This is a genomic window from Actinoplanes campanulatus (genome assembly GCF_014647795.1).
Classification (GTDB): domain Bacteria; phylum Actinomycetota; class Actinomycetes; order Mycobacteriales; family Micromonosporaceae; genus Actinoplanes; species Actinoplanes campanulatus.
In genome coordinates this window covers 1-51,210 of record NZ_BMPW01000040.1, presented here as the reverse complement: position 1 = coordinate 51,210, position 51,210 = coordinate 1, and the positions used below count along the sequence as shown (strand labels likewise).

The following is a 51,210-nucleotide window of genomic DNA, read 5'->3' as shown; positions in this document are numbered from 1 at the left end:
TTTCAGCCCGGAACGGGCCGCCCGCCAGCGGCGAAAAAACTCAGCCCGGCGGGCGCGTCGCGGGCGCGCCCCGGCAGATGATCGCGGGGTGCCGCGGGACGGGGTGGATTCGGCGGGTTCGAGGTCGTCCGTACCGGAAAGGGGTTCAGAAGGCCGCCGCCAGGACGTGCAGGAGGGCGGCCGCGTAGGCCTCCTCGGCGTGGGCGGCCGTGAAGGTGTGTTCCTGGCCGAGCAGTTCGACGCGGACCAGGTGGCCGCCGGGCTCTCGGCGCAGCTCGCGGAAGGTGCCGCCGAGCAGCTCCCGGAGCTGATCCTCGCGTGGCAGCCAGAGCGCCTCGCCCAGATCGACGTCGTCGAGCGCCCACTCGGTGGTGCCGTTGAAGGCGATGATTCGTCCCTCCGGGCGGTCGTGCACCTGGATCAGCATGTTGCTGAGCACGAACAGCTCGTCGTCCAGATCCCGGTCCGGGATGGCGAAACGGTCGCCGAGCTGTGGCTTCCAGGCCAGTCCGGCGGCCTTGAGCTGCCGCGCCACTTGTACGCCGAGCACTTCGCGACCCCTATTCCCGTGCTACGCTGGCCCACGTTGTCAGTTTGGTTCCCAAGTACTCAGGAGCGCCTGTGGGGAAGTCTGCCCCAGGCGCTCTTTGTCGTAACCCGGGTTTCTCCGGTCGGGCGATCAGTACGACAGCACGAGACCCACAGAATGCGGGTCTTATTACCTCGTTCCCGTCCATAATGGTCGGGAATGATCGATCGTCGAGGAGACGAGCATGGTTACCGGTGTTGTGAAGTGGTTCAACGCGGACAAGGGCTTCGGGTTCATCACCCCGGACGACGGCGGTGCCGACGTCTTCGCCCACTTCTCCGCGATCCAGATGTCGGGCTACCGCTCCCTGGAGGAGAACCAGCGGGTGGAGTTCGAGGTGACCCAGGGCCAGAAGGGTCCGCAGGCGGCCAACATCCGTTCTGTCTGACTCACGCTGAGCCTCGGCCGCGGCTAGCGGCCGGCACCGAGTGAGGTCGGCGCCGTACCCGGTCAGGGTGCGGCGCCGATGCCGTTCCGGGGCCCTTCACGTATCGAGGGCCCCCGGCGCGCCGGAAGCCCTCGATGGTCGTTTTCGGTCAGGTGGGGCCTAGGCGGCCGTGCCGCTGGGCAGCGGGGCGGTGCCGCCCAGGTGGGCCGGCAGCCACCAGCGGTCGTCCGGGCCGGAGGGCTTCGCCGGGTACGCCCGCTGGACCGCGTCGAGCAGCCCGGTGAGCCGCTCCTTCAGGATCGCGGTGATCGCCTCGGGGTTGGCGTCCGCGGTGACCTCGATCGCTTCGCCGATCTTGATGAGGACCGGCACGTGTCGCTTGGTCAGCTCCTTCTTGCGGCCCTTGGTCCAGAGTCGGTGCGGACCCCAGACGGCCATCGGGATGAGCGGCACCCCGGCCTCCTGGGCCATCCGGGCGGCGCCCGACTTCAGCGTCTTCACGGTGAAGGACTCGCTGATCGTCGCCTCCGGGAAGACGCCGACGATCTCGCCGCCGCGCAGCGACTCGATGGCGTGCTTGAAGGCGGCGGTGCCGGCCTTGCGGTCGACCGGGATGTGCCGCATGCCGCGCATCAGCGGGCCACTGATCTTGTGGTCGAAGACCTGCTTCTTCGCCATGAACCGGACCAGCCGCTTGGCGGGCTGGCAGCCCAGGCCGCAGTAGATGAAGTCCAGGTAGCTGGAGTGGTTACTGGCCAGCACCGCCCCGCCGCTTGTCGGGATGTGCTCGGCGCCCTCGACTTCGATCTTGTTGTCGAGCACGCGGAACATCGTCTTGGCGAGGGCGACGACCGGGGGATACACCAGTTCCATGGCAGCACGGTAGCCGACGTTTCCGGGATCGGCGTAGGTCGGCCGGACAAACCCGGCGGGCCTACCGGCTCATGGGATGTCGGCGCCGGTGGTGTTCACTGGAGTCATGACCGATGCGCGTCCTGATCCGTCCCCATGGGCATCGGGGATGGTCACCGCGTACGGCGTACCCGCGCAGTCTCCGCCGCAGCCGCCCGCCCCGCCGGAGGCGCCTCCGCCGGACGGGCCACGACGGCGCCGGCGGCAGTTGATGATCTTCGGTGGCGTCGCCGGGGCGATCGTGGCGATCGGTCTCACCGTCCTGCTGATCGTGGTCGTGGGCGGCGACGGCCATCCGTTCGGGTCGAAGGCCGGCCCACCGGCCGATGTGCGGCCGCCGCTGGCGCAGGCTTGCCCGGCGCCCACGGCCGCGCCGAGCGGTGCCCCCACGGCCGCGCCGAGCGGTGCCCCCACGGCCGCGCCGAGCGCGCCGCCGCCGGTCGCCGGGGAGCGCACGGTCGACGACGTCGCCGGCATCTCCTACCAGCGGTACGGCGCCCCCTGGGAGACCTGGACCGACGTCTGGGAGGCGGGGACGCTGCGGGTGCCCTACCGGGTCGGGCAGCATTTCGTGACCGAGGTCTACAGCGGCGGCAGCTACCACGCCTCGATCCTGTCGGCGGCGGTGCCGGCGGCCGACAACGACGCCGTCACGCTGGATCTGGAGTGTGTCGGGCGGCAGGTCGCGGCGGACGTGCGGGCCGAGTACTACCCGCAGCCGAACCGGATGGAGCCGCTGCGCGACGAGGTGACGACGCTGGGCGGGCGGCCCGCCTGGGTGAGCCAGTTCCGGCTGCGCTTCTCCGAAGCCGGGCTGACCGCCACCGAGGAGCTGTCCGCGGTGGCGGTCATCGACGTCGGGAAACCGACGGCCGCGATCCTGTACGTCTCGGTGCCCGGCACCCACAAGCAGTTCGACCATGTCATCGACGAGGTGCTCGAGTCGGTCCGGCCGCTCTAGACCTCTCTAGTTGCCGGTCAGGCCCCAGCGCTTGCGCAGGGCGTTGTCCGCCGTGTTGAACAGGATGTCGATCAGAATGCCGATGATCAGCACGACGATGATGTAGCTGATCACCAGCGAGGCCTCGTGCAGGTCCCGGGCGTTCTGCATGCGGGCGCCGACGGACAGCGCGCCCGGCACGATGACCAGCAGCTCACCGGCCATCAGGCTGCGCCAGGAGAACGCCCAGCCCTGCTTGAGCCCGGAGATGAAGGACGGCAGCGACGCCGGCAGGATCAGGTGCCGGTATTTGGACAGGCCCTTCATGCCCAGCACCTGGCCGACCCGCAGCCAGGTCCGCGGCACGTAGTCGATGCCGCTGATCAGGCCGTTCGCCACCGAGGGCGCGGCACCGATGACCACCACGAACATGATGGCGCTCTCGCTGAGCTGGAAGAGCAGGATGGCCAGCGGAAACCACATGATCGACGGCATGGTCTGCAGGCCGGTGATCAGCGAGCCGATCGCGGCCCGCAGCGGGGCGAACCGGGAGACCGCCGCGCCGATCACGGTGCCGATGGCGACCGCGAGCAGGAAGCCGGTGAAGGCCCGCGTCAGGGTCAGCCGTACGCCGTCCCAGAAGTCCGGCGTGGTGGCCAGCTCCTTCAGGTCGGCGAACACGTCGACCGGGCCGGGCAGCACGTAGGTGGGCTTCCACTCGGAGAGCACCACGAGCTGCCAGGCGGCGATCGCGATGGCGACGGCCAGCAGCTTGGGCCAGGCGCTGTTCCAGATCCGCCGGCCGCGGTCGCCCTTCTCCGGCCGGGGTGCGAGTTCCAGCGCGTCGAGGCCGCTGACCTCGTCGGCCGTCTTGTCGGCGGTGACGACCTCAGTTGGCATGACGGGCGACCTCCGCACGAAGCCGGTCGGTGATCTCGGCGGCCTGGGCGGCCACCTCGGTCGAGTCGATACGCCGCGGGCGCGGGTGATCGATCTTGAAGTCTTCGAGGACCCGGCCCGGCCGGCTGCTCAGCAGGACGACCCGGTCCCCGAGCCGGACCGCCTCCCGGACGTTGTGCGTCACGAAGAGGACGGTGAGCTCCTGCTCACGCCAGATCCGCTCGAGCTCGTCGTGCAGGATGTCGCGGGTCATCGCGTCCAGGGCGCCGAACGGTTCGTCCATCAGCAGGACGTCGGCGTTCTGGGCCAGGGCCCGGGCCAGCGCCACCCGCTGCCGCATGCCGCCGGAGAGCTCGTGCGGCCGCTTGCCGCCGAAACCGCCCAGCCGGACGATCTCCAGCAGCTCCTGCGCCCGCTTGCGGCGGTCGGCCCGGCCGACGCCCCGCAGGCGCAGCGCCAGCTCGACGTTGCCGGCCACCGACAGCCAGGGGAAGAGGGCGGCCTCCTGGAACATCAGGGCGACGTGCTTGCCGTTGATCTCCAGGGTCCCGCCGGTGATCTTGTCCAGGCCCGCCACCAGGGACAACAGCGTGCTCTTGCCGCACCCGGACGCACCGAGGAGGCAGACGAACTCGCCCTTGTCGACGGTGAGTGAGACGTGGTCGAGGGCGAGCAGCGCATTGCTGCCCGAACCGTACTGTTTGGTGACGTCGTCGATCCGCACTACCGTGCTCATGCTCGCCCTCCCATCACTCGAAGAATCAGTTCGTCAGGCCGCGGCGTCGCTGACCGCGGACTGGCCCTCGGCCTTGAGCACCTCGTTGAGCAGGGTCAGGTCGTAGATGCCCTTGAGGTCGACCGGGTCCAGCAGGTCCACCGACTCGGCGTTCTTCGCGCTGGTGTACAGCGAGGAGGCGATCGGGTCGTGGGTGAACTTCAGGTTCTTGAACGCGGACGCGAGGATCTCCGGCTTGAGCGCCTTGCCGGACAGCTTCTCGATCTGGGCGTTCGCGGCGGCCTGCGCCTCGGCGTTGCTGGTCTCGATGAACTTGACCGACTTGACGTGGCCCTGGATCAGCTTCTTGACCGTGCCCGGGTACTTCTTCAGGAACTCCTGGCTGACGATCAGGTGCGTGGTGACGAACTCGCCGTTCGGCCACAGGGTCTTCTCGTCGACGAGCAGCTTGCCCTTGGACTCGAGGATCAGCCGGCTCAGGTTGGGCTCGGGCACCCAGGCGCCGTCGATCGCGCCCTGGGCGAAGGCCTGGAGTGCGGTCGCGTTGTCCTGCGGCAGCACCGAGACGTCGCCGCCGCCCTGCTTGTCGGCGTTCAGGCCGTTCTGCTTCAGCCAGGCGCGCAGCGCCACGTCCTGGGTGTTGCCCAGTTGCGGGGTGGCGATCTTCTTGCCCTTGAGGTCGGCCGGGGTGTTGATGCCCTCCTTGACCACCAGGCCGGCGCCACCCGAGGTGCTGCCGGCGACGATCTTCAGCGCCTGGCCCTTGGACTCGGACCAGCCGTTGATCGCCGGGTTCGGGCCGATGTAGGTCGCGTCGATCGCGCCGGAGAAGAGCGCCTCGATCGCGGCTGGGCCGGCGTTGAAGGTCTTCTCCTCCAGCTTGGTGCTGCCCAGGGCCTCGGTGAAGAAGCCCTTGTTGACGCCGACCAGGGCCGGCGCGTGGGTGATGTTCGGGAAGTAGCCCAGACGGATGGTTTCGGCCTCGGCGGTGCCGGAGCCGGCCGCGGCTGGGGTCTCCTCGTCCGAACCGCAGGCGGCGAGAGCGGTCGAGGCCAGAACGGCGGCGGTGGCGAAGGCGAGCGCGCGTATGGTGCGGGAGCTCATGCTCACTCCTAGTTTCGTTTCACTGAGGTGCTGGAGAGTTCGGCCAGGGTCTTGTGGTCGACCACGCCCTCGATGGCCGCCTCGACGGCCACCCACACGTCATGCAGCGCCGTCGCCGCACCGTGGTAGGTCGCCGTGGACGTGGGCAGGCCGCGAACCGTGGTGAGGGCCCCGCCGACGGCGCGTACGACGTCGCCGACGGTGATCTCCTCGGCCGGGCGGGCCAGCGCGTATCCGCCGTCCACCCCGCGATGGCTGTGCAGCAGCCCGGCGCGGCGCAGATCGAGCAGGATGCCTTGGAGGAAGCTCAGCGGGATCTCCTGGGCGGCCGCCAGTCCGGCGGCCTTGACCAGGTGCGGGTGTTCCGCGGTGACCGCGAGCATCGCGCGTACGGCGTAGTCCGTGCGTGCCGAGACATACACGACGCGCGCCCCCTTTCCCGTGTTCACCTATCTGATGGATGGGAATACTGGGCCATGTGGGGTTGGTGCGTCAAGTCCATCCCAGGGGTGATGTCCCCGTCCGATTCGCGGCAGAAGATCGGGAACGGATATTGATGTATTTACCCGGCGTCGCCACTCGACTACGGAGCAGCGTCCGCTAGATTCGTACCGTGGCGCCCAGAATCAAGATCCCCGCGACGAAATACCCGGTCGAGCGGTTCACTCTCGGCAACGGTCTGCGCGTGGTCCTCTCCCCGGATCGCAGCGCCCCCGTGGTCGGTGTGGCAGTCGTCTACGACGTCGGCATCCGCAGCGAGCCGGAAGGCCGCACCGGGTTCGCCCACCTCTTCGAGCACCTGATGTTCCAGGGCTCGGAGAACCTGGAGAAGCTGGCGCACTTCCGCCACGTGCAGGGCGCGGGCGGCAGTTTCAACGGCTCCACCCACCTGGACTACACCGACTACTTCGAGGTGCTGCCCTCCGGCGGCCTCGAGCGCGCGCTCTTCCTCGAGGCCGACCGCATGCGCGGCCCGCGGCTCACCGAGGAGAACCTGCGCAACCAGGTCGACGTGGTCAAGGAGGAGATCCGGGTCAACGTGCTGAACCGGCCGTACGGCGGGTTCCCGTGGCTCAAGTTGCCACCGGTGATGTTCGAGACCTTCCCGAACGCGCACGACGGATACGGCTCGTTCGAGGACCTGGAGAGCGCCACGGTCGAGGACGCGCAAGGGTTCTTCGACCGCTACTACGCCTGCGGCAACGCGGTGCTGTCGGTGGCCGGCGACTTCGACGTGGCCGAGGCGACCGCCATGATCGAGCGGCACTTCGGTGACGTGCCCGCCCGTCCCGCCCCGCGGCTGCCCGACTTCTTCGAGCCGGACCTGACGGCGGAGCGCCGGGAGTCGTACGTAGATCGCATCGCCCCGCTGCCCGCGGTGGCCGGCGGCTGGCGTGTGCCGGACCCGATCGCGACCTTCGACGACTACCTGCCGTTCGTGGTGCTCGCCGAGGTGCTCACCGACGGTGACGCCTCCCGGCTCGTGGAGCGCCTGGTCCAGCGGGACCGGACGGCTACCACCCTGGGCGGCTACATCGGCTTCATGGGCGACGAGTACCAGGTGCGCAACCCCACCGCGCTGCTGCTCCAGGCCCACCTGCCGCCCGGCGGCGACGCCGACAAGGTGCTGCGGACCATCGACGAGGAGCTGGACCGGCTCGCCGCCGACGGTCTCAAGCCGGGCGAGCTGGACCGCACCCAGGCCCGGATGGCGACCCGCCTGCTGCACGGCACCGACGACGTGCTCGGCCGGGCGCTGCCGATGGCCGTGCTGGAGTTGCAGCGCGGCCGCCCCGAGATGCTGAACGACCTGCCCAAGCTGATCAGCGAGGTGCGTGCGGAGCAGATCGTCGCCGCCGCGGCCACCCTGCGGCCCGAGCGCCGCGCCTCCGTCGAAGTGATCCCGGGAGCTTCCGCGTGACCAAGACCCTGCCCGACCTGGTGCCGGACGCCGAACTGAACCTGCCGTTGGAGAGGGAGCGCACGCTCGCCAACGGCCTCACCGTGATCGCCATCCGCCGGTCCGCCGTGCCGCTGGTCGAGGTGCGGCTGCGAATCCCGTTCGGGCGGGCGCCGCTGGCCCCGGCCACCCTGCTGTCGCAGGCCCTGCTCACCGGCACCAGCGCCATGTCGAGCATCGACATCGCGGCCGAGTTGCAGGCCGTCGGCGGCAGCCTGGCCGCCGGGCTCGACCCGGACCGCCTGCTGATCAGCGGCAACGCCCTCGCCGACGGGCTCGACCGGACCCTGGAGCTGCTCGCCGGGGTGCTCACCGGCGCCGCCTACCCGGAGACCGAGGTGGCCACCGAACGGGAGCGGCTGGTCGACCACATCCAGGTCGCCCTCAGCCAGCCCGGCCACCTGGCCCGGGCGGCGCTGCTCAGCCGGATGTACGGCGCCCATCCGTACGCGGTGCAGACCCCCGGCCCGGAGGAGGTCCGCGCCGTCGAGCCGGCCGCCCTGCGCGAGCTGCACGCCGAGCGGGTCCGCCCGGACGGCGCGGTGCTGGTGCTCGTCGGCGACATCGACCCGGAGCAGGCCATCGACACCGCCGACAAGATCCTCGGCGGCTGGACCGGCAGCGCCCCGGACGGGACCATCCCGGCGACCCCCGCGCTGGAGACCGGCCCGCTGCTGCTCGTCGACCGGCCCGGCTCGGTGCAGTCCTCGCTGCGGATCGCCCTGCCCGCGCTCACCCGCACCGACCCCGACTACGCCGCCCTCTACCTGGCCAACCTGGTCTTCGGCGGCTACTTCTCGTCCCGCTGGACGGAGAACATCCGGGAGGACAAGGGCTACACCTACGGGTCGTACTCGTCGATCGAGCACTTCGTCGCCGGGTCCGCCCTGGTCGCGGCCGCCGAGGTGGCCACCGAGGTGACCGGCCCGTCCCTGCTCGAGACGCAGTACGAGCTGGGCCGCATCGCCAGCCTCGCCCCCGGTGAGGAGGAGCTGGAGCAGGCCCGCCGGTACGCCCTCGGAGCCCTCCGCCTCAACATGTCCACCCAGGCCGGCCTGGCCGGGCTGGCCAGCATCTACGCCGGCTTCGGGCTGCGCCTCAACCACCTGCGCGACTACTCGGCGGCGCTGTCGGCCGCCACCCGTGAGGAGGTCGCCGCCGCGGCCGCGAAGTACCTCGCCCCGTCCCGCGCGGTGACCGTCGTCCTGGGCGACGCCGAGCGGATCGAGGCACAGCTCGCCGCGCTGACCGCCGTGGAGCGCGGCGCAGCGTGACCAGCTCCGAAGAACCGGGCGGCCCACCGCTCGCCCGGACCACCCTCGACCGTGCCGCCCACCGCCGCAAGGACGAGGACTGGCTCGCCGCCGCCTGGGACCGTGGCCAGGTCGTCGTGGTGGACCTGGCCAAGGGCGGCCGGGCGCTGGTCACCGACCGTTCCGACGGCGGCTCCGCGCTGGTCCTGGTGCCGCCGTCGGAGGCGCCGGAGGGGGAGCGCTGGTTCCTCGGCACCGGCCCGGACGGCACCCCGTTCTGGGCCGTCGACGCACCGCTCACGGCGGGCGACGGCACCCGGTCCATGGATCTGCGCTCGGTCGGGCACCTGCTCGACGCCCGCGACACCGGCCTGCTGACCACCGCGGTCGCCCTCGGGAACTGGCACCGCAGTCACCAGTTCTCCCCGCGTACCGGGAAACCGACCGTCGCGGTGGAGGCGGGGTGGGCGCGAGTCGACCCGGACGGCGGCCTGATGTGGCCGCGGACCGACCCGGCGATGATCATTCTGGTGCACGACGGCGTACCGGGGCCGGCCGGCCGCTGCCTGCTCGGGCACAACGCGGCCTGGCCGCCCCGGCCGGACGGCAGCCGGCGTTTCTCCTGCCTGGCGGGCTTCGTCGAGGCCGGCGAGTCGGCCGAGGCCGCGGTCGCCCGCGAGGTGTACGAGGAGGTAGGCGTCCACCTCTCCGAGATCCGGTACGAGGGCAGCCAGTCCTGGCCGTACCCCGGCTCGCTGATGCTCGGCTTCCACGGCATCGCCGATCCGGCCCGGCCACTGGTCCTGGACCCGGAGGAGATCGACGAGGCGCACTGGTTCACCCGGGAGGCGGTCGCGAAGATGGTCGCCGGCGACGGCACGCCGGCCCTGCCGATGAACTCGTCGATCGCCTTCTACCTGATCGAGAAGTGGCTCCACGAGGATCCGGAAACTTTTTCCGGTTAGGCGGCAACCAATCCGAGGGTTCATCGCGTCTTCCTTTCAAAGACGAAGGGGGAAGCGATGACTCAGGTGGAGGCGCCGGCGTGGACGCCGATGTCCGCGGAGGAGCGGGAGGCGTTCGATCGCGACGGCTACATCGTCGTGCCGTCGGTGCTGAGTGAGAGCGAGATCGAGGCCGGCCGGGCCGCGATCCTGGGGTACTACGAGAAGTGCAAGGCCGAGGGCAAGCTCAGCGCGACCGGTGCGCTGCACCAGCTGTCGCCGATCGCTCACGTGCCCGAGCTGGCCTTCCTGATCGACCACCCCAAGGCTTTCAAGTACATCTGGTCGCTGCTCGGGTGGAACCTGCACATCTACCACTCGCACATCGACGTCCACCCCCAGCTGCACGAGCAGCAGAAGGAGTGGTGGCACTGGCACCAGGACGGCGGCCGCCAGAACCGGGAGATCGAGACAGACCCGCGCCCGATGCTGTCGGTCAAGCTGGCGTACTGGTTCTCCGACGTGAGCGAGACCGGCCGGGGCAACTTCACCGTGCTGCCGGGCAGCCACAAGACCAACTGGCTGCCCGGCCCGAAGAGCCGCGGCCTGCCGTTCCCGCAGCCGGAGGGCGCGACCCAGATCACCGCGAACGCCGGTGACCTGGTCGTCTTCGACCGCCGCATCTGGCACGCCCGGTCGGACAACTACTCCGACATCACCCGTGTCGGCGCGTTCTTCGGCTACACCCCGCGGTGGATCGCGATGCGCGACGAGAATGCGGACCTGCCGAACACGCCGGCCTGGGCGAATCTCAACGAGGTGCAGAAGCAGCTCCTCGGCGGCTTCGGCAACGGCGACGGTGACCACCAGTGGGGCCACTACCCGGAGACCACGCCGCTCTACGGCGCCCTCAAGGAGCGGGGTCTGCTCGACTCCAGCATCCCGGCGCTGATCCCGTAAAGGTTCGGGAGGGGCCCGGCCCCTCCCGAAACCTCAGGCCGCGATGGCGGCGAGGTGCTGCTTCACCTGGACGATCGACGGGTTCGTCAGCGCCGAACCGTCCGCGAACCTCAGCGTCGGCACGGTCTGGTTGCCCCCGTTGACGCTGCGCACGAACGCGGCCGAGGCCTCGTCCTGCTCGATGTCGACGACGTCGTAGGTGATGCCCTCGCGGTCGAGCTGCGACTTGAGGCGGTGGCAGTACCCACACCAGGACGTCGAGTACATGGTCAGCATCGGTCAGGGCTCCTTCGATACAGGTCACACGGTGGTGCGTCTGACAAGCACAACACCCCGTACGGGTGTCATGATTCCCTACCGTGCGGACTGAAGGGGTGCTGGCCGGGCTGGATCCGGAGCAGCGGACGGCGGTGACGGCCCCCGCCGGGCCGGTCTGCATCCTCGCCGGCGCGGGCACCGGCAAGACCCGGGCCATCACCCACCGCATCGCGTACCGGACCCTCTCCGGCGAGATCAGCCCGCGGCACGTGCTGGCGGTGACCTTCACGGCGCGGGCCGCGGCCGAGATGCGGGCCCGGCTCACCGCCCTCGGTACGGCGGGGGTGCAGGCTCGTACCTTCCACGCGGCCGCGCTACGCCAGGTCCGCTACTTCGCCCCGCGGCTGCTCGAGGGCCGGCAGATGCCCGAGCTGATGGAGAGCAAGGTCCGCGTCGTCGGTCTGGCGGCCGCGAAGGCCGGGCTGCGCACCGACCGGGCCGCCGCCCGGGACCTGGCCGGTGAGATCGAGTGGGCCAAGTCCTCCCTGGTCGAGCCGGGGGAGTACCTGGTGGCCGCGGCCAAGGCGATGCGTGAGCCGCCGTTCGAACCGGCCCGGGTGGCCGAGGTGTTCGCCGCCTACGAGTCGCTGAAGCGCCGTCAGGGCGTGATCGACTTCGAGGACATGCTGCGTGCCGCGGTCTGGGGCATCGAGGAGCACCCGGACGTCGCCGAACAGATCCGCGCCCAGTACCGGCACTTCGTCGTCGACGAGTACCAGGACGTCAACCCGCTCCAGCAGCGGCTGCTCGGCGCCTGGCTGGGCGGGCGCGACGACCTCACCGTGGTCGGCGACGCCAGCCAGACCATCTACTCGTTCACCGGCGCCACCTCGGCGTACCTCATCGACTTTCCCCGTCAGCGGCGCGACGCCGTGGTGGTCCGGCTGGTCCGTGACTACCGCTCCACGCCGCAGGTGGTGGGGCTGGCCAACGCGGTGATCCGGCAGGCCCGCGGCACCGAGGCGAAACTGCGCCTGGAGCTGGTCGGGCAGCGGCCGCCCGGGCCGGAGCCGGAACTCAAGATCTTCCCGGACGAGCCGGGGGAGGCGGTCGCGGTGGCCCGGCGATGCCGGGAACTGATCGCGGCCGGCACCCCGGCCAGCGAGATCGCGGTGCTCTTCCGGACCAACGCGCAGTCCGAGGCGTACGAGGAGGCGCTCGCCGAGGCCGAGGTGCCCTACGTGGTCCGGGGCGCCGAGCGGTTCTTCGAGCGTGCCGAGGTTCGGCAGGCGATGGTCGCGCTGCGTGCCGCCGTGCGGTCGGTCCCCGGCGAGACCCCGCTCGTCGAGGCGGTCGTGGAGGCGCTCGCCGCCACCGGATGGAACCGGAGCCAACCCCCGCCGGGCGGTGCGGCACGCGAGCAGTGGGAGGCGCTCGCCGCGCTGGTCACCCTCGCCGAGGAGTACGCCGCCGAGCCGGAGATCCTGCCGATCGGTGAGGCCGGGCGGATCCAGCGGGACGTGTCGCTGTCCACCTTCAACGACGAGCTGGCCCGCCGTGCCGAACAGCAGCACGCGCCCACTGTGGCAGGAGTCACACTGGCTTCGCTGCACTCCGCCAAGGGCCTCGAATGGGACGCCGTGTTCCTTGTCGGGCTCGCCGACGGGACGCTTCCGACGACGTACGCGAAGACCGCTGAGCAGCTGGAGGAGGAGCGCCGCCTGCTCTATGTGGGGGTGACCCGGGCCCGTCACCTACTCTGGCTCTCCTACGGCCAGTCCCGCGCCCCCGGTGGCCGGGCCCGCCGCCCGTGCCGGTTCCTTCCGCAGCTGGAGCGTTCGACGTCCAGGGAACGCACCCCGGTCGATGGAAGTCGGAAACCCGACCGGCGTCCCATCCGGGTGTCCTCGTGTCGGATCTGCGGCGCCACCCTGCTGGCCGGCGCCGACCGCAAACTGGGCCGCTGTCCCACCTGCCCGTCGGACCTCGACGAGGACCTCCACGAGCGTTTGCAGGTGTGGCGCGCGAGCACCGCGGCGGAGCTCAAAGTCCCTGCGTACGTGGTGTTCACCGACGCGACCCTGGTGGCCGTGGCGGAGCGCCGCCCGACCGGCCCGGCGGAGCTGCTGGCGATCGCCGGGATCGGCCCCCGGAAGCTGGGTCAGTACGGCGACGCGGTCTTCGCTCTGGTGGCCGGAGCGAGCCCAGATGATCTTGCGCCGAAAAACTTCGGAAACTAGTGCGTTAATTCGTTTGCCCTCCCGTGTAGGGCAGGCATAGCCTCAGGACACGTCTTGGCGAGCGGTTCGCTTGCTGGGGTTTCTAACCACGAGTGCAAGGTCATGGAGAGGGAGGTGGCAACGATGAAGCTCAACATCACGATGACGATCCCGTCGATGCTGCCGACTGCTGCCTGGCCTCTGTCCGCCTCACTGCCCGCCACCGCCGCTCCGTTGGCGCTGATGGTCGCTGAGCGGACCCCGTCCGAGCTCGTCCGGGCCCTGCCGACCGCGGCAGCGCTCGTCCCGGCTCCGCGGGAGCACCAGGTCCGCGCCCAGGCCGAGCTGGGCAAAGCGACCCTGGTGCGCATGGGTGGAAGCAACGGGACAACTGGTTTCAAGGGCAGCAACATCACCATCTCCGGCAAGCGCTACACGGATGGTGGCAGCGGTGTCCCGCCTCGAGGAAGGCCGGTCTGACAAACAGACCTCCGGCTCACCTCGAGGCCGCGGAACCCAGAAATGGGATCCGCGGCCTCAAATCTTTTTCCGGCCCAACCGGCCGGTGCACGACCCGAAACACGATCCAGAAGATCGAGAAGAAGAGAGAGGTGACCGGGCTTTATGAGTCTGGCGCTGGCCCCGATCGACGTGAGCGTCGACATCGAGGCGAACCTGCCCTGTCGGAAGTTCGACCCGGACCTGTGGTTCTCCGACTCCCCGGCCCAGCTGGAGCTGGCCAAGTCGCTCTGCGGGGACTGCCCGCTGCGCGCCGAGTGCCTGGCCGGTGCGGTCGACCGTGCGGAGCCCTGGGGTGTCTGGGGTGGCGAGATCTTCGAGCGTGGCGCCGTGGTTCCGCGCAAGCGGCCCCGTGGTCGTCCGCGTAAGGCCGACGTCGCTCGCGACGCCGAGCTGGCTGTCGAGGTCGAGGAGCGGCTCGCCGCGAACGGTCTCGACACCCGCAGCTCGGTCCGTCTGGCGGCCTGAGATGCACACCCTCCCCAAGCCCGAGATCGAAATCCGAAAGCCGAGTAACGACATGAACCCGAGTGGAGCCCCGAAGATGAGACTCATCCAAGAAGCGTTGTCCCGTGCCCGAATGCGTCGGCCTCAGAGTGACCGTGCACCTGAGGCTTACCGCTCCGCCCGCCAGATCACCATGGACGCCCGCAGCAGGGCCTCCCGTGATCGCGGCGTCGGGCTCTGATAACCGACCTTGATGGAATGAAACGGCCCGCCCGCAGCAGCGGACGGGCCGTTTTCACGCGATCGGCGCGAAACCCGGTAACCACTCCTCAAGGATCTCGCGATAGGACGCCTCCGCCTCGAGCTGGCAGAGCACTCCGATCGAGCCCAGTGTCACCCGGTGGATGAGCAGGTAGGACGGTGGCAGGTTGAGCCGCCGGCTCAGCTGGTACGCCGGGCCCCGGGGATTGGTCAGCCTCGTCGCCTCCGACCGCAGCCAGCTCCGGGTGAACCGGAACCGCTCGGCCCCCACCGGCTCGATCATCGGCAGCAGGAAGTCGAGCAGCGCCTGGGCGTCGAGATCGTCGGTCGCCTTGACGAAGCCCTCGTCGCGCAACCCGTCGACGACCGCCTGTGCCTGGCCGTCGAGGGCGAGCCGGACCAGCCGGCCGATCGGCTCCGGGTGGCCTTCGGGGAGCCGGGCCACCGCGCCGAAGTCGATGACGCCGAGCCGGCCGTCGGGCAGGATCCGGAAGTTGCCGGGGTGCGGGTCGGCGTGCAGCAGACCGGCCCGGCCGGGAGCCGAGAAGTGCAGGACGGCCATGAGCCGACCCGCCTCGTCCCGCTCGGCCGGCGAGCCACCGGTGATCACCTCGGCCAGCGGGGTGCCGTCCACCCACTCGGTGACCAGGACCCGCGGGGCGGAGGCGACCACCCGGGGCACGAAGATCTCCGGATCGTCCCGGTACGCCTCCGCGAACGCCCGCTGTGTCTCCGCCTCCATCTCGTAGTCGAGCTCCTCGGTGATCCGCTCGCGGAGCTCGGCCAGCAGCGGTTTCACATCGATGCCCGGCTGGATGATTTTGAACATGCCGGCCAGGCGGGAGAGCTGCTTGAGGTCGGCGATCAGGGCGTCGCCTGCGCCCGGGTACTGCACCTTCACGGCCACCGGCAGCAGCTTCGGCTTCGCGTTGCGCCGGGCCGGCGGCAGTTTCCACACGGCCCGGTGCACCTGTCCGATGCTGGCGGCGGCGGCCGGGCCGTCGTCGAACTCGGCGAACCGGTCCCGCCAGTCCGGGCCGAGCTGCTCGGCCAGCGCCTTGTGCACGTTGGCCACCGGCATCGGCGGCGCGGCCTCCTGGAGTTTGGTCAGGGCCTGGCGATAGGGCCCGGCCATCTCCTCGGGCAGCGCGGCCTCGAACACCGACAGGGCCTGGCCGAATTTCATCGCCCCGCCCTTGAGCTGCCCCAGCACGCTGAAGATCTGCTCGGCGGTGCGCTGTTGAATGTCGGCCGAGATGACGTCGGACGCTATGCCGACGGCACGTTTGCCGAGACCGAGGGCGGCACGCCCGGCGAAACCGAGCGGAAGTGCGGCGAGCTTCGCCGTCCGGGAAGCGGCGCGGCGCGGTATGTCCGTCACCAGATCATTGTGACCGACGTCCGGTCCTCACCCCGCCCGCCCGAAGGTGGTTTGGTGGTTATGCGGTGAAGGTCCGGTGAAGGTTGGCCTCCGCCGACCCCTCTGGCAACCACATCGGGGGTGCGGCGGCCAGGTTCGGCGCCGGAACCGGCCGGCCGTGGAGATCTCCACGGCGGCGCCGAGGGTCTCCGGAGCGGCCCCGTCCAGGAAGGCGAGCGCCTCGGCGGTCGCGTAGGCCGTGGCGGCGAGCAGCGTGGTCACCGTGCACGGCTCGATCCCGTCCGGGGCGGCCGGGGGAGCGATCCCGGTCCAGCCGTCGTCCCGATCCTGGCGATGAAGGTCTACGCAGTTCAGACAGGGCGCGCCGGTGGCCGGCACGAGCGGCCCGATCACCCCGGCGCCGTCGCGCACCGTCACGGACAGATGCGGCTGGCGGCGTGCCTGGTGCCCGGCCGCGACGAGGGCGGGCGGTTCGTCGTGGGCCAGCTGGATGACGAGCGAAGCGGGCGTACGCCGGATCGGGTGCACTCCGGTGCCCGGCACGATCCGCTCCAGCGCCGCGGTGACGGCCTCGTGGCGAGGGCTGCCGACGTCGGAGGCGAGCAGCGGGGCGCCGGTGATCTCGGCCGGTCCGACCACCCCGGCCAGATCCGGGAACACGTGCCCCACCCCGGCCTGGGCCAGTGCGACCGCGATGGTCGAGCCCAGCCGGCCCCGGCCGGTGAGCACCACGCGGGCCTCCCGGCGGCGGCGCAGGATCTGTGCGGGCGACGGGCCGGACAGGTCGGCGCCCGGCCCGCGGGAACGGGCGGCGCGACCCAGCGCGAGAGCCGCGGCCTCGGCGGTGAGCTGGTCCCGGACGGCCGACGGCAGGGCGGCGGGCAGCAACGAGGCGGCGGGCAGGACCAGGCCCGCCTCGTGCAGCAGGTCCAGCAGGGCACGGGCGTCGGCCGGTGGGACGTCCAGCTCGGCGGCCCGGACCAGGACCAGCCGCTCGGCCCGGTCGCCGTCCAGCAGATCGAGGAGCCGGGCGGCTCGGGAATCGGGCAGCCGCAGCAGCACCGCGTGCGCGGGATCGAGCCCGAGTTGCAGCTCGCCCTCGGTACGCCAGAAGCGGGACAGACCCGGAACCAGGGTGGGCCGGGGCAGCGGTGTCCGATTCATGCATGACAGGGTGTCACTGCGAAGCTGCGCAGTGGTGATGTTATCCACAGGCCCGGTGACTAGGACTACGGTTGTCCACAGGTTCGGGGCTAGTTATCCACAGGGCGGTCGGGTCCCAGTTGACTCAACGTGTCTGAGTGGACACGGTTACGGGCGGCCGCTCCTCCGTTTCACCGCTCCACCGGGGAGGTGGCCGTGGTGGCTCCTCCCCGGTGGTGGCGGCTCACGCCTTGGCCTTGCCCAGGATCCGGTTCATCGTCGTCCCGCAGACCGGGCACTTGCCCTTGGCCATGTTCATGCCGGTCTTGGAGACCTCCACGTTGCCCTGGAAGTCACGCTTCTCCTTGCACTTGACGCAGTAGCCGTTGTAGGTGGTTTCGGCCACGGTTCCTCCTCGTCGTATCGTCGGCCGCCCGGCCCGGTGCCTCTGTTCGCGGCGGCGGGCGCGAACCTCTCTGCGGCGCTGGACCGCAATGCGGCCACGCGGATGTGGCCACCCCTGTCCGGGTGGTCGTGTGCTCCCCATCCGGGGCGCTCACTTACCCAGGTCAGGACGGTTCCATGTCAGCGCAGTGTCGGCGGTGTCGCCGACGACGTGAGTGTGCCGGTCCTAAGTACCCTTTATAGCCTGTTTTGCCCAGACACGCCGACAATTATCGTCGTAGAGGCATAAACCGGACAGGTAGGCCGGTTGGGTGCTTGAGTCGACGATGGTCTAGGTTGACGGATGTCACCCCTGTTGCCGGTGGGGAAATTTTTTTCGGGTATATGCGGGCGAAGTGCGCATTTTCCGTGACAGTCATTGTCCGTACCCTTGCGGTGACCCCGGTGCGGCGGATTAGCGTCTCAACGTGAACCCGAATCTGGGCCGCGCGAGCCGGTAATGGCCCGCGCGCGCAAGCCTGTCGTGGAAGTGCGGCGCAGTCAGCGCCGGCGACGGACGGTGTCCGCGTATCGCGACGGTGAGCGAGTCGTGGTACTCATCCCGGACCGATTCTCCCGTGCGGAGGAGACGGAGTGGGTGGAGCGCATGCTCGCCCGGCTCGCCGCCCGTGAGGAACGCCTGCGGTGCACGGACGCCGCGTTGCTGGCCCGCGCCCGCCGCCTGACCAGCCGCTACCTGGCTGATCACGCCGACCGGGTGGTGCCGGCCAGCGTGCGCTGGGTGACCAACCAGAACGGGCGCTGGGGTTCCTGCACCCCCGACGACGCGACCATCCGCATCTCCCACCGCATCCAGGAGATGCCCGACTGGGTCATCGACTACGTGCTGCTGCACGAACTCGCCCACCTGGTCGTGCCCAGCCACAACGCCCGCTTCTGGGATCTGGTGAACCGTTTCCCCAAGGCCGAACGCGCCCGCGGCTATCTGGAAGGCGTCTCTGCGGCCGGCACGCTCGTGATGGCCGAATAACCCCATCCATCGGTACGCCTACGCGTCCCCTGGACGGGAGGGTCCCGGCTCGCTGCCCACTCCCGGCCGCGGCGCGCCTGCGGCGTGACGGGCCGGTCCCGCCCGGTGAGATTGCCGTGGTGGGTCACCCTCCGCGCCCCGCCCACGCTGAGCGTCATCTCCCTGAGACAGCCGAGTGGTTCCGGCCGGCTCCAGAGGCTCTCGCTCGTCTTGAAGCAGCTCTGGCTCTGGGGGCTGTCTCGCTCGTCTTGAGGCCGTCTGGCAGCCAGCTGAAGGTCTGGCTGGCTGTGGGGCTGTTTCGAGTGCCCTGAGGCAGCGCTGAGAGCCAGCTGAAGGTTTTGGGTCGGCTGAGTGGGGCGGGGCGGGATCGGCTTCAGCGGGGTGGTTCGGTGTTGCGGGTGGGAACGGGGCGCCGGTCGGTAGGGTGACGGCGTGACGCGGCGGGTGGTTGTGGCGATGCTGGTGCCGGTTCCGTGGAGCCCGCCGGGTGTCGACCTGGTCGCCTGGCGGACCGCCATGGCCGAGGACGTGGTCGATCTGCTCGCCCGGCTGGCCCAGGCGGAGGCCGCGATCGCCGCGGCTCCCGGGGACCGGGCCCTGGCCGAGGAGATCGCCTGGCCGGGGATGCGCATCTACGAGATCCCGGCGCCGACCGTGCTGCCGGTGCTGCGGGCTGCTGCGGAGGACGGTTTCGATCAGGCCGCGGTGATCGCCGCCGACGCCCCGGACGTGCCCGGGATGACGCTGGGCAAGCTGCTCCGCCCGCTCGACGGCAAAGCGGTCGCGGTGGCCGCGGGTGGTCCGGGTGGCGGCCTCTTCGGGGTGGCCACCAGCCTGCCCGCGCCCGAATGGCTGGCCGACCACGACCTGGATCAGGGGTCGGCCCCGGCGTTGCGGAAGACCGCGCCCGCCCCCGGCGAGGTCACCTCCACCCCGCAGTGGCGCCGCCTGCGCGGCCCGGCCGACCTGGCCACCCTCGACCCGGCCCTGGAGGGCTGGGAGAACACTCGCGCCCTCCTCGGCGGCTGAGAATCACCACGCTCGGGGCCGGCGGCTGAGGATCGTCCTGGGCCGGGGCGCCTGGTCGGGCGCCCCGGGCAGGTCAGTCCTCGGTCGGGCCGTCTTCGAGGCCCTCGAGTTCGCTGATGTCCCAGTCGGTGCGGCTGCGCGCGAAGGCGGCCGGGTCGGCGAAGTCGTCGTTGGTGGGCAGCAGGTCGGGGTGGTCCCAGAGGGCGTCCCGGCCGGGGATGCCGCGGTGCTCGGTGACGGCGGCCCACAGGGCGCCGGCCTCGCGCAGACGGCGCGGGCGCAGCTCCAGGCCGACCAGGGCCGCGAAGGTCTGCTCGGCCGGCCCACCGGCGGCCCGGCGGCGGCGGAACGCCTCGCCCAGCGCGGCCACCGACGGCAGACGATCCCCCGCGGCGGCGTCGACCACGTGGCCCACCCAGCCCTCGACCAGGGCGAGCGCGGTCTCCAACCGGGCCAGCCCGGCCTTCTGCTGCGGGGTGTCCTCCGGAGTGAAGATGCCCTCCAGGGCCATCGCCTGCATCGACTCGGGATCGCTCGGGTCGACGCGGCTCATCGCCTCCTCGATGGCCTCCCGGTTGACCGTGATGCCGCTCGCGTACGTCTCCACGGCGCTGAGCACGTGCGCCCGCAGCCACGGGACGTGCCCGAACAGCCGCTGGTGGGCGGCCTCACGCAACGCCACGTACAGCCGGACCTGGTCCTCCGGAAGCTCGAGGCCGGACCCGTACGCCTTGATGTTGGACGGGACCAGCGCGGCCGTGCCGGCCGGACCGAGCGGAAGGCCGATGTCACCGGCCGAGAGGACCTCGGCCGCGAGCTGGCCGAAGGCCTGGCCGAGCTGGCCGCCGAAGAGCGCGCCGCCGAGCGTGGCGACCATCGACTGCATCGGGCCGAGTTGGGCGCGGGCCTCCTCGGGCACCAGGTCGCCCATGGCGCCGACCATGCGGCCGGCGATCGGCTCGCACAGCTTCTTCCAGACGTCGAGAGTGTTGTAGATCCACTCGTTGCGGTTCCACGCCACGGACTTGTGGATGCCGCTGGGAAGCGCGCACACCGGGTCGAGCCAGAGATCGGCGAGGCGGAGCGCCTCTTCGACCTGGTGGCGCTCCAGCATGTTCACCGCTGGGTCACCGGACGCCGAGAGCTGGCTGGCGGCGACCTGTCGAGCCAGGTCCCAGTTGACCGGGCCACTGCCGGGCGCGGCGAACATCTGCTGCAGCTGCGCCATGAACTGCTGCATCTGCTGCGGGTCGGAGGGGTCGGGCGGCTGAGCGCCCGGCAGGGAGAAGCCGAACGGGATATCAGGCACGACCCCCACGGTACGCGCGAAAACCCGGTAGCGGACTGAGGGCGGTGTCAGCTCAGAGAGAACTCAGAGAAGGTGGGTACGCTTCCGCGCATGAGACGTCGCGGTGTCACCGTCATCCTCGGCGCCCTGATCACCGCACTCCTGGCTGCCGGTGTCATGGTCGCACCGATGCCCTACGTGGTGCTCAAGCCCGGCCCCACGGTCGACACCCTCGGTTCGGACAACGGCACCGAGGTCATCCAGGTCACGAAGGGCGAGACCTCGAAGTCGGCCGGGCAGTTGCGCCTGACCACCGTCAACGTGCAGTCACAGGTGGAGCTGGTCCAGGCGATCCGCAGCTGGCTGAGCGACTCCGACGCGGTGGTGCCGCGTGAGCTGATCTACCCGCCGGACCAGAGCGAGAAGCAGGTCCAGGAGCAGAACGCGCAGGAGTGGAAGCAGTCGCAGAGCAGCGCCGAGACGGTGGCTCTGCGTGAGCTCGGTTACCCGGTGCAGGTCTTCGTGTCCAAGGTCACCCCGGGCGGAGCGGCCGAGGGCGTGTTGCGGGCGGACGACGTGATCACCGCGGTCGACGGCACCCCGATCACCGGCCGTGCCCAGGTGACCGAGGTGGTCCGGAGCAAGCCGGCCGGGTCCACCCTGACCGTCGCCTACACCCGGGGCGGGCAGCCCGCCACGGCGCAGATCACCTCGCGCGCCGACGAGAAGGACGGCACACCGCGGATCGGCATCGAGATCGACACCAAGCAGCCCAACCCGTACGAGATCGAGATCGACCTCGACAAGATCGGTGGGCCGAGCGCCGGCCTGATGTTCACCCTCGGCATCATCGACAAGATGCGCCCCGAGGACCTGACCGGCGGCAAGGTGATCGCGGGCACCGGCACCATCGACGACAACGGCAACGTCGGCCCGATCGGTGGCATCCCGCAGAAGCTGGTCGGCGCGAAGAAGGCCGGCGCCGAGCTCTTCCTGGTCCCCCGGGAGAACTGTGCGGAGGCGCTGAAGAACGCCGTGCCCGGTCTGCCGATGGCCGAGGTGGCCACGGTGGACGACGCGCTCACCGCGCTACAGGCCTTCACCACCGGAAACACCCCGAAACCGTGCTCGGCATCGTGATGCGTGTGCCGGGAGTGACGAGACAGTTCTGCCGCGTATCGAAGCTGGATGCGACATCGTAAGGTGAAGAACCGGCCAGAGGAAGTGTGGAGCCAACGTGGTCATGCGTAACAGTCCTCTACCGAGGATGAGCCGGCGCGGTCGCGTGACCGTCGGCGTCCTGGTCGGGGTCTTCGTCCTATTCACGCTGCTCGGTTGGGGTATCGACGCGTACACCGACTATCTGTGGTTCTCCGAGGTCGAGAAGACGAGCGTCTTCTCCGGGGTGCTGCTGACCCGCCTCGTCCTGTTCGTGGCGGTCGGTGTGGTGATGACCCTGATCGTCGCCGGCAACCTCTATCTGGCGTACCGTCTGCGGCCGCTGCTGCGCCCGCACTCCGCCGAACAGGCCACCCTCGAGCGCTACCGGATGATCCTCGCCCCGCGCCTGGGCACGTGGATCGCGGTGACCGGTCTGGTCATCGGCTTCTTCGCGGGCCTCTCCGCGCAGAGCCGGTGGAGCGACTGGATGCTGTTCCGCAACGGCGAGCCGTTCGGCGTCCCGGACCCGCAGTTCAACGTCGACATCTCGTTCTACGTGTTCGAGTACCCGTGGCTGCGCTACCTGCTCGGGCTCGGCTTCACGGCCGTGGTGCTGTCGGTGCTCGGCGCGCTGGCGGTGCACTACATCTTCGGCGGTGTGCGCCTCCAGGGCGTCGGCGACCGGATGACCGGAGCGGCGCGTGCCCACCTGACCACCCTGGTCGCGGTCTTCGTGCTGCTCAAGGCGGTGGCCTACGTGCTGGACCGGCGGGCTCTGCTGCTGGAGAAGCACGTGTCGCCGGATCTCTACGGCGCCGGCTACACCGACGTCAACGCGCTGCTGCCGGCCAAGGAGATCCTCGCCTACATCTCCGTGGTGGTGGCGATCGCGATCATCGTCTTCTCCAACGCGGTGATGCGGAACCTGGTCTGGCCCGGTGTCTCGCTGGCCCTGCTGGCCATCTCGGCCGTGGCGATCGGCGGCATCTACCCGCTGGCGGTGCAGAACTTCCAGGTCAAGCCCAGCCTCTCGGACAAGGAGTCGCCCTACATCTTACGGTCGATCGAAGCGACCAGGGCGGCGTTCGGGTTGGAGAACACCGATGTCACGCAGTACGCGGCCCGCAGTGCCCGGCCACCGGAGACACTGGCCGCCGACACCAGCGCGCAGAACGTCCGGCTGGTCGACCCGCAGCTCGTCTCCCAGGCGTTCACCCAGTCCCAGCAGCCCCGTGGCTTCTACGACTTCGGCGAGAAGCTGGACGTCGACCGCTACACGATCGACGGCAAGGCCCAGGACTACGTGGTCGGCGCCCGCGAGATCAACGACGACAAGCTCACCGCCCAGCAGCGCAACTGGATCAACCGGCACACCGTCTACACCCACGGCTACGGCCTGGTGGCGGCGCCGGCCAACCGCGTCTGCGGCACCGGCCTGCCGTACTTCGTGTCCGGCTTCCTCGGCGGCAGCGGGCAGAATCAGACCGACTGTGCCGAGGCGTCCGACCTGATCAAGACGGAGCAGCCGCGGATCTACTACGGCGAGCAGTCCACCGAGTACGTGATCGTCGGCCAGGAGGACAAGAACAAGAACGTCGAGTTCGACCGGCCGCAGGAACAGAACGCGAGCAGCGGCGACGTCCTCTACACGTACGAGGGCAAGGGCGGCGTCGAGATCGGGTCGTTCTTCCGGCGGATGGTGTTCGCGATCAAGAACACCGAGAGCAACTTCCTGCTCTCCGACGCGGTCAACGCGGATTCCCGGCTGATGTACATCCGGGAGCCCCGTGAGCGGGTCGCCAAGGTCGCGCCGTTCCTCACCATCGACGGCGACCCGTACCCCGCCGTCGTCAACGGGCGGATCACCTGGATCCTCGACGGCTACACGACCGCGAAGACCTACCCGTACGCCCAGAAGATCAACCTGGCCACCGAGACGCGGGACGAGCTGACCGGCACCGGTTCCTTCGCCCTCGCCAAGGACGACGTCAACTACATGCGCAACTCGGTCAAGGCGACCGTCGACGCGTACGACGGCACCGTGACGCTCTACGAGTTCGACGAGCAGGACCCGGTCCTCAAGGCGTGGAACAAGGCGTTCGGCGGCGACCTGATCGTCCCGAAGAGCCAGATCCCGGCGGCGCTCGCCGAGCACTTCCGCTACCCGGCCGACCTGTTCAAGGTGCAGCGCAACCTGCTCACCAAGTTCCACGTCACCGACGCGCGGACGTTCTTCTCCGGCGACGACTTCTGGCAGGTTCCGAACGCTCCGGACTCGCCGTCGAGCGGCAAGCAGCCGCCGTTCTACCTGAACGTCAAGCTGCCCGAGCAGCAGGAGACCCGGTTCCAGCTCACCTCCGGCGTCACCCCGGCCAACCGGGAGAACATGGCGGCCCTGATCTCCGGCTCCTACGTCGACGGGCAACCCAAACTCGAGGTTCTCGAGCTGCCCGACAACACGGTCGTGCCCGGTCCGGTCCAGGTGCACCAGCGGATGGTCAACAACTCCTCCGTCTCCCAGCAGTTGACCCTGCTCAACCGTGGCGGCCAGGCCACGGTTCTCTACGGCAACCTGATCTCGCTGCCGTTGGCCGACGACATCCTGTACGTCGAGCCCATCTACGTGCGGGACAGCCAGGGCAACACGGCGCCACTGCTGCAGAAGGTGCTGATCTCCTACGGTGACGCCGGCAACTACGTCGTCCTCGAGGACAACCTCACCGAAGGTCTCGAAGCACTCGCGGCCCTCGGTAAGGCCGGTGCGCCCACCACCGGCGGCACCCCGACGACACCGCCGACCACCAACCAGCCGCCCGGCCAGATAAGCCCCGAGCTAGCTCAGGCGGCCGCGGACGTCGACAAGGCCATCGAGGACCTGCGCGCCGCGAAGCAGTCCGGCGACTTCGTCAAGGAGGGTGAGGCGCTCAAGGCCCTCGACGAGGCGATGGCGCGCTTCCAGGCGGCCAACAAGCCCGGTGCCGCGCCCAGCGTGTCGCCGAGCCCGTCCACGGCTGCCAGCCCGTCGGGTACAGCGGGCGGGTGACGATCGTCTCCGGGGGCCGTTTTGCGGCCCCCGGAGTCGGTGCGCTAGGGTTAAGAAACCGACGCGGGGTGGAGCAGCTCGGTAGCTCGCTGGGCTCATAACCCAGAGGTCGCAGGTTCAAATCCTGTCCCCGCTACGAGTGGAAGGGGCCTGTGTCCGCGGAAAGCGCGGACCGGGCCCCTCTCCGTATTTCCCTCCTGGGGCCCGAGCCCCAGACCCCACGGTGCGGTGATCGCGCCGCGTGATTTCGTCGCGCTTCCTCGCCTCCCGCTCGCCTCGCCGCGTGGCCGCGGCATTGCGCTTGGGGGCTGGTGGGTCGGTTCGCCGCGTGGCCGCGGCATCGCGCCACGGGAAGTTGCCGACAGTCACTCACCGTGACCGCGATCTTGGGTAGGTGAGGGTGCGTGGTACATCCGTGCTGTTCTGGATACCCCGACATTCCACAAAGAGCCGGTGAACCGAGTCCCTCGCTCACGCGGAGTTAGTGTCGGTCGGGTTTTCGGAGGTGAAAGCACACGAAAGCCGCCACGTGGACGGCCATCGCGGCGATAGGCCACGTAGCCGACCGGGATACCGCCGCCGTGCGCGCCCACCCACCCTGCGCGGCACGGGATTGAGTGGCAGTGGCTCGCATGAGCCGGTGGGGCGGGGAGGAATCGGCGGGGCGGTGTGGTCCGTACCGGAAAAGGGAGGGGGAGAAGGGGGCGTTGGCCGCGGTAGGTACCGGGGTTATGGGGTTGGGGTCAGGTGCTGGGCCAGGACGGCCAGGTGGGTGGCTTTCGCCTCGGTGTGGCGGGTGCGGCCCAGGTCGGTGAGCTGGACGAAGACGCCGCGGCGGTCCTGGACGCAGTGGGTGCGGTCGATGAGGTCGGCGTTCACCAGGCGGGTGACGGTTCGGGAGAGGGCGCTCTGGCTCAGGTACATGGCCTCGGCCAGGTCCTGCATGCGGCGCTTGTCACAGTTCTGCGTGGTGAGACGGTCGAGTGTCTCGAACTCGCTGAGGGACAGCCCGTGGGACTCCTGGAGGGCGCGCTCGAGATGGCAGGCGACCTCGTTGTAGCAGGCCAGCAGTGATCGCCACTGGTCGATGAGGGCGGCTTCCGGCTCCATGGGGGGCATCCTATCCGCGGTTCCGATTTCATGCACATGGATTTAGTGCGTGCGCAATCAATGCGTAGACATTAGTTGCACACGCATCTAGATTCGCGGCGTGACTATTACTGAGTCTCTTGCCGGAAGTGGCACGCGCACCGAGGGACAGCGGTGGACGCCGCGCCTGTGGGGCGTGCTCGCGGTGCTGTGCGCGGTGCTCTTCCTGGACGGGCTGGACGTCTCGATGGTGGGGGTGGCGCTGCCGTCCATCGGGGCCGAGCTCGGGCTGTCCACCACGTCCCTGCAATGGATCGTGAACGGCTACGTGCTGGGCTACGGCGGCCTGCTCCTGCTCGGCGGGCGCACCGCCGACCTGCTCGGGCGCCGCCGCGTCTTCCTGATCGCGCTGGGTGTCTTCACCGTGGCCTCGCTGATCGGCGGCCTGGTCGACGACGGCACGCTGCTGATCGCCACCCGCTTCGTGAAGGGCCTGGCGGCGGCGTTCACAGCGCCCACCGCGATGAGCATCCTGACCACCACGTTCGCCGAGGGCCCGGCCCGCAACCGGGCGCTCTCCATCTTCACCGTCTTCGGGGCCAGCGGCTATTCGTCGGGGCTGATCCTCGGCGGGCTGCTGACCAGCCTCGGCTGGCGGTGGACCTTCCTGGTGCCGGTTCCGCTCGCCCTCGCCGCCCTGGTGGCCGGGTGGGTGCTGATCCCGCGGGACCGGGCGGCCGCCGACGGCGGGCACGATCTGATCGGCGCGGTCACCCTGACCGCGGGCATGCTGCTGTCGGTGTACGCCGTGGTCACCGCACCGGAGCGGGGCTGGACCGACCCGCTGACGATCGGCGTCGCGGTGCTCGCGGTGCTGTCGCTGGCCGGTTTCGTGGTGGCCGAGAGCCGGGTCCGGCATCCGTTGGTCCGCCTCGGGATCTTCCGGATCGGCTCGATCGTCCGGGCCAACCTGAGCATGGTGAGCCTGCTCGGGTCGTACGTCAGCTTCCAGTTCTTGATGACCATCTACCTTCAGGACGTGCTGCACTGGGAGCCGCTGCGGATGGCCCTCGCGCTGCTCCCGGCGGGGCTGCTGGTCGCGTTCGGCTCCCCGTTCATGGGCCGCCTCATCGACCGGTACGGCACCGCGCCACTGATTGTCACGGCCATGGTGTCGCTGAGCGCCGGCTACCTGTGGTTCCTGGCGACCGCCGGCGACCGTCCCGGCTATCTGCTCACCGTGCTCCCGGCCATGTTGCTGCTCGGCGGTGGCTTCGCCTTCGGGTTCAGCTCGATCATGGCGCAGGCCACCGACGGCATCGCCGACTCGGAGCAGGGGCTCGCGTCCGGGCTGGTGCAGAGCTCCGGTCAGGTCGGGACCGCGCTGGTGCTGGCCGTCGTCACGGCGATCCTGGGCGCGACCACCGCCACGGCGGCCGACTTCGCCTCGTTCCGGCCCGGCGTCGGCCTGGTCACGGCGGTCGCGGTGGGCGGACTGGTGCTCAACCTCGTACCCCTGTTTTCCCTGCTGGGGCGGCATCGCGCCGCCTGAGAGGGGGGTGGTGTGCGGGCCCCGCGGAGGACGAGCTAAGCTTTACCTACCGACGCGGGGTGGAGCAGCTCGGTAGCTCGCTGGGCTCATAACCCAGAGGTCGCAGGTTCAAATCCTGTCCCCGCTACCAACGGAAAACGCGGTTCGTCAGCAGACGGACCGCGTTTTCCGTTTCTCCGGGGCTTGATCCGTTCGCTGCGCATTCCGGTGTGGCCCCGAAAGGCCAGAACAAGTGAAGGCGTATTCGTTTCATAGGTGTCCACCTGTCGGAAAGTCGCCAGGGCGTCGTTCGCTCTTCATGATCGACATTGGCCGGTAACGTCGCCGTAACCCGCCCGCATCGTCGAAATCGCAGCTCAGAACGTTCCTGTGAGAATGCCATGAGAGTGATCGCATTCGAGACACCATGCCCGGTGGGAGCGCCTTCAATGGGCGTAACCGATAGATCGGGCACTATGTCTTGGTCAGTTGGTATCCGATTAGTGGGCGGGAGGTAGCGACCACTTCGGATAGTTCGTAGGCTCGGGGCGACTCATGGGGGACAGAGACTTGCGGACACGAATCCACCGGCGACCCGTCTTCGGCCCGAGAAATGCGGATCCAAACGACAGAAGGGGGCACATAGACGATATCCCGGCGCAACGACTACCACCTTGTGGGCGGTAAGGGGCGCCCATGGAGTTTCACGTACTGGGACCGCTGGAAGCGGTCGTCGACGGTCAGCGGCTCGACATCGGCGGTAACCGTCAGCAGATCGTTCTGGCCAGCCTCGTTCTCGAAGCCGGAACGGTGATCTCCATCGACCGCCTGATGAAAGCGGTCTACGGCGAGGGCCTTCCGTCCAGCGCCCGGGTCCAGGTGCAGATCTGCGTCTCCGCGCTGCGCCGGCTGCTCGGCTCGTACGGCCATCCCAAGGCCATCGCCACCCGGAATCAGGGGTACGTGCTCGTGCCCACCGGGATCGACATCGACCTGCACCGTTACGAACGGCTCGTTCAGGAGGCCCGGACCGCCGGCAACGCCGGTCGCCGGGAGGAGTCGACGGCCCGCTACCGGGAGGCGCTGGGCCTGTGGCGCGGCCCGGCGCTGGACGGGCTCGACAGCGAGCCGCTGCGGATGGTCGCCGACCGGTTCGCCGAGCGGCGGCTCACCGTCAACGAGGACTGCATCGAGTACGACCTGGAGCTGGGCCGCCACCGGGAGGTGATTCCGGAGCTGGTCGGCCTGGTCGGCGCCTACCCCTTGCGGGAGCGACTGCGCGGCCAGCTCATGCTGGCGCTCTACCGTTCCGGGCGGCAGGCGGAGGCGCTGGACGCCTATCGCGCGGCCCGCCGCACGCTGATCGACGAACTGGGCCTGGAGCCGAGCGAGTGGTTGCAGCAGCTGGAACGCTCCATCCTCACCTCGGACGCCGACCTCAGTGCCCCGGAGACGGTCACCGTCGCCGCGCCGATCCCCGTACCGGGGCCGGACGTGCCGTCCCTGGGCATCGTGTCCGGCGAGCCCGAACCGATCCGGGCGCCCGCCGATCCGGCGCCGCCGGCCCGCCCCGGCCAGCCGGTCCCGTCCATGCTGCCCACCGACATCGCCGACTTCACCGGCCGCAGCCGGCAGATCGACGCGATCCAGTTGCAGCTCGCGATGGCCGCGGCGAACACCGACCAGCTGGCCGTGCCGATCATCGTGGTGGCCGGCAAACCGGGCATCGGCAAGACGGCGCTGGGCGTCCACGTCTCGCACCGGCTGGCGCCCCGCTACCCCGACGGGCAGCTCTTCGCCGACCTGCACGGCCGCAGCTCCGACCGGGTCAGCCCGATGCAGATCCTGGAGCGGTTCCTGCGGACGCTCGGGGTGGCCGGCACCTCGATCCCGGACGGGCTGGAGGAGCGCGCGGAGATGTACCGCGGGCTGCTGTCCGACCGTCGGATGCTGGTCGTGCTCGACAACGTCGGATCCGAGGCCCAGGTGCTGCCGCTGTTGCCGGGCGATCCGCGTACCGCCGTGCTGATCACCACCCGCAGCCGGCTCGGCGCCCTGCCCGGCGCCGTGCACGTCGACATCGACGTGCTGGACCCGCCGCAGTGCCTCGACCTGCTGTCCCGGATCGCCGGCGACGACCGGGTCCGGGCCGAGCGGACGGCGACCGACGAGCTCATCGAGCTGTGCGGACGGCTGCCACTGGCCCTGCGGATCGCCGGCGCCCGGCTGTCGGCGCGCCCGCACTGGACGGTCGAGGACCTGGTCGACCGGCTGGAGAACGAGTCGCGGCGGCTCGACGAGCTCAATCACGGGGCGATGGGCGTACGGGTCAGCATCTCGATCACCTACGACAACATCAGCGAGCCGGCCCGGCGGCTGTTCCGCCTGCTCGCCGTGGTCGACTGCCCGGACTTCTCGGCGTGGGTGTGCGCCGCCCTGCTCGACGAGGCGCTGCCGGACGCGCACGACCTGCTCGACGAACTGGTGGACGCGCAGCTGGTGGAGACCGTCGGCACCGAGCACAGCCGGCACCGGCAGTACCGGATGCACGATCTCATCCGGGTCTTCGCCCGGGAGCGTCTGGCCGCCGATGAACCGCTGACGGAGCGGACCGCGGCGCTGCGGCGGGCGTTCGGCGGGATGCTGTTCCTCGCGGAGGAGGCGCACCGCAAGTACTACGGCGAGGGCAACCTTGCATTGCACAGCCGGGCGGCGCGCTGGCGACTCCCGCAGCGCGCCACCGACCGGATCATCGGCGACCCGCTCGACTGGTTCGAGCGGGAACGGCAGTGCATCGTGGCGGCGATCCACCAGGCCGCCAAGGTGGGCGCCGCCGACTACTCCTGGGATCTGACGATCACCTCGGTCACCCTGTTCGAGTCGCGGAACTACCTCGACGACTGGCGGGAGACCAATGAGGTCGCGCTGGCCGCCGCGCAGCAGGCCGGGGACCGTTTCGGCCAGGCGGTGATCCGCTACTCGATGGGGTGCCTGGGCGTCATCGAGAGCAGGCTCACCGACGCGCGCCGCTACCTGGACGACGCCGTGGCGCGGTTCGAGGCTCTGGACGAGGAACACGGTGCGGCCGTGGCGAACCGGCACCTCGCCTACTTGGAGCGGATGGAGGGCGAATTCGCCGAGGCCTACCGCCGGTACGAGCAGGCGCTGACGGTTCTGCGCCGGGTCGGCGACCTGACCGCGGCCGCGCATGTCCTGCAGAACATGGCGCAGGTCGAGCTGGATCGCGGGGAGCCGGCGAAGGCCACCGCCCTGCTCGTCGAATCGCTCGACGTCAGCCGCCGGGCCGGCAGCCGGCGGATCGAGGCGCAGGCGATGTACCGGCTCGGTCAGGCCCATCTCCAGGCCGGCGACGTGCACGAGGCGGTGGTGGTCTTCAACGACGTGCTGGCCGTGACGCGGGAGGTCGGCGATGTGATCGGCGAGTCGTATGTGCTGCTTGGACTGGGCACCGCCCATCTTGCCGGCGGCGACCACGCGGCGGCCCGGGCGGCCCTGTCCGCCAGCCGCGAGCGGGCCGCCACCAGCGGCAAGCTGATCCTCGAGGCGAGGATCGAGTTCCGGCTCGGCGAGCTGGAACTCGCGAGTGGGTCGCGGGAGACGGCGATCGTCCATCTGGAGCGGGCCCGGGGCATGTTCCACGAGTTGCGGGCTCTCGTGCTGGAGGAGAGCGTCAGCACGGTTCTCGCCCGGGCAGTCGGCCGGTGCAGCATCAGCTGAACAGTCCGAAACGAAAAAAGGGGGAAGGCATCCGGTGCGATGCCTTTCCCTTTTTCGTTTCGGCGGCCGGGTTTCAGTCCCAGGGGTGCTGAGTGGAAAACGTCGTGGTCTGCGTGGTGTCCGGCGTCGCCGTGTCGTCGGCGTGCGCGGCGCCGGCGCCGAGAACGGTGAAGGCGATTCCAGCGACGGCGGCCAGGGCGAAGCGGGCGATAGAGCGCATGGGAAGGTCATCCTTCGGTTGGGGTTTTCCGACCCGGTGCATTCCGTGTCGACACCGAAGACGTTATGGACCACCCCTATCGCCGACTTATCAAATGGTTTATCCGCCGCTTCTGCCGACGGCCGGCCCGGCGATAACGAAGAGAATGCGCGGCGATAACGCGATAACCGAGGATGGCGCCAAGGGGCGGTGACGCCACGGAACCGACGGCAGGGTGAAACCTCATGAGTATCTCCGCGCAAGCAGTGGACGTCGTCTACGGACGGCCGGCAGCCGGTGTTCAGGTACGCCTTCAGCGGAGGAGCGCGGATCTAGGCCGGGAGCTCGATGACTGGCTGACCGTCGACGAGACGGAGACGGACAGCGACGGCTGCATCAAGGACTGGACCGCGGAGCGGTTCGGGCGGGGGCCGTACCAGATCGTCTTCGACAGCGACGCCTATTTCGCCATGCTGGGGCTGAGCACCGCCTACAAGGAGGTCTCGGTCGTCGTGCGGCTGGCCGACGAGTCCGACAGCTGCCGGATCCAGGTGCGGCTCGCGCCCTATTCGTACTCGATGGATTTTGGATTCCGGGGCTGAGAGGTCCCGTTTGCGGAAATCAGGGAGAGTCATGTCGGAACAGTTTCGGCGGGCGGTGGAGAAGTATGTGCGGCCGGCCGCGCCGGTGACGAACGCGGAGCGCGCCTGGCCAGGGCGGACCATCACCTCGGCCCCACGGTGGCTCTCCACCGATCTGCGCGACGGCAACCAGTCGCTGGCCAACCCGATGAGCCCACAGCGCAAGCTGCGGATGTTCCGGCTGCTGACGTCGATGGGCTACCGGGAGATCGAGGTCGGGTTCCCGGTCGCGAGCCGGGACGACCACGACTTCCTGCGGCTGCTCATCGAGAAGGACCTGATCCCGGACGACGTCCGGATCTCCGTGCTGGTGCAGGCCCGGGACGAGCTGATCCGCCGGACCGTGGAGAGCCTGGAGGGTGCGCCGCGGGCCACCATCCACATCTACAACGCCACCTCGCCGCAGTTCCGCCGGGTGGTCTTCGGGATGGACCGGGCCGAGTGCAAGGAACTGGCGGTGCAGAGCACCCGGCTCATGCTGAAGTACGCCGACCGCACCCTGGCCGGCTGCGACCTCGGCTTCCAGTACTCGCCGGAGCTGTTCAACGACACCGAGCTCGACTTCTCGCTGGAGGTCTGCGAGGCCGTGATGGACGTGTGGCAGCCCGGGCCGGGCCGCCCCATCATCCTCAACTTCCCGACCACGGTGGAGCGGGCCACCCCCAACGTGTTCGCCGACCAGATCGAGTACATGGACCGCGGGCTGAGCCGCCGCGAGCACGTCTGCCTGTCGGTGCACCCGCACAACGACCGGGGCACCGGCGTGGCGTCCGCCGAGATGGCACTGCTCGCCGGGGCCCAGCGGATCGAGGGATGCCTGCTCGGCAACGGTGAGCGGGCCGGCAACGTCGACCTCGTGACGCTCGCGCTCAACCTGTTCAGCCAGGGCATCGACCCGGGCGTCGACTTCTCCGACATCAACGAGGTCCGGCGGGTCGTCGAGGAGTGCACGCGGATCCCGGTGCACCCGCGGCATCCGTACGCCGGTGACCTCGTCTACACCGCCTTCTCCGGGTCGCACCAGGACGCCATCAAGAAGGGCTTCGACGAGCGCAAGCGCACCGGGGCGACCGCCTGGGAGATCCCCTATCTGCCGATCGACCCGGGCGACGTGGGGCGCACCTACGAGACCGTCGTACGGATCAACAGCCAGTCCGGCAAGGGCGGGGTGGCGTACGTGATCAGCTCCCACCTCGGCCTCAACATGCCCCGGGACCTCCAGCTGGAGTTCGCCGCGCTGGTGCAGGCCCGCGCCGACGCCGAGGGCGGCCCGATCGGCGCCGACCGGATCGTCGAGCTGTTCACCCGCGAGTACGTCACCCGGCCGCTGCTGCCGGTGCCGCTGCCGCCGCCCGGGGTGTCCGTGGTGGTGCACGTCGACGGCGCCGCCTTCGAGGTCGGCGCGGTCCGGACGGACGCGGTGGAACGGGTCAAGGAGTGCCTCGCGGCCTGGCGCATCGATCTACGGGCCGTGCACCGGACCGGGACGGGGCTGGCGCACACCGGCGGGACCGGCGTCTACGCCGAGTTGCGCACCGGCGACCGGCCACTGTGGGGCGTCGCCGTCGACGACGACGTGGAGACCGCGATCCTGGCGGCGGTCCGCTCCGCCGCGGCCCGGCTCGGCCGCACCGCCGAGCGCCCGCGCAGCACCGCACCACTCGCCCGAGCGAGCTGATAACCCCAGGTCACGGGCGATAAGTAGGAGATAACGCATCGACAAGGAGCACCCGTAGCGTTCGGGGCACAGTTCGATACCGCTAACGAGGGAAGATCATGGAACTGGTGGAACGGGACGCCGCGACGGCGGTGCTGGACGGCATGCTCGCCGCCGCCGTCGCCGGAAAGGGACGGGTCGCGATGGTCACGGGTTCCGTGGCCACCGGTAAGACCGAACTGCTGAACACGTTCGCCGAGCGGGTCCTGGACCTGAACGGCCTGGCCATCACCGCGGTCGGCTCGCGTGCCGAACGGAACCTGCCGCTCGGCGTCTTCGGGCAGCTCCTGATGGATGCCCCGCTGGTCGCCGAGGAGAGCCGGCGTGCCATGGACCTGCTGCACGAGGGTGCGCAGAGCATCCCGGCCGGGCCGGACGGCGCCGCCCGTCTGGACCCGCAGATCGTGCACGGGCTCTGCACCGTCCTGCTCGATCTGGCGCAGCGATATCCGCTGGTGATCGTCGTCGACGACCTGGACCACGCCGACCCGGCGTCCGTGCTCTGCCTGGCCTACCTGGCCCGGCGGGTACGGTTCGCGCCGATGCTGGTGGTGTTCAGCCACTCCGGGCACGGGCGCCCGGACGAGCCGGCGCTCGAACTGGAGGCGCTGAGCCGGCCCCCGCAGGGCGCCCACCTCACGCTCGCCGCGCTGACCGCGGAGGGCGTACGCCAGATGGCCGCCGGCGTGCTGGCCGACGACGACGCCGAGCGCACCGCGGTCCGCTGGCACCAGCTCAGCGGCGGCAACCCGCTGCTGGTCACCGGCCTGATCGAGGACCACCGGCAGATCCTGGCCGAGGGCGGCGCCCCGGACGACGAGCCGGTCGCCGGCGGCCACTACGCCCGGGCGGTCGTCTCCTGCCTGCACCGCGCCGACCCGCGCCTGGCCCGGGTGGCCCGCGGCGCCGCCATCCTGCCCGGGGCCGCCTTCCTGGACCAGCTGATCGGTGTCGAGACGGCACAGATCGGCCAGGCGGTACGGGCGCTGACCGCCGCCGGCATCCTGCACCAGGGCGAGTTCCGGCACCCGGTCGCCCGCGACGCGGTGCTCGCCGAGATCGACGGCGAGGAGCGGTGTGAGCTGCACCGCCGGGCCGCGGTCCTGGCCCACCACGGCGGCGCGCCCAGCCGGGTGGTCGCCGACCAGCTGCTCGGCGCCGGTCGGGCCGAGGAGCGGTGGGCCGTTCCGGTGCTCGAGGACGCCGCCCGCTGGGCGCTGCGCGAGGGCCGGGTGGACGCCGCGATGCGCTACCTGCGGCTGGCCTGGCAGGCCTGCGGCGACGAGCAGCACCGCGCGAAGATTATGACGACCATGCTGCGCGCCGCCTGGCGGATCAACCCGGGCACCTCGACCGGCTACCTGCCCGAGCTGACCGCGGCCCTGCGCCGGGGCCACCTGCGCGGCGGCGACGCCCTGGCGCTGACCAAGGCGCTGCTGTGGGACGGCCGGTTCACCGACGCGCGGTCGGTGTTCGAGCACCTCAACGAAGCCGGCGACGACCCGGACCAGGAGGGCCTCACCGAGCTGGCCATCGCGCGGCCGCTGCTGCGCTCGACGTACCCGTCGTTCTTCGCCCTGCTGCGCCAGCCCGCCGAGCGGCCCCCGGCGGTGTCGACGGTCGCCTCCAGCCACCGGCTCGAGGCGGCGTCCGCGCTGGCCACGGTCCTCACCCGGGGCCCGTCCGAGAAGATCGCCACCGCGGTCGGCCGGATCCTGCACAACTCCCGGCTGGACGAGATGAGCCTCGACACCGTGGAGAGCGCGCTGCTGGCGCTCACCTACGGCGGCTGGTCCGACCAGGCGGCGTCCTGGTGCGACCTGTTCGTCGAGGAGGCCGTCACCCGGCGCGCGCCGAGCCGGCTGGCCCGCCTGTCGGCGATCCGTGCCGAGGTGTCGCTGCGGATGGGTGACCTGCCGGCCGCGGTACGCCACGCGCGGCTCGCCCTGGAGGTGATGCCGCCGACCAGCTGGGGTGTCGCGATCGGTTCCGTGGCGGCGCCCATGATGATCGCGGCCACCGCGATGGGCCGCTACGACCTGGTCCGTGAGCAGCTCGACCAGCCGGTGCCGGAGGAGATGTTCCAGACCCGGTACGGCCTGCACTATCTCCAGGCGCGCGGCCGCTACAGCATGGCGATCGGGCAGCTGCACCTGGCGCTGCGCGACTTCGAGTACTGCGGCGAGCTGGCCGGCCGGTGGCAGCTGGACACGCCCGGGCTGGTCCCGTGGCGGGTGGACGCGGCCGAGGCGCTGCTGCGGCTGGGCCGGCCGGACCGGGCGCACAAGCTCGTCGAGGAGCAGCTGCACCGCTGCGGCAAGGAGAACCAGCGGGTGCAGGGCATGGCGATGCGCCTGTACGCGGCGGCCGGCGAACTGCGCCACCGCCCGATGTTCCTGCGCCAGGCCGTGGAGTTGCAGACCGCCGACGAGTACGAGCAGGCCCGCGCGCTGATCGACCTCACCGACGCGTTCCAGGCGCTGGGCGAGCCGCGGCGGTCCGGCATGATCGCCCAGCGGGCTCGTGCCCTGGTCGAGAAGATCGAGGCCGAGCCGCTGCTGGCGGCGCTGAACCCGGAACCGGGCGGCGCGGAGGACGCCCGGGCGCAGGCGGTCGCGCCACCCACCCAGGCGACGACGCTGAGCGAGGCCGAGCGGCGGGTGGCCGTCCTGGCCGCGGACGGGTACACGAACCGGGAGATCTCCAAGAAGCTGTACATCACGATCAGCACCGTGGAGCAGCACCTGACCCGGATCTACCGGAAGCTGAACGTCACCCGCCGTACCGATCTGCCGGCGCACCTGGTGCGGGACCACATCGTGACCGGCTGACGGCCGCTCGCACCGATGGGAAACGCCCGGCCGAAAGGCCGGGCGTTCCTTCGTTCCGTGCTCAGGCGGCGGTGGCCAGAGCCGGTTCCAGGATCGTGATGGCGGTGACCAGCAGGCCGTTGCCGACCACCCAGCGGCCGGTGAAACCGGTCAGGTCGGCGCCGTGCAGGCGCGGCCCGGTGACGTCGAGCCGGGCCGTGAAGGTGGCCGTCGCCGGGTAGAAGGTGACGCGGGCGTCCTCGAAGTCGAGCCACCGCGCGGTCAGCGGGTACCACGCCTTGTAGACCGACTCCTTGGCGCTGAACAGCAGGCGGTCCCAGTGCACGCCGGGATGGTCGCGCCGCAGGGCCGCGAGGTGGTCGCGCTCCTCCGCCTGCGATACCGCCTCCAGCACACCGGGCGGGGTCGGCTCGTGCACCTCGGCGTCGATGCCGACGGTGGTGACGCGCGCGGTCGGCGCGACGACGGCCGCTCGGTACCCGGGACAGTGGGTGATGCTGCCGACCAGGCCGTCGGGCCAGCGTGGCTCGCCGCGCGGGCCGGGCAGGATCGCCGACGGGCGGTGCCCGATCCGCCGCATCGCCTGGCGGGCGCACCAGCGGCCGGTGGTGAACTCGGCACGCCGCTTGTGCACGGCGGCGCTGATCAGCGACTCCTCCTCGGGGAACAGCGTCGCCTGGGGCGGGTCCGCGAAGGTGTCGACCGCGGTGACGGCGCCGGGCAGGATGGTCTCGATCATGACGTCCCCGATACCGGTTCGGCGCACGCCGGCGGACGGGGCCCAACCTTCTCGACAATGGACATGAATTCACATTAAGGGCCGGTCCGGCGGCGCGAAACGGGAGCCGGGGTACCCTGCCGCCGGCTAGGGGCGGCGGATATAAAACACCGATAGATCCGGATTCGACACTGGGCGCTCCAACACCTCACGTGGGGAGTGACCCTCTTGATCCGTCGAACCTCTCGTATCGTGGCCGCCGCCGTGCTGCTGGCCGCCGGCCTGGTCGGTGTCGTCCAGCAGCCCGCCGCGGCGGCCTCCTGGCAGGCCGTCCCGGTGCCGCTCGGGGAGTACCGCAAGATCTCCTCGGCGCGGATCCAGGTCTTCGGCCCGGACTCCGCGCTGATGTACGCCGGGACCGAGCCGCAGATCTGTTTCGAATGCACCGTCCGGAAGCAGATCTTCCAGTGGAACGGCACGGCCTGGACCGAACTCGTGGTGCCGCCCAACGCGGCGGGCGCGACGCCGTCCTACGCCGGCAGTTCGCCGTCCGACCAGTGGAGCTTCGCGGCCACCGGCAACGACTACACCTTCTCCGCCTACCACTGGAACGGCTCGGCCTGGACCGACCGTTCCGCGCCCGGGGTGAAGTTCCAGACCGACGCCGTCCACGTCGTCGCACCCGACGACGTGTGGGTCGCCGGCCGGGACCGGACCGGCGGAGGCTTCTACGCGGCGGCCGGGCACTGGGACGGCGCTGCCTGGACATTCGCCCGGCTGCCGGAGGCCAGTAAGACCAACAGCCCGGAGGCCGTCCGCAGGATCAGCGACACCGAGGTCTGGGTGGTCGGCACCGCCTACCCGGCCGTGAACACGTTCCGAATGAACGCCGCCCGCTTCGACGGGCAGACCTGGACCACCGTGCCGATGCCGGACGGCGCCGGCCGCGCCAGCGTGGTGAACGGTGCGCCCGGCGACCTGTGGATCACCGGCACCAAGCTGACCGGCGGAACCGGTCCGATGTGCGGCATCACGCTGCGCTCGACCGGGGGCGACTTCACCCGTACCGACATCTGTGGTGACCCGGCCGGCACCGACGGCGGCGTCTGGCGCACGGACGTCGTGAAGTACGGCGCCGACTGGTACGCGGCCCTGCAACCGCGCTGGAGCAGTGACAAGATCCCCGGCGGGGCGCTGCGGAGGTGGACCGGCTCGGCCTGGCAGGGCATCGCCGGGCCGTTCCCGACCACCACGAACGTGGAGGCCCTGGAGCCGATCCCGGGCGGCGGTCTGTGGATGGTCGCCGAGGGCCGGGACGCGGCCGGCAAGCTGTCCCTCACCGGCCCGCAGGTGTTCCGGGTGACCGGGGCGCTCGGCTGAGCACACGGCGAGGGGGCTCACCCACGTGGGTGAGCCCCCTCGCCGTGTCTACCGGTCGTGGAGAGCCAGGTGGATGGCCCGGTCCAGGACCGTGGCCCGGTCGGCGGGCGCCACCGACGCGAGGATCTCGTCGGCCTGGCGCATCGCCGAACGGACCCGCAGGGAATGGGCCGAGCGCAGCAGGCCGGCGATCCGGGTCACCGCATCGTCCGCGCCCACGGCGATCAGCCCTGCCCGGCGAACGCGTACTCGAGCACCGCCATCGCGCTGCACAGCTTCATCCGCGCCTGCGACCACGCCACCGAGCGGGGCCCGTCCAGGGCGGCTCCGGAGACCTCCTCACCCCGATGGGCCGGCAGATCGTGCAGGAAGAGCGCTCCCGGCGTACCGGAAAGGAATGTCTCGTCGATGTGGAAAGGCCGGAAGGTCTCCCGCCACGACGCGTCGGGTTTGCTCGTGCCGGTGGTCTGCCAGCGCGTGGTGTAGACGAAGTCGACGTCGGCCGGCACGGCCGACGCGTCGTGCGACTCGGTGACGAAGCCGCCGTTGCCGGACGCCCGGGCGGTGGTCTCCTTCAGCACGTCCTCGGGCAGCCCGTAGCCGTCCGGGGTGAGCAGGTGCAGCCGGGCGTCGGTGAAGTTGCTGAGGCCCTGGGCCAGCGCGGTCGCCGTGTTGTTGCCCTCGCCCACGTAGAGCACCCGCACCCCGTCCAGCGAGCCGCGGTGCAGCAGGATCGTGGCCAGATCGCAGACACCCTGGGTGGGGTGCTCCTCGGCGGCCATCGCGTTGACCACCGGCAGGCCGCTCTCCGCGGACAGCTCCCGCATGTCGGCCAGCGGCCCGGCGGTACGGGTGACGATGCCGTCCAGCATCAGCCCGAACATGCGGGCCGTGTCGGCCAGCGACTCGCCGGTGTTGGTCTGGAGATCGCCGGGACCGTAGCCGACCGCCCGGCCACCGAGCCGTTCGACGCCCACGGTGAACGCGGTCCGGGTCCGGGTGGAGGTACGGGTGAAGACCACACCGACGAGCAGCCCCCGCAGCGGATCGCGGTGTGCGGTGGGATCGCGGTAGAACTCGACGGAACGGCGGGCCAGCGCGGCCAGCCGGTCCGGGGTGAGGTCGGCCAGGGAGAGCAGCCCGCGCGGGTCGCGCCGGGGCGGCAACCCGGTGAAGGCTTCGGACAGGGACATGGGTTCCTCCATGTGCAGGTCAGTGGGCTTCGGAGTAGGAGCCCGCGGGCTCGAGCAGGCCGGCCGGAGCCGAGGGCCGGTCGAGTCCGCGTTCGGCGAGCCAGCCGGGGTCGTACAGGGTGCCGGCGTAGCGGTCGCCGAGGTCGGGGCTGATCGCCACGACCACCGAACCGGGGCGCAGCATCCCGGCGCGGGCGGCCACCCCGCTGAGCACCGCGCCGGTCGAGCCGCCGCCGAGCAGCCAGTGGCGGTCACGCAACCGCCGGCAGGCCTGTACGGCGTCGTGCTCGGAGACCATCACCAGGTCGGTGACGTGTTGCAGGGAGGCGATCGCGGGCGTACGGCTGGTGCCCAGCCCCGGGATGTGCCGGCGGCCCGGCGGCGTCCCGAACGTGGTCGACCCGATGATGTCGACCGCGAACACCTTCGTCTCCGGCCGGTGCCGGGCGAAGTACTGCGCGCAGCCGGTCAGCGTCCCGGTCGTGCCGGCGCCCACGAACACCGCGTCGACCTGCGGGAACTCCTTGAGGATCTCGGCCGCCGTGGTGTGGTAGTGCGCCATCGTGTTGATCGGGTTGGCGTACTGGTTGGGCCAGACCAGCGCCGGGTCGGCCCGGATCCGGTCCTGGAGGTACTTCAGGCGCATCGACAGGTAGCCGCCGTTGGTGTCCCGCTTGTCGATCACGACGACGTGGGCCCCGTACGCCCGCATCAGCTCGATCGTGGCCGGGGCGGTGTTCATGTCGGTGACGCAGGTGAAGCGGTATCCCCGGGCGTTGGACACGATGCTCAGCGCGATGCCGAGGTTGCCGGAGGACGACTCGATGATCCGGCTGCCCGGCCGGAGCAGGCCACGCTGTTCCAGGTCGTCGACCATGGCGAGGGCCGGCTTGAACTTGATCGAGCCGGCCGGGTTCATCGCCTCGATCTTCAGATAGAGGCGGCTGTCCGGAAGGAAGCCGGACAGCTCGAGGAATACGTCGGGAAACTGTATGTCCAGCGCGGATTCGACGATCATGGTAGCTCCACAAGGGTCGGATGATGCGGATCAGAGCAGGTCGAGGAGCTGCCCGCCGCCGGTCTCCCGCGCGACGCCGGCGACGGCGTGGATCAGGGCGACGTCCAGGACCGCCATGCCGAACGGGTTGCTGATCACGTAACCCCGGTCCGGCCGTCGCGCGGCCTGCCGGCCGATCAGCACCTCGCCCAGGCTGGGCGGGTCGCCGACGGCGTCCTCCTGGAGCAGGCGGCCCATGATCCGGCGCGGGTTCTCCCGGATCAGTTCCAGGTCGTCGACGAAAATCGCCTCGGCGGACCGGAAGGCGTCCTCGGTGAGGTCGTCGAGCGACACGTGCGCGACGAACTGGCCGGCGGTCAGCCACCGGGCCGGGATGTAGGGGTCGTTGCTGGTGGTCACGGTGACCAGCACCGGGGCGGCGCCGGCGGCCCGTTCGGCGCTGTCCACCACCACGATCTCCAGTCCCGAGCGGCCCCGGAGGTCGTCCCGGAACGCGGCCGCGCGTACCGGATCGAGGTCGTGGACGTAGGCGCGGCGCACCGCCGGGAACGCCGCCGTGATCGCGTCCAGATGCACCCGGGCCAGCGTGCCGGTGCCGATGAGGCTCACCTCGCCGAACGACTCCGGTCCCAGCTCGCGCAGGCTGACCACGGTGTAGGCGGCGGTACGGACGGCGCTGAGCAGCCCGGCCTCGGCGACCACGGCCGGACGGGCCGTCTCCGGGTCGAAGGCGAAGCTGAGCCCACCGGCCCGCTCCAGGCCACGGGCCGGGTTGCTGACCGATGCGTTGATCAGCTTCATGCCGTACGACATCGCGCCGCCGGACGGCACGGCGCCCAGCATGGCGATCGCCCGGCTGTACGCGCCGACACTGTTGGACCAGCTCAGATAGCCCTCGGCGGGCAGTTCGGTACGGCCGAGCGTGTGATCGCGAAGCGTCTGGGCGACCACCTCCGTCGCGTCCATCTTGGACAGGCAGACGGCGACGTCGGCGCGGTTCAGGAAACGAATGCTTTCGCCTGGCATGTTCTCCTCACTCCATCTACGGCTGGTCGCCGGGGCAGACCAGACCGGGGCGAGCATCCGGCGGGCTTCGATACTTTGCCTATCTCCACCGCACCCCTGAGGGGGCCGGTACGCCTCTCCGGCGACCCCTATCTCCGCCGTCTGCTGTGGATTCGCAGGCGCGGGTGAATGAACCTCGCATCAAGGAAACCAACGGGGGCTGTACCCCGGCCTTGTGCCGGGTGCGGAGGTGGAATCGTGAGTGACCTTGAGTTCCGAGTCCTGGGACCGGTGGAGGTGTGGCGCGACGGACGTCGTGTCCTGCTGCCGGGTTCCAAGATCACGACTGTTCTCGCCGCGTTACTGCTGGCGCGCGGAAAGGTCGTGCCGCACGGCGAACTGAGTGCCCTGCTGTGGGGCTGGGATCCGCCGGCGACGGTGGACGCGCAGATCTACACGTACGTCTCCCGGCTGCGCAAGCGCCTCGACTTCCAGGTGAAGATCGTGCGCGAGCACGCCGGTTACACCCTCGACATCGGCGACGCCGCCGTCGACCTGTTCGCATTCGAAAAGCTCGCCGTGCGCGGTGGCGTCGACGACCTGCGCCAGGCGCTGTCGCTGTGGCGTGGCCCCGCCCTCACCAATGTGGCCGAGCCGCTGTCCGAGCGGCATCTGCCCTGGCTGGACGAGGCGTACGCGCTCACCTGCGAGCGCAAGGCCGACGCCGAGCTGGACCTGGGCGCCAGCCTGGAGATCATCCCGGAGCTGACCGAGCTGGTGGCCCGCTACCCGCTGCGCGAACGGTTCCGGGCCCAGCTCGTCCTGGCCCTGCACCGGGCCGGCCGCCGCTCCGAGGCCCTGGTCGCCTACGACCGGGCCCGCCGGACCCTGGCCGACCAGCTCGGCGTGAACCCGGGCGAGGCGCTCACCCACGCCTACCAGGAGGTGCTGCTCAGCGACGTGTTCGACGAGCCCTCCTCGCTGGTGACGGCTGAACAGGTCCTCGACATGTTGGTCGAGGCCCGGCTGGTCGAGGAGGTCGCCGTCGGCCGCGGCGCCAGCCAGTTCCGGATGCCCGGCCTCCTTCACCTGCTGAAACACGTATAGGGCGGCTATAGCCCGCCACGGGACGCTGCGCACGACCTCAGCCACCACACGGAAGGAACCGCTTCGATGGCCGGGCAGAGCTGGAAGCCGTTGGACATCACGGCACAGGACATCGGGGCCGCGGCGACGACCGAGGCCCTCATCAACCACCTCGACGCTCTCGGCGCCGAGCTCGACGACCTCCTCGTACGGGAGAAGGCCCTGGTCTTCCGGGGTTTCGGGGTGCAGCCCGAGGAACTCGACGGCGTCTTCGACCGGCTGCTGCCGCGCCGGCTCGCGTACGTCAACGGCAACTCGCCGCGCACCAAGGTGGGATCGAACCTCTACACCTCGACCGAATACCCGTCCGAGTTCACCATCTCCATGCACAACGAGATGTCGTACGCCACCAGCTGGCCCAGCCGGCTGGCGTTCTACTGCCAGATCGCCGCGGAGACCGGCGGCGCGACTCCGCTGGTGGACGCCGCGCTCTGGCTCGAGTCACTCGACCCCGAGGTGCGCGAGGCGTTCGCCGGTGGGGTCCGCTACACCCAGAACCTGCACGGCGGCCAGGGCCTCGGCAAGAGCTGGCAGGACACGTTCGAGACCGGGGACCGGGCGGCGGTCGACGACTACCTGTCGACGGCCGGCGCCGAGTGGACCTGGCGTAAGGACGGCAGCCTGCACGTCGAGCAGCCGCGCCCGTCCACCACCAGGCACCCGGTGACCGGGACCGAGGTCTGGTTCAACCAGTCCGACCAGTGGCACCCGGCCGCCCTGGGCGACGACACCGCCAAGGCGCTCGCCCAGATCCTGCCGCCCGAGGAACTGCCGCAGTACGTGACGTTCGCCGACGGCAGCACCATCCCCGACGAGTACGTCATCCAGGTCCGCGACCGGGGCCTGGAGAACGCGGTCGACGTCGACTGGCGGGCCGGCGACGTCATGGTCTTCGACAACCTGCTCGTCGCGCACGGCCGGCGGTCCTTCACCGGCAGCCGTCGCGTGCTCGTCGCGATGACCGACTGACCCACTTCCACCCTTTTCGAAAACAGGAGTTCAGATGTCCGAGCAGAACACCGCCAGCCACCGCGTCGTCCGCAATGACGAGGAGCAGTACTCGATCTGGTGGAACGACCGTGACCTGCCCGCCGGCTGGACCGCCGAGGGCTTCGCCGGCAGCCAGGACGAGTGCCTGGCACACATCGAGACGGTGTGGACCGACATGCGCCCGGCCAGCCTGCGCCGGCGCATGGCCGAGCAGGCCGCCGCCTGACATCCGATCCGTTCTGAGGAGACAGCACTGCCATGCCCGCAATCCTGAGCACCCAGGCCACCACGGCGCTCACGCCTGACCTCATCGGCTCCCAGGCAGTGCTGACGCCGGACGCCGTAGCCGTCATCGACGGCGTCCGGCGGCTCACCTACCGGGAACTGGACATCCGCTCCGCCCAACTCGCCGACCTCCTCCGGGAGCGGGGCGCGCGCCCGGGCACACACGTCGGTGTGCTGCTCGGCCGCGGCCTCGACCTGATCGTCGGGCTGCTCGGAGTCTGGCGCACCGGAGCCGCCTACCTGCCGCTCGACCCGAACCACCCGCAGGACCGGATCGACCGGATCATCACCGCCTCCGGCTGCGCGCTCGTGCTCTGCGACGCCGAAGGGACCGGCACGGTCACCGCGGCCGGCGCCCAGCCGCTCGATCAGGCCGCGCTCGCCGCCGACCTGGCCACCCGGCCGGTCACCGCGTCGCCGGTGACGATCAGCGCCGACGACGTCGCCTACGTCGAGCACACCTCCGGCTCGACCGGCGTCCCCAAGGGCGTCGTGGTCACCCACGGCGGCCTCGCCAACCTCCTCGACTGGGCGGTACGCGAGGTCGGTGTCAACTCCGGCGACCGGATGCTCCAGCGCACCTCGCTCGTCTACGACGCGCACGCCTTCGAGATCTTCAGCCCGCTGGTGTGTGGCGGCACGCTCGTGCTCGCCCCCGACACCGCCCCGGGCGCCCTGCTGAACGTCATCGCCGAACACGGCGTCACCGTCATGCAGGTCGTCCCGTCGATCCTGCACACCCTGGTCGAGGAGGACGGCTGGGCGGGCATCTCCACGCTGCGGCTCGTCGTCTCCGGCGGCGAACAACTGCACGCCGAACCGGTCCAGCGCCTGCTCGGCCTCGCCGACGTCGAGGTCTGGAACGTCTACGGCCCCACCGAGACCACCATCAACTCGCTCGCCACCCGCGTCGACCCGGCCCAGCTGTCCGGGCCGATCCCGATCGGGCGGCCCCTCCCGCGTACCCGGGTGCAGGTCGTCGACGAGCGCGGCCGGGTCGTCGGCGTCGGCGTCCCCGGCGAGCTGCTGATCGGCGGCGCCGGGCTGGCCCGCGGCTACCTCGGCCGCCCGGACCTGACCGCCGAGAAGTTCGTGCCCGACCCGCTGGCCAAGGACGGCGGCCGGGTCTACCGGACCGGCGACGGCGTCCGCTGGCGCGCCGACGGGCAGTTGGAATACCTGGGCCGGCTCGACGACCAGGTCAAAGTCAACGGGGTACGCCTGGAGCCGGCCGAGATCGAGGCGGCCCTCGCCACCCACCCGGACGTCGTGGCCGCGGCCGTCACCACCTACCGGCTCGCCGACGGCGCCGCCCGGCTCGCCGGGTACATCGTCCCGCGCACCGGCGCCGGACCGGACCTGGACGCACACCTGCGGGCCCACCTGCTGGACCGGCTGCCGCAGTCGCACGTGCCCGGCCGGTTCCTGCACCTCGACGCGCTGCCGCAGGTGGCCAGTGGCAAGGTCGACCGCCGCGCCCTGCCGCACCCCGACGAGACCGGGGCCGATCAGGCGCCCACCGGGGCCGCGCCGTCCACCGCCGCCGAGCTGGTCGTCCAGCGCGCCTGGCAGGAACTGCTCGGCGACCGGGAGCTGACCGTCGAGGACGACTTCTTCAAGCTCGGCGGCACCTCGCTGCAACTGACCAAACTGCTCTCCGACCTGCGTACGCGGACCGGCGCCGACCTCAACCTGCGCGCCCTGCTCTACGCCCCCACCCTGCGGGCCCAGGCCCGGCTGCTCGACGGCGCCCGGGCCGGGTCGGTGATCACCCGCGCCGACCGTGCCGGTGGTCTGCCGCTCTCCAGCGGTCAGCGCCGCCTGTGGTTCATGGACCGTCTCAACCCGGCCAGCCCCGAATGGATGGCCGGTCTGCTGTTCCGGCTGCCGGGGGGCGCCGGCCGCGACCTCGCCGAGCGGGCCCTGAACATCCTGGTGGCCCGGCACGAGTCGCTGCGCACCGAATACCGCGAGGTGAACGGCGAGCCGCTCCAGTTCATCCGCCCCGAGCTCACCGTCGAGGTCGGCGAGCAGCACACCACCCCGGCCGACCTGCCGCAGCGGATCGCCGCCCTGCTCGGCCGTGGCATCGCCCTGGACGGGGCCGAGCCGCTGCTGCGCGCCGTGGTGCTCGACGTCTCCGACGGTCGCCGCCTGCTGGCCGTCGCCATGCACCACATCACCACCGACGGCTGGTCGGCGGCCGTGCTGGAGCGCGAGTTCACGCAGGTCACGGCCGCGCTGGCGGCCGGGCGCACGCCGGAGCTGCCGGAGCTCGACATCCAGTACGCCGACTTCGCCGCCTGGCAGCGCGACCGGCTCACCGACGAGGTCGTCGAGGCCGAACTCGGCCACTGGGCGACCGTCCTCGACGGCCTGGCGCCGCTCACCCTGGTCACCGACCACCCGCGCCCGAAGATCCGCGACGGGAAGGGCTCGATCGTTCCGGTCACCGTGCCGCCGGCCCTGGTCCACTCGCTGGACGACCTCGCCGCCGCCACCGGCGCCACCCGGTTCACCACGATCCTCGCCGTCTACGCGCTGGTCCTGGCCCGGTACAGCGGCCAGTGGGACATCCCGGTCGGCACCGTCGTCGCCGGCCGCGGCCGCGCCGAACTGGACGGCGTGGTCGGGTTCTTCCTCAACAACCTGGTGCTGCGCTGCCGGCTCGACCCGGAGTCGACGGTGACCGAGGCGGTGACCCGGCTCGCGACCGTCACCCGGGACGCCTTCGCCCACCAGGAACTGCCGTTCGACCTGCTGGTGGACCGGATCGTGCCCGAGCCCGACCTGTCCCGCACCCCGCTCTACCAGGCCGCCTTCGACCTGCACGGCGCCGACTTCAACGAGACCGTCGACGACGACCTGGACACCATCCGGCAGATGTGGCGGGTCACCCACACCGACCTGACGCTGCTGCTGCGCCCCTCGGCGGACGGTGGACTGGTCGGCGGCCTGGAATACGCCACCAGCCTGTACGGGGCCCAGACGGCGGGACGCATCGCCCGTACCCTCGAGAACGTCCTGGCCGAGGCGGCCGCCGCGCCCGGCGCCCGGCTGGCCGCGCTGAGCGCCCTGACCGGGACCGACGCCGCCGACCTGGACCGCTGGAGCCACGGCGAGCCGGCGATCGACGGCGCCGTCGTGCCGGTCCGGCTGGTCGAGCAGGCCACCCGTACGCCGCGGGCGATCGCGGTCCGCGGCGACGGCTTCACCCTCACCTTCGGCGAACTGCTCACCCGGGCGGGGGCGGTGGCCCGCTCGCTGAGGGACGCCGGAGTCCGTCGCGGCGACCGGGTCGGCGTGCTGATCGAGCGCGGACCGTGGCTGCACGCCGGGCTCCTCGGCGTGTGGCTGGCCGGGGCGGCCTACGTGCCGGTCGACCCGGACTTCCCGGTGACCCGGGCCCAGTCCATGCTGGACGGCGCGGCCGCGCTGGTCACCGACGCGTCCCGGGCCGGGGTGTTCGACGGCCCGGTGACCGTGGTCGACAGCCTGGTGCCGACGGTGTTCACCCCGGTCGAGGCCGATCCGGACGAGCTGGCCTACGTCATCTACACCTCCGGCTCGACCGGCCGCCCCAAGGGCGTCGCGGTCACCCACCGGGGCCTCGCCAACCACGTGAACTGGGCGGTCCGGGACCTGGCGTCGGCCGGCGCCGGTGGTGGCGCGGTCTTCTCGTCCGTCGCGTTCGACCTGGTCGTCCCGAACGTGTGGGCGCCGCTGCTGGCCGGCCGGCCGGTCCACCTGCTGCCGCAGGACCTGGACCTGGCCGAGCTGGGTTCGCGGCTCACCGCGGCGGGACCGTACGCCTTCCTCAAGCTGACCCCCGGCCACCTGGAGGTGCTCTCCCACCAGCTCACCCCGGAGCAGGTCACCGACCTGGCCGGCGTGATCGTGGTGGCCGGTGAGGCGCTGCCCGGCGCCCTGGCCGGCCGATATTCCCCGGCCGGCCGGCTGGTCAACGAGTACGGCCCCACCGAGGCGAGCGTCGGCACCTGCATCTTCCCGGTGCCCGCCGACCCCGGTACGGGTGTGGTGCCGATCGGCGCCCCGCTGCCCGGCATGGTGATGCGGGTTCTCGACGAGCGGTTCCACCAGGTGCCGGTCGGCGGCGTCGGCGAGCTGTTCGTCGGCGGCACCGGCGTGGCCCGGGGCTATGTGGACCGTCCCGGCCTGACCGCGCAGAAGTTCGTGCCCGACCCGTACGGCCCGGCCGGCTCCCGCCTCTACCGCTCGGGTGACGTGGCCCGCTGGCGCGGCGACGGCGCCGTCGAGTTCCTCGGCCGTTCCGACGACCAGGTCAAGATCCGTGGCTACCGGGTCGAGATCGGCGAGATCGAGGCGGTGCTGCGCGAGCACGCCGGCGTGGCCGACGCCCGCATCCTGGTCGACGACCAGGGCGAGAGCACGCGGCTGGTGGCCTGCTGGGTGCCGGTCGGACCGGCCCCGGTCGCCGACGACATCCTGCGCGAGCACTGCGCCGGGATCCTGCCCGACTACATGGTGCCCAGCGGGTTCCTCGCCATCGACGCCATCCCGCTCAACGCGAACGGCAAGGTGGACCGGGCGGCACTGCCCGACCCGGCCCCGTCCGACGCGAGCCGGGACGAGGAGCCGCTGTCGCCGGTCGCCGAGTACGTCCAGCAGCTCTGGCGGGAGAAGTGCGGGATCGCCGCCGGCCCCCGGGAGAGCTTCTTCCACGCCGGCGGCAACTCGATCATCGCGATCCGCCTGATCGCCGCCATCCAGGACGAGTTCGGCGTCACGCTGCCCGTCCGCGCCGTATTCGAGGGCCCCACGATCGTCCAGATGGCGGAGCTCATCGAGAACCTGATCCGTGACGAGATCGACCAGATGTCCGACTCGGAGGTCGTCGCGGACCTCACCATGACCGAGGAGCCCCAGGCATGACCGCCCAGCAGTCCACCAGGAACGTCGCCGACCTCCGCGCGGAGCTGCTGCGCAAGCGGCTCGCCGGGCAGTCCGGTGCGGCCCGCCGGGACACCATTCCCCGCGCCGACCGCGACGGCGTGCTGCCGCTCAGCCACGGCCAGCAACAGATGTGGTTCCTCAGCCGGCTGGACCCGAACAGCATCGAGTACCTGGTCCCGCTGATGATGCGGCTACGCGGCCCGCTCGACGTGGACGTGCTGCGCCGCGCCTGGGAGCAGGTCTGCGCCCGGCACGAGGTGCTGCGTACCCGGATCGAGCTGCGCGGTGTCGAGCCGGTCCAGGTCATCGACGCGCCCCGCCCGGTCGCCCTGCCCGAGATCGACCTGACCGGCCGGCCCGAGACCGAGGTCGAGGCGTTCATCCGCCGTGACCTCCAGGCGCCGTTCGACCTGGCCGCCGACTGGCCGGTACGCGGCGCGCTGCTCCGCCTCGGCCAGGACCACCACGTGCTGGCCGTCGTCTTCCACCACGTCGCCTGTGACGCCTGGTCGACCCGGATGTTCGGCTCCGAGCTGAGCGTGGCGTACAACGCCCTGCTCCGCGGCGAGGCGCCGGCCCTGCCCGAGCTGCCGGTGCAGTACGCCGACTTCGCCCAGTGGCAGGGCCGGGAACTGGCCGGCGAACGTGGCGAGCGGGAGCTCTCCTACTGGCGGGAGCGGCTGGCCGGACTGGAGCCGATCTCGCTGCCGATCGACCGGCCCCGCCCGCCGGTCCGTAGTCACGACGGCGCCGACGTGGTGTTCGACGTCCCGGCCGAGCTCGCCGACCGGGTCCGGGCGCGGGCCCGCGAGTTCGACACCACCGCCTTCACCGTGCTGCTCAGCGCGTACCAGGCGATGCTGTCCCGGTTCAGCGGCACCGACGACGTCGCGGTGGGCACGGTCGTCTCCGGGCGCGCCCACGCCGACCTCCAGCGCGTCTTCGGCTACTGCATCAACACGCTGGTCATGCGGGCCGACTGTGACGGCTCCTTTGCCGAGCTGCTGCGGCGGGGCCGGGCCACCGTGCTGGACGGGTTCGACCACCACGCCGTGCCGTTCGCCCGGCTGGTCGACGAGCTCCAGCCGGACCGCGACCAGTCCCGTACGCCGATCTTCCAGGCCGCGTTCACCCTGCACGAGTACCGCCTCGACGTGCTCCAGTTCGCCGGCCTGACCGCCGAGCCGTTCGGCGAGGACGACGGCATCGCGAAGTACGACCTCACCCTCCAGATGCAGGAGCGCCCGGACGGCACGATCCACGGCCGCCTCCAGTACGCGACCGCGCTGTTCGACCCGGCCACCGCGTCCCGGCTGGCCGGCGCCTTCCAGCGGGTCCTGGCCGCCGCCGTGACCGACCCGGAGATCCGGCTGTCGGACATCGAGATCCTCAGCCCGGCCGAGCGGGCCGCCGTGGTGGTCCCGCCCATCGAGGGCCCTGCGGTCGTCCAGACGGCCCACGAGTTCTTCGAGGCCAGGGCCGCCGAGAATCCGGACGCGATCGCGGTCGTGGCGGGGAAGACCCGGCTGACGTACGCCGAGGTCAACGCCCGGGCCAACCGCCTGGCGTGGCTGCTGCGTGACGCCGGGGTGGGCCCGGAGGACCTGGTCGGTGTGCACCTGGAGCGCGGCGCCGACCTGATCCCCACCCTGCTGGGTGTGCTCAAGTCCGGTGCGGGTTACCTGCCGCTGGACCCGGCGAACCCGATGGAGCGCCTGGGCTACGTGGTGCAGGACGCCGGCGCGAAGATCGTCGTGACGTCGCCCGAGCTGGCACCCGGGTTGTCCGAAGTGTTCGACGGCCGCCTGATCACGCTCCCTGAGGACGGCTGGACGAATAATCCGCCCAGAAGCGCGACGCCGGAGAACGTGATCTACACGATCTACACCTCCGGTTCGACCGGCCGCCCGAAGGGTTGCATGCT

General features: G+C 70.8%; 42 protein-coding genes and 2 tRNA genes. 26 read left to right on the top strand and 18 right to left on the bottom strand.

Features of this window, described 5'->3' with window-relative positions:
- Window positions 1-145: 145 nt before the first annotated feature.
- The gene (locus IEZ13_RS44070) at window positions 146-550 is read right to left on the bottom strand and encodes a pilus assembly protein CpaE (protein WP_183217097.1); all 405 of its coding nucleotides are present in this window, start codon (window positions 548-550) and stop codon (window positions 146-148) included.
- A 223-nt stretch (window positions 551-773) separates the two neighbouring features.
- On the opposite strand from IEZ13_RS44070, the gene cspE reads away from it, so the two are divergent.
- The gene (gene cspE, locus IEZ13_RS44065; RefSeq protein WP_014447450.1) at window positions 774-977 is read left to right on the top strand and encodes a transcription antiterminator/RNA stability regulator CspE; all 204 of its coding nucleotides are present in this window, start codon (window positions 774-776) and stop codon (window positions 975-977) included.
- A gap of 159 nt (window positions 978-1,136) precedes the next feature.
- On the opposite strand, the gene IEZ13_RS44060 is transcribed toward cspE, so the two are convergent.
- On the bottom strand, window positions 1,137-1,850 hold the full coding sequence (locus IEZ13_RS44060; protein WP_183217095.1) for a lysophospholipid acyltransferase family protein: 714 nt from the start codon (window positions 1,848-1,850) through the stop codon (window positions 1,137-1,139).
- A 106-nt stretch (window positions 1,851-1,956) separates the two neighbouring features.
- Here IEZ13_RS44060 and IEZ13_RS44055 point away from each other — a divergent pair, with 106 nt between their 5' ends.
- On the top strand, window positions 1,957-2,850 hold the full coding sequence (locus IEZ13_RS44055) for a hypothetical protein (RefSeq protein ID WP_183217093.1): 894 nt from the start codon (window positions 1,957-1,959) through the stop codon (window positions 2,848-2,850).
- A gap of 6 nt (window positions 2,851-2,856) precedes the next feature.
- On the opposite strand, the gene IEZ13_RS44050 is transcribed toward IEZ13_RS44055, so the two are convergent.
- From IEZ13_RS44050 to IEZ13_RS44035, 4 genes are read right to left on the bottom strand one after another with little or no spacing between them, the layout of a single operon-like run.
- Window positions 2,857-3,729, bottom strand: a complete 873-nt coding sequence (locus IEZ13_RS44050) for an ABC transporter permease (protein WP_183217091.1) — start codon at window positions 3,727-3,729, stop codon at window positions 2,857-2,859.
- Window positions 3,719-4,465, bottom strand: coding sequence for an ABC transporter ATP-binding protein (locus tag IEZ13_RS44045; RefSeq protein ID WP_183217089.1), 747 nt, complete (start codon window positions 4,463-4,465; stop codon window positions 3,719-3,721). Before IEZ13_RS44045 ends, IEZ13_RS44050 begins: the two co-directional genes overlap by 11 nt.
- A gap of 33 nt (window positions 4,466-4,498) precedes the next feature.
- On the bottom strand, window positions 4,499-5,569 hold the full coding sequence (locus IEZ13_RS44040; RefSeq protein ID WP_183217072.1) for an ABC transporter substrate-binding protein: 1,071 nt from the start codon (window positions 5,567-5,569) through the stop codon (window positions 4,499-4,501).
- An 8-nt stretch (window positions 5,570-5,577) separates the two neighbouring features.
- On the bottom strand, window positions 5,578-5,991 hold the full coding sequence (locus IEZ13_RS44035; protein WP_183217069.1) for an RrF2 family transcriptional regulator: 414 nt from the start codon (window positions 5,989-5,991) through the stop codon (window positions 5,578-5,580).
- A gap of 191 nt (window positions 5,992-6,182) precedes the next feature.
- Here IEZ13_RS44035 and IEZ13_RS44030 point away from each other — a divergent pair, with 191 nt between their 5' ends.
- The 4 genes from IEZ13_RS44030 to IEZ13_RS44015 are packed head-to-tail and all read left to right on the top strand — an operon-like array spanning window position 6,183 to window position 10,686.
- Window positions 6,183-7,490 carry a M16 family metallopeptidase gene (locus IEZ13_RS44030; RefSeq protein WP_183217067.1) on the top strand — a complete coding sequence of 436 codons (1,308 nt, stop codon included), beginning with the start codon at window positions 6,183-6,185 and terminating at the stop codon, window positions 7,488-7,490.
- Window positions 7,487-8,803: a M16 family metallopeptidase gene (locus IEZ13_RS44025; RefSeq protein WP_183217065.1), complete on the top strand. Its 1,317-nt coding sequence runs from the start codon at window positions 7,487-7,489 to the stop codon at window positions 8,801-8,803. The genes IEZ13_RS44030 and IEZ13_RS44025 overlap by 4 nt, the downstream gene beginning before the upstream one ends.
- Window positions 8,800-9,747, top strand: a complete 948-nt coding sequence (gene nudC, locus IEZ13_RS44020; protein ID WP_183217063.1) for an NAD(+) diphosphatase — start codon at window positions 8,800-8,802, stop codon at window positions 9,745-9,747. The genes IEZ13_RS44025 and nudC overlap by 4 nt, the downstream gene beginning before the upstream one ends.
- Before the next feature lie 57 nt (window positions 9,748-9,804).
- Complete coding sequence (locus IEZ13_RS44015; RefSeq protein ID WP_183217061.1) at window positions 9,805-10,686, top strand: phytanoyl-CoA dioxygenase family protein; 882 nt, start codon at window positions 9,805-9,807, stop codon at window positions 10,684-10,686.
- Between the two features lie 33 nt (window positions 10,687-10,719).
- Here the strand turns inward: IEZ13_RS44015 and IEZ13_RS44010 are convergent, their stop codons facing one another.
- Window positions 10,720-10,962: a mycoredoxin gene (locus IEZ13_RS44010; RefSeq protein ID WP_183217059.1), complete on the bottom strand. Its 243-nt coding sequence runs from the start codon at window positions 10,960-10,962 to the stop codon at window positions 10,720-10,722.
- 83 nt (window positions 10,963-11,045) lie between these two features.
- On the opposite strand from IEZ13_RS44010, the gene IEZ13_RS44005 reads away from it, so the two are divergent.
- The 3 genes from IEZ13_RS44005 (at window position 11,046) to IEZ13_RS43995 (ending at window position 14,150) form a co-directional block, all read left to right on the top strand.
- Window positions 11,046-13,184, top strand: coding sequence for an ATP-dependent DNA helicase UvrD2 (locus tag IEZ13_RS44005; protein WP_183217057.1), 2,139 nt, complete (start codon window positions 11,046-11,048; stop codon window positions 13,182-13,184).
- Between the two features lie 123 nt (window positions 13,185-13,307).
- Window positions 13,308-13,643 carry a hypothetical protein gene (locus IEZ13_RS44000; RefSeq protein WP_183217055.1) on the top strand — a complete coding sequence of 112 codons (336 nt, stop codon included), beginning with the start codon at window positions 13,308-13,310 and terminating at the stop codon, window positions 13,641-13,643.
- Between the two features lie 144 nt (window positions 13,644-13,787).
- Complete coding sequence (locus tag IEZ13_RS43995; RefSeq protein ID WP_183217053.1) at window positions 13,788-14,150, top strand: WhiB family transcriptional regulator; 363 nt, start codon at window positions 13,788-13,790, stop codon at window positions 14,148-14,150.
- 274 nt (window positions 14,151-14,424) lie between these two features.
- Here IEZ13_RS43995 and IEZ13_RS43990 read toward each other — a convergent pair whose 3' ends face one another.
- From IEZ13_RS43990 to IEZ13_RS43980, 3 genes are all read right to left on the bottom strand, one after another.
- The gene (locus IEZ13_RS43990; protein ID WP_183217051.1) at window positions 14,425-15,771 is read right to left on the bottom strand and encodes an ABC1 kinase family protein; all 1,347 of its coding nucleotides are present in this window, start codon (window positions 15,769-15,771) and stop codon (window positions 14,425-14,427) included.
- Between the two features lie 27 nt (window positions 15,772-15,798).
- Window positions 15,799-16,935: a hypothetical protein gene (locus tag IEZ13_RS43985; RefSeq protein ID WP_183217049.1), complete on the bottom strand. Its 1,137-nt coding sequence runs from the start codon at window positions 16,933-16,935 to the stop codon at window positions 15,799-15,801.
- A gap of 223 nt (window positions 16,936-17,158) precedes the next feature.
- A complete protein-coding gene (locus IEZ13_RS43980) occupies window positions 17,159-17,320 on the bottom strand; it encodes a DUF5679 domain-containing protein (protein WP_183217047.1) in 162 nt (53 codons plus the stop codon).
- A 498-nt stretch (window positions 17,321-17,818) separates the two neighbouring features.
- On the opposite strand from IEZ13_RS43980, the gene IEZ13_RS43975 reads away from it, so the two are divergent.
- Entirely contained in the window at window positions 17,819-18,349 is a 531-nt protein-coding gene (locus IEZ13_RS43975) for a M48 metallopeptidase family protein (RefSeq protein WP_183217045.1), read from the top strand.
- 432 nt (window positions 18,350-18,781) lie between these two features.
- Complete coding sequence (locus tag IEZ13_RS43970) at window positions 18,782-19,378, top strand: hypothetical protein (protein ID WP_183217044.1); 597 nt, start codon at window positions 18,782-18,784, stop codon at window positions 19,376-19,378.
- A gap of 73 nt (window positions 19,379-19,451) precedes the next feature.
- Here the strand turns inward: IEZ13_RS43970 and IEZ13_RS43965 are convergent, their stop codons facing one another.
- Complete coding sequence (locus tag IEZ13_RS43965; protein WP_183217042.1) at window positions 19,452-20,687, bottom strand: zinc-dependent metalloprotease; 1,236 nt, start codon at window positions 20,685-20,687, stop codon at window positions 19,452-19,454.
- 90 nt (window positions 20,688-20,777) lie between these two features.
- Between IEZ13_RS43965 and IEZ13_RS43960 the strand changes: the two genes are divergently transcribed.
- The 3 genes from IEZ13_RS43960 (at window position 20,778) to IEZ13_RS43950 (ending at window position 25,006) form a co-directional block, all read left to right on the top strand.
- The gene (locus tag IEZ13_RS43960) at window positions 20,778-21,806 is read left to right on the top strand and encodes a YlbL family protein (RefSeq protein WP_183217040.1); all 1,029 of its coding nucleotides are present in this window, start codon (window positions 20,778-20,780) and stop codon (window positions 21,804-21,806) included.
- A gap of 97 nt (window positions 21,807-21,903) precedes the next feature.
- Window positions 21,904-24,870, top strand: coding sequence for a UPF0182 family membrane protein (locus tag IEZ13_RS43955; RefSeq protein WP_183217038.1), 2,967 nt, complete (start codon window positions 21,904-21,906; stop codon window positions 24,868-24,870).
- 62 nt (window positions 24,871-24,932) lie between these two features.
- Window positions 24,933-25,006 (top strand) — tRNA-Met (locus tag IEZ13_RS43950).
- A gap of 593 nt (window positions 25,007-25,599) precedes the next feature.
- Here IEZ13_RS43950 and IEZ13_RS43945 read toward each other — a convergent pair.
- The gene (locus tag IEZ13_RS43945; protein WP_183217036.1) at window positions 25,600-25,980 is read right to left on the bottom strand and encodes a MarR family winged helix-turn-helix transcriptional regulator; all 381 of its coding nucleotides are present in this window, start codon (window positions 25,978-25,980) and stop codon (window positions 25,600-25,602) included.
- 100 nt (window positions 25,981-26,080) lie between these two features.
- On the opposite strand from IEZ13_RS43945, the gene IEZ13_RS43940 reads away from it, so the two are divergent.
- From IEZ13_RS43940 to IEZ13_RS43930, 3 genes are all read left to right on the top strand, one after another.
- Window positions 26,081-27,511, top strand: coding sequence for an MFS transporter (locus IEZ13_RS43940; protein WP_183217034.1), 1,431 nt, complete (start codon window positions 26,081-26,083; stop codon window positions 27,509-27,511).
- Between the two features lie 53 nt (window positions 27,512-27,564).
- Window positions 27,565-27,641, top strand: a tRNA-Met gene (locus IEZ13_RS43935).
- Window positions 27,642-28,186: 545 nt separating this feature from the next.
- Window positions 28,187-31,228 carry an AfsR/SARP family transcriptional regulator gene (locus IEZ13_RS43930; protein ID WP_183217032.1) on the top strand — a complete coding sequence of 1,014 codons (3,042 nt, stop codon included), beginning with the start codon at window positions 28,187-28,189 and terminating at the stop codon, window positions 31,226-31,228.
- A 73-nt stretch (window positions 31,229-31,301) separates the two neighbouring features.
- Here the strand turns inward: IEZ13_RS43930 and IEZ13_RS43925 are convergent, their stop codons facing one another.
- On the bottom strand, window positions 31,302-31,448 hold the full coding sequence (locus IEZ13_RS43925; RefSeq protein ID WP_183217030.1) for a hypothetical protein: 147 nt from the start codon (window positions 31,446-31,448) through the stop codon (window positions 31,302-31,304).
- A 224-nt stretch (window positions 31,449-31,672) separates the two neighbouring features.
- Here IEZ13_RS43925 and IEZ13_RS43920 point away from each other — a divergent pair, with 224 nt between their 5' ends.
- From IEZ13_RS43920 to IEZ13_RS43910, 3 genes are all read left to right on the top strand, one after another.
- Complete coding sequence (locus tag IEZ13_RS43920) at window positions 31,673-32,029, top strand: hydroxyisourate hydrolase (protein WP_183217028.1); 357 nt, start codon at window positions 31,673-31,675, stop codon at window positions 32,027-32,029.
- Between the two features lie 31 nt (window positions 32,030-32,060).
- Entirely contained in the window at window positions 32,061-33,746 is a 1,686-nt protein-coding gene (locus tag IEZ13_RS43915; RefSeq protein ID WP_183217026.1) for a 2-isopropylmalate synthase, read from the top strand.
- Window positions 33,747-33,844: 98 nt separating this feature from the next.
- Window positions 33,845-36,616 carry a helix-turn-helix transcriptional regulator gene (locus IEZ13_RS43910; RefSeq protein WP_183217025.1) on the top strand — a complete coding sequence of 924 codons (2,772 nt, stop codon included), beginning with the start codon at window positions 33,845-33,847 and terminating at the stop codon, window positions 36,614-36,616.
- A 61-nt stretch (window positions 36,617-36,677) separates the two neighbouring features.
- On the opposite strand, the gene IEZ13_RS43905 is transcribed toward IEZ13_RS43910, so the two are convergent.
- The gene (locus IEZ13_RS43905; protein ID WP_183217024.1) at window positions 36,678-37,355 is read right to left on the bottom strand and encodes a 4'-phosphopantetheinyl transferase family protein; all 678 of its coding nucleotides are present in this window, start codon (window positions 37,353-37,355) and stop codon (window positions 36,678-36,680) included.
- Window positions 37,356-37,562: 207 nt separating this feature from the next.
- Between IEZ13_RS43905 and IEZ13_RS43900 the strand changes: the two genes are divergently transcribed.
- Window positions 37,563-38,714, top strand: a complete 1,152-nt coding sequence (locus IEZ13_RS43900; protein WP_183217023.1) for a hypothetical protein — start codon at window positions 37,563-37,565, stop codon at window positions 38,712-38,714.
- Between the two features lie 48 nt (window positions 38,715-38,762).
- On the opposite strand, the gene IEZ13_RS43895 is transcribed toward IEZ13_RS43900, so the two are convergent.
- Genes IEZ13_RS43895 through IEZ13_RS43880 form a run of 4 tightly spaced genes read right to left on the bottom strand, consistent with a single transcriptional unit; the run spans window position 38,763 to window position 41,951 of the window.
- Window positions 38,763-38,933 (bottom strand): hypothetical protein, encoded by a 171-nt coding sequence (locus IEZ13_RS43895; RefSeq protein ID WP_183217022.1) that lies wholly within the window; start codon window positions 38,931-38,933, stop codon window positions 38,763-38,765.
- Between the two features lie 5 nt (window positions 38,934-38,938).
- The gene (locus IEZ13_RS43890; protein ID WP_183217021.1) at window positions 38,939-39,907 is read right to left on the bottom strand and encodes an ornithine carbamoyltransferase; all 969 of its coding nucleotides are present in this window, start codon (window positions 39,905-39,907) and stop codon (window positions 38,939-38,941) included.
- A 19-nt stretch (window positions 39,908-39,926) separates the two neighbouring features.
- Window positions 39,927-40,925 (bottom strand): 2,3-diaminopropionate biosynthesis protein SbnA, encoded by a 999-nt coding sequence (gene sbnA, locus IEZ13_RS43885; RefSeq protein ID WP_183217020.1) that lies wholly within the window; start codon window positions 40,923-40,925, stop codon window positions 39,927-39,929.
- Window positions 40,926-40,955: 30 nt separating this feature from the next.
- Window positions 40,956-41,951, bottom strand: a complete 996-nt coding sequence (locus IEZ13_RS43880; RefSeq protein ID WP_183217019.1) for an ornithine cyclodeaminase — start codon at window positions 41,949-41,951, stop codon at window positions 40,956-40,958.
- Window positions 41,952-42,188: 237 nt separating this feature from the next.
- Between IEZ13_RS43880 and IEZ13_RS43875 the strand changes: the two genes are divergently transcribed.
- The 5 genes from IEZ13_RS43875 to IEZ13_RS43855 all read left to right on the top strand — a co-directional run.
- Entirely contained in the window at window positions 42,189-43,037 is an 849-nt protein-coding gene (locus IEZ13_RS43875) for an AfsR/SARP family transcriptional regulator (protein WP_183217017.1), read from the top strand.
- Window positions 43,038-43,103: 66 nt separating this feature from the next.
- Window positions 43,104-44,045, top strand: coding sequence for a TauD/TfdA family dioxygenase (locus IEZ13_RS43870; RefSeq protein ID WP_183217015.1), 942 nt, complete (start codon window positions 43,104-43,106; stop codon window positions 44,043-44,045).
- Window positions 44,046-44,079: 34 nt separating this feature from the next.
- Window positions 44,080-44,292, top strand: a complete 213-nt coding sequence (locus tag IEZ13_RS43865; RefSeq protein WP_183217013.1) for an MbtH family protein — start codon at window positions 44,080-44,082, stop codon at window positions 44,290-44,292.
- A 32-nt stretch (window positions 44,293-44,324) separates the two neighbouring features.
- Window positions 44,325-49,265 carry a non-ribosomal peptide synthetase gene (locus IEZ13_RS43860; protein ID WP_183217011.1) on the top strand — a complete coding sequence of 1,647 codons (4,941 nt, stop codon included), beginning with the start codon at window positions 44,325-44,327 and terminating at the stop codon, window positions 49,263-49,265.
- The coding region (locus tag IEZ13_RS43855; protein WP_189285783.1) for a condensation domain-containing protein at window positions 49,262-51,210 on the top strand (1,949 nt) is incomplete at its 3' end. The genes IEZ13_RS43860 and IEZ13_RS43855, both read left to right, overlap by 4 nt.

What these genes read in the sequence shown, in the direction of transcription:
- cspE (WP_014447450.1), top strand. Translation starts at nt 774, where the DNA reads ATGGTTACCGGTGTTGTGAAGTGGTTCAACGCGGACAAGGGCTTCGGG.
- IEZ13_RS44060 (WP_183217095.1), bottom strand. Translation starts at nt 1,850, where the DNA reads ATGGAACTGGTGTATCCCCCGGTCGTCGCCCTCGCCAAGACGATGTTC.
- IEZ13_RS44055 (WP_183217093.1), top strand. Translation starts at nt 1,957, where the DNA reads ATGACCGATGCGCGTCCTGATCCGTCCCCATGGGCATCGGGGATGGTC.
- IEZ13_RS44050 (WP_183217091.1), bottom strand. Translation starts at nt 3,729, where the DNA reads ATGCCAACTGAGGTCGTCACCGCCGACAAGACGGCCGACGAGGTCAGC.
- IEZ13_RS44045 (WP_183217089.1), bottom strand. Translation starts at nt 4,465, where the DNA reads ATGAGCACGGTAGTGCGGATCGACGACGTCACCAAACAGTACGGTTCG.
- IEZ13_RS44040 (WP_183217072.1), bottom strand. Translation starts at nt 5,569, where the DNA reads ATGAGCTCCCGCACCATACGCGCGCTCGCCTTCGCCACCGCCGCCGTT.
- IEZ13_RS44015 (WP_183217061.1), top strand. Translation starts at nt 9,805, where the DNA reads ATGACTCAGGTGGAGGCGCCGGCGTGGACGCCGATGTCCGCGGAGGAG.
- IEZ13_RS44010 (WP_183217059.1), bottom strand. Translation starts at nt 10,962, where the DNA reads ATGCTGACCATGTACTCGACGTCCTGGTGTGGGTACTGCCACCGCCTC.
- IEZ13_RS44000 (WP_183217055.1), top strand. Translation starts at nt 13,308, where the DNA reads ATGAAGCTCAACATCACGATGACGATCCCGTCGATGCTGCCGACTGCT.
- IEZ13_RS43995 (WP_183217053.1), top strand. Translation starts at nt 13,788, where the DNA reads ATGAGTCTGGCGCTGGCCCCGATCGACGTGAGCGTCGACATCGAGGCG.
- IEZ13_RS43985 (WP_183217049.1), bottom strand. Translation starts at nt 16,935, where the DNA reads ATGAATCGGACACCGCTGCCCCGGCCCACCCTGGTTCCGGGTCTGTCC.
- IEZ13_RS43975 (WP_183217045.1), top strand. Translation starts at nt 17,819, where the DNA reads ATGGCCCGCGCGCGCAAGCCTGTCGTGGAAGTGCGGCGCAGTCAGCGC.
- IEZ13_RS43960 (WP_183217040.1), top strand. Translation starts at nt 20,778, where the DNA reads ATGAGACGTCGCGGTGTCACCGTCATCCTCGGCGCCCTGATCACCGCA.
- IEZ13_RS43945 (WP_183217036.1), bottom strand. Translation starts at nt 25,980, where the DNA reads ATGGAGCCGGAAGCCGCCCTCATCGACCAGTGGCGATCACTGCTGGCC.
- IEZ13_RS43930 (WP_183217032.1), top strand. Translation starts at nt 28,187, where the DNA reads ATGGAGTTTCACGTACTGGGACCGCTGGAAGCGGTCGTCGACGGTCAG.
- IEZ13_RS43925 (WP_183217030.1), bottom strand. Translation starts at nt 31,448, where the DNA reads ATGCGCTCTATCGCCCGCTTCGCCCTGGCCGCCGTCGCTGGAATCGCC.
- IEZ13_RS43920 (WP_183217028.1), top strand. Translation starts at nt 31,673, where the DNA reads ATGAGTATCTCCGCGCAAGCAGTGGACGTCGTCTACGGACGGCCGGCA.
- IEZ13_RS43915 (WP_183217026.1), top strand. Translation starts at nt 32,061, where the DNA reads ATGTCGGAACAGTTTCGGCGGGCGGTGGAGAAGTATGTGCGGCCGGCC.
- IEZ13_RS43910 (WP_183217025.1), top strand. Translation starts at nt 33,845, where the DNA reads ATGGAACTGGTGGAACGGGACGCCGCGACGGCGGTGCTGGACGGCATG.
- IEZ13_RS43905 (WP_183217024.1), bottom strand. Translation starts at nt 37,355, where the DNA reads ATGATCGAGACCATCCTGCCCGGCGCCGTCACCGCGGTCGACACCTTC.
- IEZ13_RS43890 (WP_183217021.1), bottom strand. Translation starts at nt 39,907, where the DNA reads ATGTCCCTGTCCGAAGCCTTCACCGGGTTGCCGCCCCGGCGCGACCCG.
- sbnA (WP_183217020.1), bottom strand. Translation starts at nt 40,925, where the DNA reads ATGATCGTCGAATCCGCGCTGGACATACAGTTTCCCGACGTATTCCTC.
- IEZ13_RS43880 (WP_183217019.1), bottom strand. Translation starts at nt 41,951, where the DNA reads ATGCCAGGCGAAAGCATTCGTTTCCTGAACCGCGCCGACGTCGCCGTC.
- IEZ13_RS43870 (WP_183217015.1), top strand. Translation starts at nt 43,104, where the DNA reads ATGGCCGGGCAGAGCTGGAAGCCGTTGGACATCACGGCACAGGACATC.
- IEZ13_RS43865 (WP_183217013.1), top strand. Translation starts at nt 44,080, where the DNA reads ATGTCCGAGCAGAACACCGCCAGCCACCGCGTCGTCCGCAATGACGAG.
- IEZ13_RS43860 (WP_183217011.1), top strand. Translation starts at nt 44,325, where the DNA reads ATGCCCGCAATCCTGAGCACCCAGGCCACCACGGCGCTCACGCCTGAC.